The 49,845-nt window shown below is 62.9% G+C and carries 37 protein-coding genes, 2 tRNA genes and 3 pseudogenes (1 of these 42 cut by a window edge); 25 read left to right on the top strand and 17 right to left on the bottom strand.

Annotated features, from left to right (window positions below; genetic code table 11):
* Positions 1-663 (bottom strand): hypothetical protein (locus C8J30_RS14270; RefSeq protein WP_146227921.1); only part of this gene is annotated, 663 nt, incomplete at its 3' end.
* Positions 660-1,925 (bottom strand): toll/interleukin-1 receptor domain-containing protein, encoded by a 1,266-nt coding sequence (locus C8J30_RS14265; protein ID WP_181420894.1) that lies wholly within the window; start codon positions 1,923-1,925, stop codon positions 660-662. The genes C8J30_RS14265 and C8J30_RS14270, both read right to left, overlap by 4 nt.
* A 59-nt stretch (positions 1,926-1,984) precedes the next feature.
* Here C8J30_RS14265 and C8J30_RS14260 point away from each other — a divergent pair.
* The 4 genes and pseudogenes from C8J30_RS14260 to C8J30_RS14240 all read left to right on the top strand — a co-directional run.
* Positions 1,985-2,419, top strand: a pseudogene (locus tag C8J30_RS14260) (tyrosine-type recombinase/integrase); the annotation flags it as partial.
* Positions 2,420-2,602: 183 nt separating this feature from the next.
* Positions 2,603-2,920: a DUF1153 domain-containing protein gene (locus tag C8J30_RS14250; RefSeq protein WP_110806511.1), complete on the top strand. Its 318-nt coding sequence runs from the start codon at positions 2,603-2,605 to the stop codon at positions 2,918-2,920.
* Positions 2,917-3,738: an IS3 family transposase gene (locus C8J30_RS14245; protein ID WP_110806510.1), complete on the top strand. Its 822-nt coding sequence runs from the start codon at positions 2,917-2,919 to the stop codon at positions 3,736-3,738. The genes C8J30_RS14250 and C8J30_RS14245 overlap by 4 nt, the downstream gene beginning before the upstream one ends.
* Before the next feature lie 45 nt (positions 3,739-3,783).
* Positions 3,784-4,173: pseudogene (locus tag C8J30_RS14240) on the top strand (transposase); the annotation flags it as partial.
* Between the two features lie 103 nt (positions 4,174-4,276).
* Here the strand turns inward: C8J30_RS14240 and C8J30_RS14235 are convergent.
* The 4 genes from C8J30_RS14235 to C8J30_RS14220 all read right to left on the bottom strand — a co-directional run bounded on the left by C8J30_RS14235 (position 4,277) and on the right by C8J30_RS14220 (position 7,516).
* Positions 4,277-4,963 (bottom strand): Nmad2 family putative nucleotide modification protein, encoded by a 687-nt coding sequence (locus C8J30_RS14235; protein ID WP_110806509.1) that lies wholly within the window; start codon positions 4,961-4,963, stop codon positions 4,277-4,279.
* Positions 4,963-5,451 (bottom strand): TIR domain-containing protein, encoded by a 489-nt coding sequence (locus C8J30_RS14230; RefSeq protein ID WP_110806517.1) that lies wholly within the window; start codon positions 5,449-5,451, stop codon positions 4,963-4,965. Before C8J30_RS14230 ends, C8J30_RS14235 begins: the two co-directional genes overlap by 1 nt.
* A gap of 299 nt (positions 5,452-5,750) precedes the next feature.
* On the bottom strand, positions 5,751-6,356 hold the full coding sequence (locus C8J30_RS18350; RefSeq protein ID WP_146227919.1) for an SLOG domain-containing protein: 606 nt from the start codon (positions 6,354-6,356) through the stop codon (positions 5,751-5,753).
* Positions 6,353-7,516: a toll/interleukin-1 receptor domain-containing protein gene (locus C8J30_RS14220; protein ID WP_110806507.1), complete on the bottom strand. Its 1,164-nt coding sequence runs from the start codon at positions 7,514-7,516 to the stop codon at positions 6,353-6,355. The genes C8J30_RS18350 and C8J30_RS14220 overlap by 4 nt, the downstream gene beginning before the upstream one ends.
* 893 nt (positions 7,517-8,409) lie before the next feature.
* Here C8J30_RS14220 and C8J30_RS14210 point away from each other — a divergent pair.
* The 3 genes from C8J30_RS14210 (at position 8,410) to C8J30_RS18700 (ending at position 10,171) form a co-directional block, all read left to right on the top strand.
* Positions 8,410-9,387, top strand: a complete 978-nt coding sequence (locus C8J30_RS14210; RefSeq protein ID WP_110806505.1) for a thymidylate synthase — start codon at positions 8,410-8,412, stop codon at positions 9,385-9,387.
* A 361-nt stretch (positions 9,388-9,748) separates the two neighbouring features.
* Positions 9,749-9,880, top strand: coding sequence for a hypothetical protein (locus C8J30_RS19260; protein WP_281269380.1), 132 nt, complete (start codon positions 9,749-9,751; stop codon positions 9,878-9,880).
* Positions 9,881-10,000: 120 nt separating this feature from the next.
* Entirely contained in the window at positions 10,001-10,171 is a 171-nt protein-coding gene (locus tag C8J30_RS18700) for a hypothetical protein (RefSeq protein WP_181420892.1), read from the top strand.
* Positions 10,172-10,203: 32 nt separating this feature from the next.
* On the opposite strand, the gene C8J30_RS18345 is transcribed toward C8J30_RS18700, so the two are convergent.
* Positions 10,204-11,256 (bottom strand): hypothetical protein, encoded by a 1,053-nt coding sequence (locus tag C8J30_RS18345; RefSeq protein ID WP_146227918.1) that lies wholly within the window; start codon positions 11,254-11,256, stop codon positions 10,204-10,206.
* 304 nt (positions 11,257-11,560) lie between these two features.
* On the opposite strand from C8J30_RS18345, the gene C8J30_RS14195 reads away from it, so the two are divergent.
* Entirely contained in the window at positions 11,561-12,622 is a 1,062-nt protein-coding gene (locus C8J30_RS14195) for a hypothetical protein (RefSeq protein ID WP_110806503.1), read from the top strand.
* A 262-nt stretch (positions 12,623-12,884) separates the two neighbouring features.
* Here C8J30_RS14195 and C8J30_RS14190 read toward each other — a convergent pair.
* From C8J30_RS14190 to C8J30_RS14180, 4 genes and pseudogenes are all read right to left on the bottom strand, one after another.
* Positions 12,885-13,070 (bottom strand): annotated as a pseudogene (locus C8J30_RS14190) (transposase); the annotation flags it as partial.
* Positions 13,071-13,317: 247 nt separating this feature from the next.
* Entirely contained in the window at positions 13,318-13,782 is a 465-nt protein-coding gene (locus C8J30_RS18905; protein ID WP_220033753.1) for a hypothetical protein, read from the bottom strand.
* 856 nt (positions 13,783-14,638) lie between these two features.
* Entirely contained in the window at positions 14,639-17,854 is a 3,216-nt protein-coding gene (locus tag C8J30_RS14185) for a DUF3427 domain-containing protein (protein ID WP_181420891.1), read from the bottom strand.
* Positions 17,824-18,420 (bottom strand): class I SAM-dependent methyltransferase, encoded by a 597-nt coding sequence (locus C8J30_RS14180; RefSeq protein WP_110806502.1) that lies wholly within the window; start codon positions 18,418-18,420, stop codon positions 17,824-17,826. Before C8J30_RS14180 ends, C8J30_RS14185 begins: the two co-directional genes overlap by 31 nt.
* 349 nt (positions 18,421-18,769) lie before the next feature.
* On the opposite strand from C8J30_RS14180, the gene C8J30_RS14175 reads away from it, so the two are divergent.
* Positions 18,770-23,809: a RecQ family ATP-dependent DNA helicase gene (locus C8J30_RS14175; protein ID WP_181420895.1), complete on the top strand. Its 5,040-nt coding sequence runs from the start codon at positions 18,770-18,772 to the stop codon at positions 23,807-23,809.
* A gap of 170 nt (positions 23,810-23,979) precedes the next feature.
* On the opposite strand, the gene C8J30_RS14170 is transcribed toward C8J30_RS14175, so the two are convergent.
* The 3 genes from C8J30_RS14170 to C8J30_RS14160 all read right to left on the bottom strand — a co-directional run bounded on the left by C8J30_RS14170 (position 23,980) and on the right by C8J30_RS14160 (position 27,021).
* Positions 23,980-25,884, bottom strand: coding sequence for a site-specific integrase (locus C8J30_RS14170; RefSeq protein ID WP_146227917.1), 1,905 nt, complete (start codon positions 25,882-25,884; stop codon positions 23,980-23,982).
* A gap of 123 nt (positions 25,885-26,007) precedes the next feature.
* Positions 26,008-26,082, bottom strand: a tRNA-Asn gene (locus C8J30_RS14165).
* A 66-nt stretch (positions 26,083-26,148) separates the two neighbouring features.
* Positions 26,149-27,021, bottom strand: a complete 873-nt coding sequence (locus C8J30_RS14160; RefSeq protein ID WP_110806499.1) for an MBL fold metallo-hydrolase — start codon at positions 27,019-27,021, stop codon at positions 26,149-26,151.
* A gap of 39 nt (positions 27,022-27,060) precedes the next feature.
* Here C8J30_RS14160 and C8J30_RS14155 point away from each other — a divergent pair, with 39 nt between their 5' ends.
* The 4 genes from C8J30_RS14155 (at position 27,061) to C8J30_RS14140 (ending at position 31,961) form a co-directional block, all read left to right on the top strand.
* Positions 27,061-28,401, top strand: a complete 1,341-nt coding sequence (locus C8J30_RS14155; RefSeq protein ID WP_110806498.1) for an ATP-binding protein — start codon at positions 27,061-27,063, stop codon at positions 28,399-28,401.
* Positions 28,402-28,962: 561 nt separating this feature from the next.
* Positions 28,963-31,374 carry an endopeptidase La gene (gene lon, locus C8J30_RS14150; RefSeq protein ID WP_110806497.1) on the top strand — a complete coding sequence of 804 codons (2,412 nt, stop codon included), beginning with the start codon at positions 28,963-28,965 and terminating at the stop codon, positions 31,372-31,374.
* 136 nt (positions 31,375-31,510) lie between these two features.
* Positions 31,511-31,867, top strand: coding sequence for an HU family DNA-binding protein (locus C8J30_RS14145; RefSeq protein ID WP_110806496.1), 357 nt, complete (start codon positions 31,511-31,513; stop codon positions 31,865-31,867).
* Positions 31,868-31,886: 19 nt separating this feature from the next.
* Positions 31,887-31,961 (top strand) — tRNA-Val (locus C8J30_RS14140).
* A 91-nt stretch (positions 31,962-32,052) separates the two neighbouring features.
* Here C8J30_RS14140 and C8J30_RS14135 read toward each other — a convergent pair.
* Together C8J30_RS14135 and C8J30_RS14130 are read right to left on the bottom strand one after the other, a co-directional pair.
* Positions 32,053-33,030: an SH3 domain-containing protein gene (locus C8J30_RS14135; protein ID WP_110806495.1), complete on the bottom strand. Its 978-nt coding sequence runs from the start codon at positions 33,028-33,030 to the stop codon at positions 32,053-32,055.
* Positions 33,031-33,225: 195 nt separating this feature from the next.
* A complete protein-coding gene (locus C8J30_RS14130) occupies positions 33,226-34,854 on the bottom strand; it encodes an FAD-dependent oxidoreductase (RefSeq protein WP_110806516.1) in 1,629 nt (542 codons plus the stop codon).
* Positions 34,855-35,044: 190 nt separating this feature from the next.
* Between C8J30_RS14130 and C8J30_RS14125 the strand changes: the two genes are divergently transcribed.
* Positions 35,045-35,665, top strand: a complete 621-nt coding sequence (locus C8J30_RS14125) for a hypothetical protein (protein WP_146227916.1) — start codon at positions 35,045-35,047, stop codon at positions 35,663-35,665.
* A gap of 58 nt (positions 35,666-35,723) precedes the next feature.
* Here the strand turns inward: C8J30_RS14125 and C8J30_RS14120 are convergent, their stop codons facing one another.
* Positions 35,724-37,517: a PhoX family protein gene (locus C8J30_RS14120; protein ID WP_110806515.1), complete on the bottom strand. Its 1,794-nt coding sequence runs from the start codon at positions 37,515-37,517 to the stop codon at positions 35,724-35,726.
* 151 nt (positions 37,518-37,668) lie between these two features.
* On the opposite strand from C8J30_RS14120, the gene C8J30_RS14115 reads away from it, so the two are divergent.
* From C8J30_RS14115 to iolD, 11 genes are all read left to right on the top strand, one after another.
* Positions 37,669-38,697, top strand: a complete 1,029-nt coding sequence (locus tag C8J30_RS14115; RefSeq protein ID WP_110806493.1) for a LacI family DNA-binding transcriptional regulator — start codon at positions 37,669-37,671, stop codon at positions 38,695-38,697.
* A gap of 247 nt (positions 38,698-38,944) precedes the next feature.
* Positions 38,945-39,886, top strand: a complete 942-nt coding sequence (locus C8J30_RS14110; RefSeq protein ID WP_110806492.1) for a sugar ABC transporter substrate-binding protein — start codon at positions 38,945-38,947, stop codon at positions 39,884-39,886.
* 83 nt (positions 39,887-39,969) lie between these two features.
* Entirely contained in the window at positions 39,970-41,511 is a 1,542-nt protein-coding gene (locus C8J30_RS14105) for a sugar ABC transporter ATP-binding protein (RefSeq protein ID WP_110806491.1), read from the top strand.
* A gap of 9 nt (positions 41,512-41,520) precedes the next feature.
* Positions 41,521-42,546: an ABC transporter permease gene (locus tag C8J30_RS14100; protein ID WP_181420890.1), complete on the top strand. Its 1,026-nt coding sequence runs from the start codon at positions 41,521-41,523 to the stop codon at positions 42,544-42,546.
* A 56-nt stretch (positions 42,547-42,602) separates the two neighbouring features.
* Positions 42,603-43,523, top strand: coding sequence for a sugar ABC transporter substrate-binding protein (locus C8J30_RS14095; RefSeq protein ID WP_110806490.1), 921 nt, complete (start codon positions 42,603-42,605; stop codon positions 43,521-43,523).
* Positions 43,524-43,577: 54 nt separating this feature from the next.
* Positions 43,578-44,690, top strand: coding sequence for a Gfo/Idh/MocA family protein (locus C8J30_RS14090; protein WP_110806489.1), 1,113 nt, complete (start codon positions 43,578-43,580; stop codon positions 44,688-44,690).
* Positions 44,691-44,700: 10 nt separating this feature from the next.
* Positions 44,701-45,600 (top strand): sugar phosphate isomerase/epimerase family protein, encoded by a 900-nt coding sequence (locus C8J30_RS14085; protein WP_110806488.1) that lies wholly within the window; start codon positions 44,701-44,703, stop codon positions 45,598-45,600.
* Between the two features lie 10 nt (positions 45,601-45,610).
* Entirely contained in the window at positions 45,611-46,621 is a 1,011-nt protein-coding gene (locus tag C8J30_RS14080) for a Gfo/Idh/MocA family protein (RefSeq protein ID WP_110806487.1), read from the top strand.
* Between the two features lie 10 nt (positions 46,622-46,631).
* Positions 46,632-47,417, top strand: a complete 786-nt coding sequence (locus C8J30_RS14075; protein ID WP_110806486.1) for a TIM barrel protein — start codon at positions 46,632-46,634, stop codon at positions 47,415-47,417.
* A gap of 115 nt (positions 47,418-47,532) precedes the next feature.
* On the top strand, positions 47,533-49,449 hold the full coding sequence (locus C8J30_RS14070; RefSeq protein WP_110806485.1) for a bifunctional 5-dehydro-2-deoxygluconokinase/5-dehydro-2-deoxyphosphogluconate aldolase: 1,917 nt from the start codon (positions 47,533-47,535) through the stop codon (positions 49,447-49,449).
* 99 nt (positions 49,450-49,548) lie between these two features.
* Positions 49,549-49,845: the start of a 3D-(3,5/4)-trihydroxycyclohexane-1,2-dione acylhydrolase (decyclizing) gene (gene iolD, locus C8J30_RS14065; protein ID WP_110806484.1), read on the top strand. The gene runs 1,545 nt beyond the window's last position; only the first 297 of its 1,842 coding nucleotides appear in the window; its start codon is at positions 49,549-49,551; its stop codon lies off the right edge, out of view.

Raw genomic sequence — 49,845 nt, 5'->3', positions numbered from 1 at the left:
TTGAACTCCTTCGTGAACTTCCGTCTCACCATGTCCGATCTCCGTTTCCTTGGTCACGATCTTATCTTCGTGTCCACGAAACCGGCAGCAGGCCACGACGGCAAGTCGTGCGGCTGCGCCGCCGGTCGTCTCAAGCACGAATATCGGGCGGTATGACTCCTTGCTCGCGAACCAATGGGCCTGTTCGATCACGTCGGCACCCCCACCGATGCAGACCAGCGCAATGGGTGCGTCGCGCGGGGATGGCGTGGAGATTTCGTTTTCCGCGAACGGATCATCGTCCGCTCCGTCCACGAAGTCGACCAAGCTGTAGCGCTCGAGCAGGGCCTCGTCTTCATCTTCGCGGTCCGAGCGCGTACGGGTCCGGTGGACGCGAACGGAAGGTGTAAGGTCGGCATCGGCGTGGCCACTTCCTTCAGCGAAGCGCTGGGTCTGATACTCCGCGGCGATCATCGCGAGCAGCAGAGTTAAGGGGGTGTCGCTCTCGGCGACGAGGCGGCCGCCTTCGGCGAAGACCGCGCGAGCAAGCGCCACGATCGCTTGGTCGATGTCCCAACCGCTGATCCGCGCCACCGCATCGCCCTCCGGCTCGCCTTCCGGCATGCCGGCCGCCAGCATAATCGTTTGGCGCTCGAGGCGTTTGCCGCGTTGCATCCAGCTCATAGAGTGCCCCTCACCATGTCTCCAACCGCGCGCGCCATCATACCCTCATCGATGAGGGTCATGTTGCAAAGTCCAGCCAGCCATTCGTGCTGACGCTGACGCGAGACCTCCATTAAATTCGACAGGCCAATGATCACGGCCTCGGTCCCCGGCAACGTCGCGCCGTATGCACGATGGTAGTCCGGAAGCTCCGGTGGGCGCGGCGTCAACCAGGCATGGTAGGACTTGGTCGGTGCAACGATGCGGAATGAGCCGTTGGCAAAGCGCTGCGGCAGGCGTCCGCCAGCCTGCACGACCGCCTGCTCGAAAGACTGCTCGAGTAAGATACGCCGTCTCAGCAATGCCCTATCATGCTGACTGCGTACAAATGCCCGGACTCGGCCGAGCGCCGCATTTTCAATTTCACCGCCAGCCGCGATATCGGCTGCATTCAGGAAAAGGCGCAGTGACGGGTCGATGCCAGCCATCAACGGCGCGCCAGAGAAGTTGAGAGCGGCAAGCCCCAACCCGCTGGCCCGGGCTTCAGCAATCTCGAAGGCGACCCATCGCGAACTCGCCAGATTCGGCGATTCTAGGACGAGGACCATTGCCTTGTCGCCGAGTTCCTGGCGCAGGCGCTGTTGGAAATTGACACCTGGCGGCACCCGGAAGTGATCGAGGAAAACGTCAAAGCCATCGTGCGACAATACATCGAATAGCTGGATCGCAGCCGCGGCCACGTCCGTTTGACGGTAGCTGATGAAAATGCGCGGCTGCGCCGCAGTGATCCCCGCGACCTGGAACACAGCGGGGAGGGCCTCCTCAATTCCTTGGCTCCAGAAGGCGACGTTTATCGCGCTCAGGGGGCCGGAAAGCAGCATGGGCGCGCGTGGCCGCGCAGTGTCAGGGAGAACCGGTAGTACTTGGAAATTGCCCGAGGTCTGAAACCAGTCCTTAGCGAGAGTGCTGGGCACGGCGGCGGTGAAATCGTCTCCGACGAGCACTAGGAGTTTTTGGCAGTCCGCCTCTCTCAACGCGTGGCAAATTGTCGCTAAACCTCCGCAGGGCGCTGGCAGACGGTTGGCACAGATGCTGCCCTGCAATTCGGCGAGGAGCGCAGCGGCCAGCTGGTCCATGTCTCTGCTCGCGGAGGCGGAGCCGACATGCTCGAACTGGATTAGCACGGGGTGCGGCAGCGCCAGACCATCAAAGGTATAACAGTGATAACCTACCCCGGTCTGCGCGACGGTGACGATCAGTTGGATCCCCTGTTGCAGCGGCATAGCTCCCCCAGCGTACTGCATATTCAAATACGGGAACACGATGACATTATTGCACGGTCGTGGCGAGTTCGAATTTTGAAGACAACCTTCGGCCGCATAGGCGCGAAGGCTTGGGCGAGAAAGCACAGAAATCGCACATCCGTGCCATCAAGGATTTCGCCCGCTTCCTGAACCGCTCCCCCGACACCGCCACGCCAGAGGAGTTGCGCGCGTACCAGTTGCACATGACCGATGCCGGGGTCACGCCGTCGACCTTCAACACGCGCATCGTGGCGCTGCGGTTCTTCTTCGGCATGACCTGCGGGCGCGAGGACATGAAGCGGTTCATGCAGTTCCGGCCCGAGCCGCGTCGATTACCGGTGGTGTTCAGCGTGGAGGAGGTCTCCGACATCCTGATGGCGGCCCCCGGGCCGGGGCTGAAGTATCGGGCAGCGCTCGGCATTGCCTATGGTGCCGGGTTGCGCGCCGCCGAGGTCTGCAACCTCAGCTTCGTCGCGCAGTTTGCCGACGCGCTTCTGCACGACGGCCGGCAGCGTGTCGTCCGCCATGGCACCGGCCCCGAGCGCGAAATCCAGACCGGGATCGGAGCTGTCCCGGTGCAGCGCCAGAAGGTGCGCGACAGGGCGAATGTATCGACCCAGTGAAATCCTGCTCATGCTACAAAGGAGAACGTGGCAATGAGTATGACGATGGACGACAGCATCAAACGTTGGACGGCGAAGCGAAAGACAGCCTTGGTGATCGAGATCATTCAGGGCAAGACGACGGTGGCCGAGGCGAGCCGGTCGTTTGACCTGACACCTTCCGAGATCGAGGGCTGGGTCGAGGACGCGAAGCGGGGCATGGAGAATTCCCTACGTGCCAACCCGCTCGATATTCGCGAGCAATACGAAAAGCAGCTCAAGGATCTGCAGGAAGCTTATGGCGAGGCGATGCTGGAACTGCGTGCCCGAAAAAAGCTGGCGGCCCTCATGGAGCGGGAGGACGGCAATTGATCCGGACGCTCCATGAGGGCCTTCTGGCCGATGGCCTCCGCGTGCCGCTGACCAAGCTTTGCACCTGGTTCGGCGTGCCGCGGCGCACGGTCTATTACAAGCCGACCAAAGCAGCGCCCAAAGTCGATGACCGGTTTGCGGTCCCGATCAAGGCGATGATCGAGGAAAATCCTTCGTTCGGCTATCGCACCGTTGCTTGGTTGCTCGGGTTCAACAAGAATACGGTGCAGCGGGTCTTTCAGCTCAAGGGCTGGCAGGTCCGCAAGCGCGCCATTGGCATGCGGCCGCGGATCGAGGCGGTGCCCTCGGTCGCCACCGCGCCGAACGAGCGCTGGTCGACGGATCTGGCGCGGGTCTGGACCGGCAAGGACGGCTGGGCGTCCCTGGCTCTGGTGATCGATTGCCACACGCGCGAACTCCTAGGCTGGCACCTGTCACGTTCGGGCAAGGCCACAACCGCCAGCGCCGCGCTCGAGCACGCCCTGATCAGCCGGTTCGGAACGCTTGGCCGGGTCGATCGGGAATTCCTCCTGAGGTCTGACAATGGGCTGATCTTCACAAGCCGCCACTTCACGGCGCTGGTCCGCAGCTATGGCCTGAAACAGGAGTTCATCACCCCACATTGCCCGCAACAAAACGGCATGGTCGAGCGCGTTATTCGGACGCTCAAAGAGCAATGCATTCACCGGCACCGCTTCGAGAGCATCCAGCACGCCAACCGCGTCATCGGCGACTGGATCAGCTTCTACAACCACCGCCGCCCTCATCAGGCCCTTGCCATGCGAACGCCTGTCGAGGCATTCAGATTAGCGGCTTAACCTGAGCAGATTCTGCTGGGTCATTACACGAAGGGCGTGCCGGACGAGAAGAAGATCCGCTTCACCTCGGCCATCCTGCCACGATGGGCGCGCCGGTCGCGCAGCCTCGATGCACTGCTGCCGGTGCTTTATCTGCGCGGCGTTTCCACCGGGGATTTCCAGGATGCCCTGAGCGCGCTCCTCGGGGCCGACGCACCGAACCTGTCTCCGGGCGTCGTCACACGGCTGACCGCGGGCTGGCAGGAAGACTACGACCGCTGGCAGCGCCGCGATCTCTCGGCCCGCCGCTACGTGTATATCTGGGCGGACGGTGTCTACCTGCAGGCCCGGATGGCCGCCTCCGCCTTCAGCGCCGCAGCCAGCATTTGGCGCGCGCCTTCACGGCCGATCTCCGTCAGCGGATCGAGGATGCTTCCGGGCTGGCGCAGCGGGGTGATCGTGGTATCGTCAGACATAGGCGTATCGTTCCTTTTGGAAGTTCTGGCAGGCTTGGACACCCGCCACGATACGCCGCCGTCTCACGCTCCATCACCCATTTTCAGTCATAGCTCTCGACCACCTCATCAATGATCTTGTTGGACCCGCTCGAGAATCTCGCAGAACTCATCCGGAATTGAAACGGGTCATCGACTACTGGGCTGCCCGTACGGCGAGCTTCTGCTTGGAACCAGGACAACAGGGGTTCTGCGGCCTGCGTCGCAAATCTGCGATGGTTCCGTCCATTGCTATACCCGATTGAAGCCAAAATGTTGCCAGGAATTAGTGGCGCCGAAGCACCAAAGTACGTGAATTGTTCAGAAATCAGAATTCGATTTGCCTGCGTGTCGGTCGCGATATTGGACGCATCGGGAGATCCATCTGGATGACTATGGTGTGAATCCTCTTGCTGCCATGCTGCGTCGTCATTCTGTCGATGATAAATATTGTCGCCCAACATCATCACGCGACTGCCGTTCCGAAGTGGCTTCTTCACCTCGAACCGAGGATCCAACCAATATTCATCAAAAGTCAGTGTTTCCGTTACGCGCATGCCAAAAATGCAGTGACCGGGTTCCGTTAGTGCACTGCCCGCTACACCAAATACCCAGTCGCCAGTCTGTGCGACTGCTCGGATTCTTGGCTTGCAGCATGCGAGGGTGCAGAAGCCGTGAAAAGGGTTCGGAGCGAACCCAAAGTCACGCGCAACGACGTAAACAAACACACTCTCAGCATTCTTCTTTACCATCAACAGCGCGACGTCGACATTGCGTGAACTGATTGACGCAGGTCCCCCGAGGGACTCTCAAAACGGGTGTTCTTCCCCTCGATCGCATCTACAATGCCCTTGGTTTTCCATTTAACGATGGCCTGACCGTAATAATCTAGTGCTTTCGGCACGTTTGCTTCCGTCCCACCGTGAAGATATACACCCACGATGCGTTTTCCGAGCTTGTGGGCCTGCTCGATCTCCCAATTCACCCAAGGTCGTGTGTGTGTCTTTGGGCCAATCAAAACAACCACCGTCGATGCCCAACGCATCTTCATACGTAGGAGCCGCTTGATAGTGTTCTCACTAACGCGGCCCTCCTTCACGCGCCGCTCGTTGGCCGGTTTCATGCGTACCGAGGAGTTGCGCACATAATAGTCACCACGACCGAGCATGCGTTGAAAGCTGTCCACATGTCTATCATCGTCGTGATGATGACTAATGAAAACATTTTTCTGTGCCGACACCTTAGCCTCCGACAATTGGACCGCTGAAAGAAGTTTGGTAATGCCAGTCGGTCATTTCAAGTCAAAATGTTCTATTTTTGGCACCTCGATTGACCTGCCCCCCGGTCGTCCCTCGTTCATAACGAGAGTCCTTGGGGTTGATAGTGGCCGGTTTCGGGTTGGGCAAGCGCGCCGGGCGCGGAGCCCTCGGCTTGAGATCCGCGCCCCGGATCACGCCGGGCAAGGGGGCAGGCGGCGCAGTTGGGCCACCCGCGAGTAAAGGTCAGAGCTAGATCTGAGCAATGATCGACATCGCCAATTCAGAGGTCCGCCATTACTCGTGGCTCAGACGGGGCGATCTCGAGGAGCCGATAGAGCCAGTACGTGAAGTCTGTTCGCGTGCGCATCTCACTTGGCAAGCTACCCACACGCTCAAAGAGTTCGCGCGATACGCCCCCTGGGGCAGGCAGCGGGATTAGCCGAGCCCCCGGGGCATCTTTCCGCAGAGCGTCGAATTCGTCGATCACTCCCTCCATGCCGCCAATGAAGACCGCTGCTTCGAAGGGGCGGTCGCTGAACATCCGTGCTCGCATTCGCGCAAGGCTCGCGTGCATGTCGCCTTCCACTGCAGGTACTTCTTCCCAGTTATCAAACCGTAGATTCGCCTCCGGATAACGGTCTCTGAAAAATGCGCTTTGATACAGAAGGACACTGCGCTCATATGGAACATCGAGCCGCCGCGCAGCTTCCCAAATAATCGGCGTGATCGCCGGCTGTCCACCCCAGACAAGAAGTCGTCGACCGAGCACAACTTCCACAAAAGCGTGAATGGCCGAGCATGCGAGTACTGGATCGAAGCTCTCAAACCCGCGCCGGTCTGGTTGCGGTACGCTCGCCGACAAAAATATTGCACCGCGGTCGCTCATCGTTGGAGCTCCTTGAGCATCGGGTCCGGATTGTCGGCGCGTATCCAACGGAACCGCTCGATGCCCCCGGCAAACCATTCAAGATGATCGATCCAGCTTTGAAGAAGGCTCTGGCCATCATAGAGGAGTGCGCACTCGGCATCCGCGTGCTTGGCGATTCGCTCAACAGCGTCCGAGGTGGGAACACCGACCGCGGGATAGACGGTCAGTTCAGCGTTTTCGCCGAGCGTTAGACGCGGAAGGCTTATCGAGACTCGTTTGAGAGGCCCCGGGTTACTGATCGTTCCGCCGCGCTTTTCGACGGCGAGTCGAAGTGTTCCGAGCATGTTGTCGAGCCGCGCTGCTACACTTCGGGCGCGGAACCGTTCCAATGCATCTCCGATGCGATCGATTGCAGTGCCACACAGTCGTCCGTCCGAGTCGAGATCGACGTCGGAGAGGGCAACCGTCGTTGTGAGCGTCGCTGCGGGTGCCGGGGCCACGCCGGGGAAGCCTACACGAAGGATACCAAGGCGCATATTCCCAGCACGCCCGAATTCTTCTTCTGTCCAGCGACTTGTGAAGTAGCCCGTTGTATCGAGCATCAGCAGTACGTCGCAGTCACTGAGCTGGTGCCATAGTGCGTCCTGAAAGCGGCCTCCATAGCGAATCTCGTGTGTGTCAAGGAAGACGCTAAACTGGCGAGCAAGTAGTGCGTCATGGACCTGCAACGCCGCATCACGCGCTTCAGTGCGACGATAGCTCAGAAAGATGCGCCGCTTGGCGGGCATCAGGCCCAAGGTCTCGAGGACGGCTGAGGCGAGCGCCTCCGCCTGCGTATCCGAATTGCCTCCATATTGAAGCGCGTTGAAGGCGGCCACCTCCGGCGGCAGCTCTGAACTGCATGCGGATAGATCGGAGACGATCGGTATTAACAAGTCAGTTGCGGATACCATCGGCTTGGCGGTCGCTCGGACTGCGTGGCTGCCGAAGAAGAGAACGACTTTTGCATCACCGGGCATAGCGGCTGCAAGTGATTGCGATGCAAAATCCAAAGCGACTTCGTCGTCAAGCTTCAAGCCGAAGGGCTCTAACGCGTCCGAAAGGGCCCGACGCAAGGCGGCGTCGAAGCGCGACGTCTCGCCTTCAATTACAAGCCTATATGCGGGTACGCCGGTCATCCAGAATGCCTTTCATATTCAAGCGTAACTCCTTCGGGGTTGCGCACCAAGCGCCAGTCTCCATCGGACTTTAGGGCGCGCGTAGGTTCGAACCTGAACCGCCCCGGGTTTGCCGGAGGCTGATTTGGGTTAGTTACGCGGCCATGGCTTCAGTTTCCAGAGCTGCGTAGAAATTGACTTCTGCCTCGGCGGGCGGGATGTTGCACCCAAATCATGTCAGCACTTGGAAGCGGCAGGCAATTGACGGGATGGTGGACGTTTTTCTGGCGGAAAGCAAAGCGGCCCGACGGAGGCAGAGGTCAAAGAGCTGCACGCCAAGATTGGGAGGTTGGCGGTCGAGAACGATTTTTTGTCGGAAGGGCTCAAAAGGTGAGCCCGGCAAAGAAGCGGGCAATGATCCAGCGTGACCACCCCGAATTGAGTATCAGCCAACAGTGCAAGCTGGTGCAGATGTAGCGTTCGGCCTTCTATTACACGCGCGTCGGGGTCGACGCAGCCACGCTGGCGATGATAAAAGAGATTGATCGGGTGTTCACCAAGTATCCGTTCTTCTGCAGCCGCCAGATCGCAGCCTAGGTCGCATTGAACACCCAGCGGGCAGCGGCCCGTACACCACGCCGCGGGGCATGATCCAGGTTCGCAAGATCGTCAAAGACTGTATGGCGTTCTACAACACCAACCGGCCCCATTGCGCGCTTGATCGACGAACGCCCGACTAGGCATACTGGACCGGCTTGGAAGAGCAAAAAACAGCATGAAACCTAAACCCGATACACCGTAGAGAAGCTGCAAAACTGTCCGAAAAGGTGGGACCACTTCACATTGCAACCACCGGCAGTCCTTCAACTGTGATCTCAAGACCACCGCCACACGTCTCTCATCGGAGCCGATTGATGCAGTCAATTGATGTCGATTCATATCCTGAGTTCCTGACTACGGCTCTCACACTTTTGTTCAAACACCGCGATGGCGCCTCTCCACGCGGCAGAGATACTTTGGAACTCATGGACGTGAGTTTCCGAATTCGATATCCGTCAAGAAGACATCCAAATAGCTCTGGACGGAACGCCAATGTCTTCGCACTTGTCGCCGAGACTCTCTGGGTTCTCGGTGGCAGAAACGATTTGTCGTTCATTGAGGCATACCTGCCACGGATGCGGGAGTTCTCCGATGACGGGGTGACTGTCGGTGGTGGATATGGCCCGCGAATCCGTAGCTGGAAATCAGTAGATCAACTGAGTTCGATTTTGACGACACTCTCAAACGATTACTTTTCTCGGCGGGCGATTGTCTCACTCTTTGACCCGGAAGTTGACCACGACCAGACGCGACGAGATATTCCATGCAATAGCATTCTTCAGTTTACTGTTCGCGACAATACTCTAAACCTTGCAGTAACGTCTCGCAGCATGGACATAATCTGGGGATCTGCCATCAACGTATTTGAATGGACGACGCTCCAGGAAATGGTCGCATTTTGGCTACAACTTCCAATCGGCACGTACGTTCACCATGTAGGTTCACTACATATCTACGACGATTTCTACGGTCGGGGTGAACGAATCATCAAATCCGAACCACCCAAAAACAAAGGGGCAATAGATTTCGACATCCCATTTGACAAATTCGATCAATCGCTCAAAGTCTTTTTTGATGTCGAGAGTAGATTCCGATCAGGAGATCTTTTTCACAAGGTTGCCATTTCGCACTCGCTTTGGCTGTACGAAGTGGTTGAACTTACAAGAGCGTACTGGCTTGCCAAGTTCAGAAGATACCCCGAGGCCCGTCAGGTTCTTGCAGACATGCGTTCTACAGAAAATGTCGCGATGGCGTTTTCGCAAGTGGCTTCAATGGAGAAACACTATGGTTAACGTCATAGTGGTCGGCCACCTGACACTGGACACAGCATGCGACTACGTAGAAAGGACAACGCATTTTGACTTGCCTCAACCCGGATCAACTGCGCGAGCCCTGAGGCCGACAGCCCCTCGATCCCGCGCAGGCGCCGACCGTTCATCAGCACGATCTCGACCGGCGAGGGTGAAATGGCGGGCGTGACCGTCTTCTCGGCCGTCATCTCGACGGGCAGGAACGCGGTCTCCTCCGTCAGGCTTTCGCCCCGCCGCCGGAACTCCGCCCGCCATAGATAGATGTGCTGCCGGGGTAATCCTCCCCGTGGTTAATGGGATGCGAAGGAGAAATTTTCTCGGCAAGATTGACGAGGAGATTCCGATGAAGAAGAGCCGTTTCACCGAAGCCCAGATCATGGGCGTGTTGCGTCAAGCCGAGGGCGGGTTGGCCGAGGGCTACCGCGCGATGGACGAGCGCCGCGCGATCAAGACGCTGTTGCAACTCGACGGCTGAGGGGCCCCCTAGCTCAGCGGGGAGGGATTTCTCGGTTCTGTCAGATGCCAGGCCACCGAAACGCGGTCATGTTGGCCCTGTCTCGCGTTTGTGCAGACGGCCAAACAAGGATCAAGAACCATGGCAAAACACGACAATGACAACCGCTCGAACCAGATGAACCCCAACAACGATGCCTATTGGGAAAGCCGCGGTCATGACACGCGTCCCGACGACTGGTATGATCGGTGCTACGGGGATGACGACGAAGATTATGACGCGATCCCGCAGATCTATTCCATGCCGAAGTGAGGCGTGACCGACGCAACGTCGAGGGTCGGCGCTCAGCCGGCCTTCGGCGCAAAGATGTCGTAAACAGCCTGGCACGGGCGATCGGGATTCCCCCCGGGTTTCTTGATCAGACGGGCGGAATTGGCCACCAGCAGGACGAACAAAAGACCGAGTTCGCGTCCTTCGATTTCACCATTCCATTTTTCGCGTTCTTCCAGCGAAAAATCGGGGTCAAGGGATTGCAGGCATTTCGTCGCCTCGAAATAGGGTGGCACCAATTCGCCGGACCGATACCGCCGCGGATTTCGCAGCAGATCCTCGCGCGCCCTGTCCTCCGGCAGACCTTCCTTGAAATTGGGAAGAACGAAACCATCCCACAGGAGGTCATCTTTCTTGTAGCCTGTCCTTGCTTCAAGCCTGTCCAGCCACCGCGAAAATGCCATCTTTGGGGAGACGGCATTCCCATCGACGACAAAAAGATCGCGCAATGCGGCGTGCAGGTCAGCTTCGGAGTCAAAAAGGAATGTCGTCGCCAGCAAAATCGCGCAGAAGCTTTGCAATTCCACAACGGCGATGTCGTTCTTTCCCGCCTCGAAAAGCGACGCCATCTCCAGCAGGAAATTCCCCTGCGCTGGCCCCGCCTGCGGTTGCCGTGCAAGATCGCGCAGCGCAGGGGCGACGCCTTGGCCGTTTTTATCCCGATCGACCTGATGAAGTTCCAGCGATTTTTTCATCAACCCTTCGAGTAATTTCTTGGCACTCACGTGTTGATCTGAAAGGTGATCTTTCAGATAGCGCCAAAACAACCAAGAAAGCGGATCCGGAATATCGGAAGGTAGGCTGCATCCCGAATCTCCCCACCCTACAGAAATCATTATTGCGGCATTCGCGTTTTCATTGCAATTCGGCCGATATTTATTGAATATCGCAAGTGCCAATCTTTCAAATCTTGCCGTGGAAACAATTTTCCTCGAACGCACTTCAGCGAGTATTTTATACTCGGCAGACTTTGCCTCCCAATCACTTGGTGCCTTGGCGATCAGCAGCGCCCCCACCGAACCATGTCCTGTGGCTTTGGCAATGAAATCGATGTTGGGAAGCAGCATGACACATGATCCAATTGATTTTCGGGCATTGGACCAATGTTTTGTCGACACCGCAATAGGCCGATGGGCAGCCAAAGACGCGCATGCCGCGCTCCGTCACGCGACGATCCTCGCCGGACGTTTGATTACGTAGCGAGCAGACGCGACCGAAACGAGGCGCGCTCTGTGGCCCAAAGCGGGTCGCATGGCCATGTCAAAACTGTGGACCGTGCAAGATGCTGCTCTGGCCATGCGCTCTGATGTGGTATCCTATGCGAGAGGCAACTCTCTGGAAATAAGGAATTATCTCGCTGGAGAGAGAGTCATGAACATCACGACGAAACGACCCCGCGCCCTGCTGGCGGGGGCCTACTTCGAAATCAACCGCGCGGTTCATGCGCAACTGATCGCGCGCAATGCGACGGCGGGGGAACTCGCGACCTTGCTTGTGTTGGGGGCTGCCTCTGATGCGTCAAATGAGACGAGCCGGGCCGGGATCCAGGCCATCCGCAAAACTTTGGGCGTTGGCCCCGCCACCGCGCAGAGTTTTTTGGGCGGTCTGATCGCGAATGGCGAAATCTCGGCCTTGGCGCTCGCCAATCCACGCGACATGACGGCCGCCAGGTTCCAGCTTGCTCAGCCAACGCAGGAAACCGACGCGGAGGCGGCCGATGATCCGGATGCGACCTTCGTCATCTCGAACGATCTCGTGCGCGGCGCCATCGGCCAGCGGTTCTTGCGCAAGGTCGTTGTGCAGAATGATCGTCCTTTGCTCGATCTGCTTTTGGACCTGCATGCAGATCCGTTGGGTTTGGGTTCAGCGCCACGCGTCATGCGCTGTCTCCCGGCGAATGAGGTCGGTCGACTTGGAAGTCTGATTCTGGCGACGTCAGCTCTCGCGGAGATCGACACGGCTGGCCCCCTCTTCGAGGATGTCGGTTTGCGCGGCGATGCGCGCCGCATCGTGGAACTGGTCGATTACGGCTTGGTGGAATGGGGGGTGCATTTGGCATCTCAAGCGGGGCCGACGTATTCGCTCTGCGACCCGATCGCGACGTTGCGGCGGGGCATCATTCGCCGCGACACGGCCGATTCCGCAATTGCGGCGCTGGCGGGGCTGCTGATCGCGACGGTGACGAAAACGTCGGTTTCTCTGAGTGAGGACTTGCCGATCGTTCGCTCGGCGAACGAGAACGGCCTGCACTTGGTTGCCATTCCAAAGCTCACCGTCGTCCCGCGCACGGTGCAGATCCGCGAAGCGGACGCAGATCGCCGCTTGGCCTGTCGCGCCCGCATCGATGATCTTCAAGGCATCTTGCGGGCGGCATTTCCGGAGTTGGAAGCGCGTATCGCCGAAATCGAGATGGCCGCCGGACAGGGGGCCTGACATATCAATACGATCAACAGACTTCAAAAGTGAGACAAGAAAGGAAAAGAGGTCAAGGGCGCCGGAAACGGCGGCCCGATCCAAAACGGGCAGATCTTGCATTGCGAGGCGATATCCCTCCGCACCCAGCGCAACCTTTTTGGTGTGGAATTTTTGTCGATGTCCAAGGTGAGCCAGACCCCGGAGCAGATCGCACACGACGATATTGACGGTCACGTCCTTCAGCGAGGTGTAATTTCCCGTTTGGCCTGAGGTCACATGATCAGGCGGCTTTCGTGATGATGCTGAGAACGGGGTCGATCTCCTCTTTGTCGATCGGTGCGAAAGCTTCGACCATCATGTAGCGGCTCGGTGTCTGCCACTCATCATTGGCCACGAACAACGCGGCGCCGATCAATCGCAGGATGGAGGCCTCGTTGGGAAAGATACCGACGACATCGGCGCGGCGGATCCATGTTTGAAATGCCAGCCAAAGGCGACCGCCTGCAGCGGAATGTACGGGGGTTGTCAGCTGTCAACCGGACGATTTGAAGTTATCCCTCTCGCAGATTGCGGCATCCGAAAAAGAGATCAGGAAAGCCCGTGCCGAGTTGGAAGGCATGGGGGGAGGGTCGAGGAGGTAAAGGGACGCAGCGCCAGAACTGGTGCTGTGTCCTGTGTCCGGCAAATGCCAGGAAGGAATGTCGGTCTGGCGTTCATTGCCGCATGTCGGTCTGGCGCACGCCGCGAAACCCGCAGGGCCAGGCTGCCGATCTGCTGCGCAAACCCGGAGCTGTGTGATCGGGAGATGACGATGGCTGAGCTGACCGAATTCGACCTGGTAATTGCGCTTCCGACGGAGGCGTCCGAAGAGGGCGAGCTGCGATGATGCGGTTGTCAGTGTCGCGGGCCTTCCGGGGCTCGCCTTCAATCGCACCGGCGAAAATGCGGAAACGGTCATCGCGGGCGCCGTCGAGTAAGCGCTCTTGGCTCTGCCTGCCAAGTCCGAGATGTGCGAGGTGATGCCAGATCTCGTAAGCCTCGCCGATGTCGCCGTCCGGCTTCAGGTGAGCCGTCAGGCTCGCCAAAAGCGCGAAATGCCACCGCCGTCTCTTGGCGGCCTGTATCGGGCGGCCGAGATAGGCCGTTGTCTCGATGTGCAGCCCGGCATGGTTCGCCAAGGTAGACGAACGAAGCCGAGGCGATCTTCCAAGCCGTAACCCGGCCATTGGCCTATGACCGGCCGACCGACAATGCGGCCCCCTCAGATCTCCTGGAATTAACAAATCGGGGGACGCAAAGGAAAATCATCTGACGGCAGATACAATGCCGAAAAGTCCACCCGCTTCGCATATGGCGCAAGAAAAATCCCAGTAGGGCGTCGCCTTCGCATACGGCGTCGTGCGAAACTTACCGTACCAAGGAGCATCATAACCTGAAGCAGAAACCCTTTTGACATAAAGGCATTCAAGATTGCATCGCCTATTATCTGGCGGACAGCCATCATATACGGGCGTCAAGCTTAGCCTAAGCCAAATCCGAGGGCCTGTGTCGTGTTTTTCAAAACGACGGGCTTTCGGCGCGCGATAAGGTCAGCTGAGATATCTGCCACGAAAAATAATCCGATCCGATCTGGGTAATATTTCGGTGTCGATGATCTGGGCAGGGAAAACCAAAATGCCTCGAATTCGAGGCGGAAAGCTTTAATTAATTTTTGTTAGTCTTGCGGATATATGCGAGCCCTTTTCCTTCTCTTCGATTTCCTATTTTCTCCTTAGGCTTATTTTGTGCCTCTTTTTGTTTTCCCCTTTCCTTTTCGTGTTCAGTGCCACTTTCCCTTCATCCAACATTTTCACGTTGCCCTTTCTCTTCCCTTTTCTCCTTTCTGTCCTTTCGACTCAGTGCGCCCGAAAGGTTGTTTCGCATATAGGCTGGAGTGAAAATCCCCGCCGCTTTTTGATCGCGTTGATTTTCCTCTTCGTTGCACCTTGACCTTGGCGCCGGCCAATTGCGCTCGCATGATCTCCCGACGTTTTCCTATGTCTGGTCGGCCAATCCGTAAAGCGGGCGCAACGAAACCGGAACCGGCTCGGAAAGATCCCACTGAACCGTGATCGGGGTCTCCCCGTCCCAGCCCGCAAAACGCACCGGGCCCGCATAGCGGAAGGGCGCGCCGCGGCCATCGCGCAGTTTGGATTTGCGCAAGAAGAGATGTACCGACCAACCCGGTTCCTCGCCCGAAAGGATGCGCCCGCGCAGGCTGTCGCGCAGGGTGCTGGTCTGGCTTTGCCAGACGAACCGGGTCGGGCTGACGAAATGATCCGTGTAATGGCCGCCGACCGACAGGCTGCCCTTGTCAAGCGTCACCAGAAGAACCATCGCCCGCGCCTCTTTCAGCGTGACGATGCCGGCATTCCAGGCCCCGGTGTTGAACACCGCCCCGAAAAGCGGCGCGATCGCCTCGCGGGGATAATCTTGCCAAAGGCTCGGTGTGCGGGCGGGGGACCATGGCGCCGCAGAGCCCTCTTCGGCGGCCTCGGCAAGCGAGGCGGTTTCGGGCAGGTCATAGGTCATGTCGCGGGATTGAAAATACCGGTGCAGCCGCCAGTCCACCAGTTCCGAGGCGAGGTCGCCGAACGCCGTTTCCGAGGCCGTCTCGAAGGTGGTTTCGAAGACGCCCGGACCAAGCCGGAACCAGGGCGTCTCGCCAAGAATTTTCAACGGCTGCGCCAGAAGCAGACCGCGCAGCGCGGCTTCATCTTCGGGCGCGACGCTCAGATCGGCGCGGATCTGCGGGTTGCGCAGCGCCATCCGGGAGACCCGTGCAGTGAGGTCGGCGAGGGAAATCCGGCCCGGCAAGGCCCCGGCCTCGAGCAGCGCGCGCAAGACCAGCATCTTGTAGCTGCGGGTCATGCGGGTCGTCTCGATCTCGTCGAAAAGGGCTTGATGCGCGCGCCAGACGGCCTGCTCCGCGGCGCTCAGATCGCCCATCTCGGCGACAAGGCCCAGCCATCCTTGCGCCCCGGTGCGCGCAGGGTTGAAGCCGGCATGGGCTACCTCCGAGGCGGTGGGGCGGGCGCCATGACGGTCGCGGAAGTCGCGATAAAAGGCGATCAGTTCTTCGCCATCGCGCGGGGCGCGGATCAGGGCGCGCAGGATGTCGAGGGCTTCGAGGTCATAGATCACCTCGCAACCGGCGGGGAAAGCGGTCAGTTGGTCGGTGAACCGTTCGAGCGACAGGCGCAGCGCGCCGTCGCCCGGCCCGGCCCGCAAGAGCGTGCGCAGTTTGGTCAGGAAGATGCGGTGATTGCCGATGTAGTCGATCACCGCCAGATGGGTCTTGCCCGTCGCGCGGCGCAGGCCCCGGCCGAGTTGTTGCAGCCAGATCACCGGGCTTTCGGTCGGGCGCAGCATCAGCACGGTGTCGATGGCGGGAACGTCCACCCCTTCGTTGAACATGTCGACCGCGAAGACGATGTCGAGCGCGCCCGCCGCCAGCGCCTCAAGCGCGCTGGCGCGCGGTGCGGAGCTATCGCCCGAATGCACGGCGACGGCGCGCAGGCCGCGTTCGGTGGCGAAGGCCGCCATGAAATCGGCGTGACGCCGCGAGACGCAAAAGCCGATGGTCCTGCTGCCGCCGCGTCGGGCAAGCTGGTCGAGCGCGTTTTCCGCCCGGGCGCGGGTGGCAAGCGCCTCGGTGAGCGCCGCCTCGTCAAAGCGGCCGCTGCGCCAGGGGATTTGCGCATATTCGACCGGATCGGGCACCCCGAAATAATGAAACGGAGCCAACAGCTTGCGATCGATACCGGACCAGAGATCGCACTCATAGACGAGGTTTTCCTCGCACAGCCCCAAAAGATCTCCGCCATCGCTGCGGTCGGGCGTGGCGGTCAGGCCGAGCAGGAAACGCGGGGTGAAATGCGCCAGCAGGCGGCGATAGGTGGCGGCGGCGGCGTGGTGAAACTCGTCGATGACGATGTAATCGAAGGCCTGGGGATCGAACCGGGACAGATGCGCGCTGCGGGCCAGCGTCTGCACCGAGGCGAACAGGATCTCGGCTTCGGGGTCTCGCTCGTCGCCGCTGTAGCGCCCCATCCGCGCCTGAGGCCGCACGGCCCGAAACGCCGCCATCGCCTGTGTCAGGATTTCTTCGCGATGGGCCACGAACAGCACCCGTCGGGCATCGAGGCTGTCGAAGGCGGCAAGGTAAGTCTTGCCAAGCCCGGTGGCCAAAACCACCAGCCCGGCACCGTAGCCCTTGTCCCGTGTGGCGCGCAGCGCGGCGAGGGCCTCGCGCTGCACCTCATGCGGATTTGGCGGCGGCTCGGCCGGTTCCTCGGCCGCGCCGCTTTGGTCCGGTCGAGGGGCGATCCGGCGCGCCTCATAGGCGTCGATCCAATCGGGCGTCAGATCCGTCACTTCGGGGCGGGCCAGAAGCGCCTCGAAACCGGCGCGGGCGGCGGCGAGGGGCGCGGTGTCGTGGCTGTCAAACTGGCGCAGGTTCCACTCGACGCCGTCGGTCAGGGCGGATTTCGACAGGTTCGACGAGCCAACGATCAGTGCTCCGGACCCGTCCTTGAAGGTGAAAAGCCAGGCTTTCGGATGAAACGGCACCCGGGAGGCCCGAAACACGAACAGATGCCGGGCGCCGGTGAGATCGGTCAGCAGCCGCAGCGCCGCCGGTTCGGTCACATCCAGATAATCCCCGGTCAGCACCCGCAACCGTCCGCCGCGGGCAAGCAGGTCTTGCAGATGCGGCAGCACCAGACGCACGCCCGAGGTCATCAGGAAAGAGACCGACAGATCCACCGCCGTCGATTGATCGATCAGGGGCCGAAGATGGGCGTGCAAGGTGTCATCGCTGCCCGAAATCAGGGCGCGGTCGTGCGGAAGGCCGGGCAAAGGGTCTGGCCGTGCGCGAGACGGCGGATCGAGCCGAAAATGCACATGCGTTTCCCCCTCGATCAGCGTCACCGGGACGACGGCATCGCCGGGGGCAAGCAGGTCTTGCGTTGCACCAATCTGCGCGGCAAGTGCGGCCTGATCGCCGGGCGAGAGATCGCGCCAGCGCGCGACATGGCCACGCGGCGCGAGCAGCAGGCCGGCACCATTTCGGATCACCATGCATTGCGCATCGCAGGTGACGACAAGGCGCATCGGGGCGTCGCAGATGGGGCACGCCTTGGCCCCGGGGTCGTTCGCCTCGGTGGTGCGGCCCGCGCTCATCGCCGCGACACCAAGGCGTTCACCCAAGTCTCCGCCCCCCTGTCCGGTCGGCAATCGCGCGTTTCCCAGATCTCGGGCGGCCCGAGATCGCCACAGTCGTTCAGCATCTGCGCAAGATCGTCGGTCGTCATGTCGGTGAAGCGCCGCCCGTCCTTGATCCGCATCTGCGTGCCGCTTTTGAAGGAAATATAAAGCATCCCCTCGGGCACGAGATGCCGGGCCAAACGGGCGATCACCGGCAGGAGGTCGTCCCGCGCCACATGCAGAAGCGATGCGCAGGCCCAAATCCCCTCGAAAGGATGCTCCCAGACGAAATCCTCGAACCGCAGCTGCCGGGCCGGAATGCCCGCATGCGCCCGAGTCGCGGCAACCATCGCGGCAGAGGCGTCAAAAGCCGAAACGGCGAAACCGGCTTCGCGGAAGGCGCGGGCATCGCGCCCGGAGCCAGACCCCGCGTCGAGAATTCGAACCGGCCCGGTTCGGGACGGCGGAAGGGCCGAAAGGAACCGGTGGCGCAGCGCCGACATGTCCGCGCCGATCGTCGCTGCGACAAAGGCCTCGGCATGGGTCTCGTAATAATCGGCATCGGACATCCGACACTCCGCAATCGCTGGCCTCGCGCCGGGGTGTTCCGTCTGCCCATCGGAAAGCTTGGGCACCCGGATCTGCGCGTGATGAAAATTCCTTCCAAGTTCTTCCAGGTTTGATGCCCTGCGTCCAGAGCCCGGACTCGCCCTGCGGCACCGGGCTGCGGCAGCGTGGGTGGGTTGGTCTTGCGGGGCCGGTTTCGGCGCTCTAGTCTCGCGCAACCGTTTATGTTGCACGGGCTTGATGGCATTCCTGAATTTCATACGGCGGCGGGGGGAGGACAAGACGCCTCTTCTGGAGCGATGTCTCTCGGTGGATCTTGAGGTCGATCCGAAAACGGGCAAGATTTTCGACATGGCGGCGGTGCGGTTCGCCGATGCGCGCCCCGTTGTTGCGCCGAAGGGGGGGCTTGGCCGGGGGCTGGATGCGCTTGAGGCGGCGCTCGGAACTTCGCAGCACATCCTTGGCCACAATATCCTGCGCCACGATCTGGAACATCTGCTGGCGGCCCGGCCGCGGCTCTTCGATAAAATGGCAGCGCCCATTGACACGCTCTGGCTCAACCCGCTGGCGTTTCCGCGCAACCCTTATCATCATCTGGTGAAACACTATCACGACGGGCGCTTGCAGGCGGGGCATGTGAACGACCCGGAACAGGACGCGCGGCTGGTGTTCGAGGTGCTGACAAACCAGATCACCGCGCTGACAGACCTCAACGCGGCCTCGCCCGAAACCCTGCTCGCCTATCATCATCTGACCACGCGGACCGACCGCTCCGAAGGGTTCAATGCCGTTTTCACCGAAGTTCGCAAGGCCCCCGCGCCCGACCGGGCCACGGTGCTGGCGGCGATCCGGTCGCTGCTTGAGGCCAAGGCCTGCGGCGCGCGGATCGGGCCGATGCTCGAGACACTGTCCGACCCGCAAACGGGCTGGCCGATGGCCTATGCGCTGGCGTGGATTTCGGTCGCGGGCGGGGACTCGGTGATGCCGCCCTGGGTCCGCGCGGCCTTTCCACAAGCGGCGCTGATCGTGCGCGATCTGCGCGACACGGCCTGCGGCGATCCCACCTGCGCTTGGTGCGCCGAGCGCAACAACCCGGTGGGGGCGCTGAAGAAATGGTTCGGTTTTCCGGGCTTTCGGCCCGAGCCCGCCGACAGCGCGGGGCGGCCGTTGCAAGAGGCCATCGTGACCGAAACCATGGGCCACGCGCATGTGCTGGGCATCCTGCCCACCGGCACCGGCAAATCGGTCTGCTATCAGGTGCCCGCGCTCAGCCTATATGACAAGACCGGGGCGCTGACCGTGGTGATCTCGCCCCTTGTCGCGCTGATGGCCGATCAGGTGCAGGGGATGGAGCGGGCGGGGATCTCCGCGGCGGTCACCGTCAACGGCATGCTCTCGATGCCTGAGCGGCAGGATGCGCTGGACCGGGTCCGGCTGGGCCAAGCGGCGATCTTGCTGATTTCGCCCGAACAATTGCGCTCGGTCTCGGTTCGTTCGGTGCTAGATCAGCGCGAGGTCGGGCTATGGGTGCTCGACGAGGCGCATTGCGTCTCGAAATGGGGGCATGATTTCCGCCCCGATTATCGCTACATCGGCCGCTTCATCCGCGAGTTCACCGGCGACGCCCCGCCCGCGCCGGTGCTGTGCCTGACCGCGACGGCGAAGCCCGAGGTGGTGCGCGACATCACTGCGCATTTCCGCGACCGTCTGGGCGTCGATCTGGCGCTTTTCGACGGCGGGGCGACGCGCACCAACCTGACTTTCGCCGTGCGCGCGACAAGCAAGGGCGCGAAGCTGGGCGACATCCTGAGCGTGATTGCCGAGCACCTGCCCGAGGGTGAAAAATCCGGCGCCGTGGTCTATTGCGCAACCCGCGCCGAGACCGAGCGGGTGGCGGCCTTTCTGAAACTTCAAGGGCTGGCCGCCGAGCATTTCCACGCCGGCCTCACCCCCGACGACAAGCAGACGGTGCAGGAACGCTTCCGGGTCGGCGATCTGCGGGTGATCGCCGCCACCAACGCTTTTGGCATGGGGATCGACAAGCCCGACATCCGGCTGGTGGTCCATGCCGACATTCCCGGCTCGCTTGAAAACTACCTGCAAGAGGCGGGCCGGGCGGGCCGCGACCGGGCGCCTGCCAATTGCGTGCTGCTGTATCATTCCGACGATGTCGAGCGGCAGTTCACCCTCACCGCCCGCTCGCGCCTTGCGCAGCACGAGATCGGCGCGATCCTGAAAGCCCTGCGCCGGATCGACGAGCATTCGCGCAACAGCGGCACGGTGGTGGCGACGGCGGGCGAGATCGTGCGCGAGGAAAAGGACCACGACTTCACCCGCGACAGCGCCACCGAGGATACTCGGGTGAAAACCGCCGTCTCGTGGCTCGAAGAGGCGGCGCTTCTCGCGCGCGAGGAAAACCGGGTGCAGGTGTTTCCCTCCTCGCTGCTGGTGCGCACGCTGACCGAGGCGGAGGCACGTCTGAAGAGCGCCGAGATCACCGAGGCACGGCGCCGCCAGCTTTTGGCGATCGTGCGCCATGTGATGAACACGCCCCCCGATCAGGGCATCACCACCGACGAGTTGACCGGCATCAGCGGGCTGACGCACCGGGCGCTGGCCAAGGCGATGGCCGATCTTGAGACCCTTGGCATCGCGCGCAATGACATTGCGATCACTGTTTCGGTGCATGTGGCGGTCAAGAACCACTCGCGGCAGCGTCTGACCAACGCGATCCGGCTGGAAAAGGCGCTGATCGCGCGGATGCGCGAGATGGCGCCCGAGGCCGATGTCGGCGATGGCGCCCCGCTCGATCTGGCGGCGGCAAGCCAGCTTTTGCGCGGCGATGGCCACGACGATGCCAGCCCGCATGGGATCGACCGGCTCTTGCGCAGCATCGCGCGCGACGGGCGCGACAGCGACGGCGGCACGGGCAACATTCGGCTGCGCAAGCTATCAGCCAAGACGCTGGAGGTGGTGCTGCAACGCTCGTGGCGGGTGGTGGAGCAGACCGCCGAGCTGCGCTGGATGGCGGCCGAGAAACTCCTCGATTTCCTGATCGCCAAGGTGCCCGCGGGCACCAGCGGCAAGGATCTTCAGGTCGACACGACGATCGGCGATCTGCTTTCGGCGCTGACGGGCGATGCGCTGATTGCTGCCGCGGGCATCAAGGACATGACCAAGCTGATGGAACGGGCGCTGTTGTGGCTGCACGAGCAGCAGGTGCTGACGCTGGGCAAAGGGCTGACGGTGTTTCGCTCGGCGATGACGATCCATCTCAACCCCGGGCGGGCGGGGTTCACGAAAAAGGACTTCCTGCCGCTTGAGGAGCATTACCGCGAACAGACGCTGCAAACCCATGTGATGGCGGCCTATGCCGAAAAGGGGCTGGCGCAGATCGGCGAGGCGGTGCGGCTTTCCGAGGACTATTTCGCCCTCGATCAGGATCGGTTCGTGCAACGCTGGATGCCCGGCCGCAGTGTCGAATTGCGGCGCCAGACCACCGGCCGCGCGTGGAAGCAGATCGTCGATGACCTCTCCAATCCGGTGCAGCAGGAGATCGTCGCCGACGACCGCGAGGAAACCAACGTGCTGGTGCTGGCCGGTCCCGGCTCGGGCAAGACGCGGGTGCTGGTGCATCGCATCGCCTATCTGTTGCGGGTCAAGCGCGAGGATCCGCGCGGCATTCTGGTCTTGACCTACAACCGCCATGCCGCCGCCGAAATCCGCGCCCGCCTGCGCCATCTGGTCGGCGAAGATGCCGCCCGCGTCACCGTTTCGACCTGTCACGCGCTGGCGATGCGGCTGGTGGGCGCGAGTTTCGCGGGCACGGCCGCCGAGACCCGCGATTTCGACGCGGTGCTGATGGAAGCCGTGCGCCAGATCACCGGCGAGGGGCTGAGCCGATCCGAGGCCGAGGCGCAGCGCGAGGCGCTCATTCAGGGCTATCGCTGGATTTTGGTCGATGAATATCAGGACATCGGCCCCGGCGAATATGCGCTGATTGCCGCCGTGGCCGGGCGTTCGCTTGACGATCCGGACCAGCGGCTGAGCCTTTTTGCGGTGGGCGATGACGACCAGAACATCTACGCCTTCACCGGCGCCTCGATTTCCTTCATCCGGCAGTTCGAGGAGGATTACCGCGCCAAGCCGAAATTCCTAACCGAGAATTACCGCTCGACCCGGCATATCGTGGACGCGGCCAATCAGGTCATCGCCCCCGCGCGCGGTCGGATGAAGGCGGGCCATCCGATCACCGTCGACAAGATGCGCAGCCTTGATCCGGGCGGGGGCGTGATGGCGGGGTACGATCCGGTCGGTCAGGGGCGGGTGCAGTTTCTCGATGTGGCGGGCAACGACACGGCGCAGGCGGTGGCGGCGGTGGACGAGCTGGTTCGGATCGCGCGGCTCGATCCCAGGTTCGCTTGGGCGCGCTGCGCGATCATCTCGCGCGATTGGCGCAGGCTTGGCCCGGTGCGCGCCTATGCCGAAAAGCTGGGTCTGCCGGTCGAGATGGCGAATGAAAAGCTCCCCAACATCTGGCGGCTGCGCGAGATGCAGCGCCTTGTGGCGGGGTTGCGCCGACGCCCGGCCATGATGCTGGGCATTCAGGACATGCTCGACGTGTTGAACGCGCAGCCCTCGACCCGATGGGTCGATCTGATCGCCGAGGGCATCGCCGATCTGGCGCGGGAGTTGGGCAACAAAACGATCCCGGTGCCCGACGCCATCGAATGGTTGGCCGAATGGGCGCAAGACATTCGCAGCGCGCAACGTGGGCTTCTCCTTTTGACCGCGCATCGCGCCAAGGGCCTTGAATTCGACCATGTGGTGATCCTGAACGGCGGATGGCAGGTGCTCTCCAAGGGTGAAGACGGCGAGGCCCCGCGTCGCCTTTTCTACGTCGCCATGACCCGTGCGCGCCGCAGCCTTGCGGTGGTGACACAGGGCGCACATGCCTTTGTCGCGGCCGACAGCGACTGCGAAATGCTGCGCAAGATCGAGCTGCCAGCGCGCCGCGATCTGCCCGAGCCCGATCAGTATCAGCTTCCCGAGATGGGGGCGGTCGATCTCTCCTATGCCGGGCGGCTGCCCGAGACGAACCCGACGTTAGCCGCCATTGCTGCGGCCGCGGTGGACGATCCGGTGACGCTGGCCATGCGCGAGGGGAAATGGCTGATCCTCGACGTGAAGGGCCGTGTGCTCGGTCGCATGGCCGGGAACTGGTCCCCGCCCGAGGGCACGTCAATGGTGTCGGGTAAGGTCGGCGCGGTGGTACGCTGGCGCAAGTCGGACAACGAAGAGCAATATCGGACCTATATCAAGCGCGAAGACTGGGAGACGATCCTACCGGAATTCGTGTTTCGAAAGACCGGGGCAGACCGGAAGCTCTGAAAGTCTCAAGGAGTCCTGGCCTCTTGGGGGGTGACGGCCCAAAAATTGAGGATTGCGACCATCATCAAATCACCGGGCTGCGCGACTGGGAGTTACATGCACCGAACGACAGGCCGGTGGCCCGCCCGGATGTCCATTGGTGACAATAACGGCCGCGTTCACCCCCGCCTTCAGAATACCCGCGGCAGCCGCATCACGATTTGCAGCATCTCCCACATCCGCGTCGGAGTATCGTAGTTTTCGTCATGCGCATCCGTACCGACGTGCCCGACAAGATCTCGGCGCTCTTTCTCTGACACGGTCTTGTCGCCCTTCAGAAAACCGATCACGTAATGTCGGAGGCTGTGGAAGCAGAGGCCCTTGGGATTGCCGTCGAGCTGAATATCCAGCGCGCGATCCCAATTGTAGAAGATCTTGTCGCCGAAGGTTTCGGTGTCATTCGTCGGTTTCAGTTCCGGGAAAATGGCCGTCTCCCGCGCCTTGCGCCGCTCGGCGACATGGTCGAGCAGGCCCAGTTCGATCAGATGCGGATGAATCGGTACAAGCCGTTCCGAAGAAAGCGTTTTTACGGTTCGATGCGCGTTGTCGCGGATGTGATAGCACGGGATGCCGTCGATCTCGCAGAAATCCTCGGGGGCAAGACCCAGAATCTCCTCGCGGCGGGCGCCGCCATAGGCGGCCATCAGCGGCCCCCAATAAAGGCCATCTTGCAGAACAAGCGATCCCGGCAGGTGGCGGCGGTCTGCGCGATGACATCCCGTCCAGACCGTATGCCGGAACACCTTCCTGATGTCGTCGACAGTGAAGGGCTCGCGTTTGTCACGGTCGCGTTTGGTTTCGGGCACGCGCAACAATCCAAGCTCGATACTGTCTGAAACCTTCAGGTTTTCGCTTTTGGCCGTGCGCAACAGCAAGTCGAAGCGATCCAGATGACCGTTGATCGTGCGCGGAGCCAGACCGACCTCATCTTCCGGCAGATCGTCCGCGCGGGCGAGGATCTCGTCGATCGACCGGGCGGCATCCTTGGGGCTCTTGCCGTAATGTCGCGGCAGGCGCTGCAGGACGCCTTTGAAGTATTTCAGATGCTGTTGCTCGACATCGGTAATCCTGGTGATGCCGGTGGCCCGCATGAACAGCTTGACCCCGGCAATCAGCTGCTTGCGGCTATCTTCCTTGATATGGGCCCGGTCGGGTTCGGAATTGATCCGCCCCACAAGCGCAAGGAGGTCGGGATCAAAGGTGAACTTGTCCGGGGGCGGCCCCGCGATCGGGAAGACGGGGGAAGCAACCGGGGTCGAAACGACCTCGGACGAGGGCGGAGATGTGTGAGCCGCTGCCTCTGCACGTGCCGTCACGAAGCATTCGGGCAGCTGTTGGCTGGCAACGAGCGAACGGGCGAAGTCATTTGCCCAATTCTGTGTCGGATCGGTCATCTGATCGGCGGCATCCCAGGCGGCCGCGCGACCGGCAATGAGGAATTTGCGCAATTGCAAGATGGTCATGTAGGACGGCGCGTCCAGGAGCGGCGCCTTGTCGGGTTGAGTTGGCGCCAGGGCTGCGCGGGCTGCGGCAATCATCGTTGCTACCCCGGCGGGGGCGAGGATCTCGGAAACGATGCGCGCGTGCAACCTTTCAAGGGTGGCCATGGCCTCGGCGGAAGCGCCCGCGCCGCGCAGGGTCTCGGCATCCGCGGGTGCCACGGACGCCCCCAGCCCACGTTCGGCGATCAGCCGCCAGGCCTGAGCCTGTGCCCAATCCGCGTGGCGATCGGTTTCGGCGCTGGCTGCGGGGTCGAGACGCGCAATCGTGCGGGTTTGCGTGATCGCCGCAAGCTCGGCCCTGACCACCGATTCCAGCCATGATTTGCAGTCCGCAGGAGAAAGATCCCCGCTTGCCAGTGCGTCATACATTCGGTCGCTCTCGTATGTCAGGCGGCTTGCCACGACGCGAGCAATGACCAACGAAGTTGTCCGAAGTGATATTTGAGTATGGCTGCTTCCCGGCAAGCCACACCAAATTCTTCGACGCCAGGTCCAAACGGACCCGCGACGGAAAAGGTGACGTTGTGACGACATCGATCGGTCTCCGATTCAGAGACGACCTGCCGGAGACGCATCCTCATGTGCTACAGTGCTGTGATACAGCCTCTGAGTCGAGAGGATGGTTTCTCTTTTATTTCAACATCTTGCGGGGGATGTTGGCTCCGGCGGTAGGGATCGAACCTACGACCAATTGATTAACAGTCAACTGCTCTACCGCTGAGCTACGCCGGAACACGAGGGGGTGTATAGCGGCGGTGTCTGGGGGGCGCAAGAGGGTCAAACGGTTTTTTTCGCACCTCATGCAATCTCGAAAATCGCTGTCGTCGAAAGCTGCGGATGGGCCTCGACCCGGCCCTGAAACACCAGCGAAACAAGGTGCGCAAAGAGATTTCGCGCCGCCGCAGGGTGCAGGGCGGGAGGCGTTTCGACGTAAACTTGTGCCGTCAGCGCCGACAATGTCGCAGGTCCGATGGCGAGAACCGAGAGAATCTGTTCGGTCCGGGCGCCGCGATGCGCCGCGAGTTCCGCCAATCGTGCGGCGGGATCGGAAACCGGATCGCCATGCCCGGGATAGAAGATCCGCGCCCCCTGCCCCGCCAGCCGGTCGAGCGTTGCGAAATAGGCGTCCAGATCGCCATCGGGCGGCGAGATCAGCGTCGTCGACCAGCCCATCACCACGTCGCCCGTAAAAACCCGATCCCCCATCGCGAAACTCAGGTGATTGCAGAAATGCCCCGGCGTGTGCAGCGCCGTCACCGACCAGTCGCCCGTCGCGACGGTCTCGCCGTCGAGCAAAACCACATCCGGGCGGAACCCGGCATCCACCCCCTCGCCCCCGCCCGCGAGCCCCTCGGCCGCGAGCATCTGCATCCGCGCGGAGCGGCCCGCCTCGGGGCCGCCAAAGGCGAAGATCGGCGCTCCGGTGAGATCGGCGAAGGCCCGCGCCCCCCCGGAATGGTCGAGATGCGCGTGGCTGACCAGAATCGCCCCCACCCGCTCGCCCGGCGCGAGATGGTCGAGCAGCGCGCGCAGATGGCCGGGATCGGCCGGGCCGGGGTCGAGCACCGCCACCTCGCCCGTGCCCAGAACATAGGTGCAGGTGCCCCGATGGGTCAGCGCCGAGGAATTGGGCGCCACCCGCCGCCGCACGCCCGGTTCCAGGATGTCCATGGCTCTTCCCCTCTGCCGCTTCCGCCGCTAGGTTGTGGCATGGATTTCGGCTGGCTCAAACAATTCCTGCCGCGCGGGCTTTACGGTCGGGCCGCGCTGATCCTGATTTTGCCGGTCGTCACGATCCAGCTGGTCGTCTCGGTGGTCTTCATCCAGCGCCATTTCGAACGCGTCACCGAGCAGATGACGACCTCGATGCTGCGCGAGATCGCCTTGGTGACCGAGCGCGCCGACGGCGCGGCGACACTGGCCCAGGCCGAGGCGCAGCTGACGGACCTGTCGCTGGCGCTGGATCTGGAGCTGGAACTGCCCGCGCAGATCCCCGCCCCGGCCAGGGACGCCCGCGACATCACCGATTTCACCGGGCTCACCGTGCAATCGACGCTGCATGCGGGGCTTGCCGGACTGATCGCGCTTGATCTGACCGATGGCGGCCGGGTGCAGCTTTGGGTCGAGAACCGCTACGGCCCGCTTTACATCGCCTTTCCGCGCGGCTGGGTCTCGGCGTCGAACCCGCACCAGCTTCTGGTGCTGATGGTCTTCGTGTCGGTGCTGATGACGCTGATCGCCTATCTCTTCCTGCGCAATCAGCTGCGGCCGATCCAGCGCCTTGCCCGCGCGGCCGAGGCCTTCGGCAAGGGTCAGGTGGTGGCCTATCGGCCGACGGGCGCGGTCGAGGTGCGGGCGGCGGGCAAGGCCTTTCTTGAAATGCGCGACCGGATCGAGCGGCAGACCGAAAGCCGACGCCTGATGCTGTCGGGCATCAGCCACGATCTGCGCACGCCGCTGACGCGGCTGCGGCTGGGGCTGTCGATGCTGCCCGAAGAGCCCGACACCGAAGCCGAGATCGCGGCGATGGCGCGCGACGTGACCGAGATGGGCAAGATGATCGACGCTTTCCTGAATGTCGCGCGCGAAGAGGCGGTGGCGGGCGAGGCCGAGCGCGTCGACATCTGTCCTTTCGTGGCACAGGTGGTCGAAGATGCGATCCGCGCCGGGCAGCCGGTGCGGCTGGCGGCCTGTCCCGAAACCCCGGTCACCGCCGTGGTGCGCCCGGATGCCTTGCGGCGCGCGCTGGAAAATCTGATCGGCAATGCCGTCCGTTACGGCACGAATGCCGAGGTCACGGTCGCCGTGCGCGCGCGCACCCTGCGCATCATCGTCGAGGATGATGGCCCCGGCATCCCGGCGGATCGGCGCGAAGAGGCGATGCGCCCCTTCACCCGGCTGGATCCCGCGCGCAATCAGGACAGAGGTCAGGGCGTCGGCCTTGGTCTGGCCATCGCCGCCGATATTGCGCGCGGTCATGGCGGCAGTCTGAAATTGCTCGAAAGCGCACGGCTGCGCGGTCTTGCGGCGGAGTTGCACCTGCCCTTGTAAGGCGCAACATCCCGCCGCAAAGACGAATTCGATCTTACAGGATCAGGATGAACAAGCCGACCCACATTCCCGCGCCGGTCAAACAGGCCGGGATGAGCCACCAGCCCCCCGGTACGGCGCAGTCTACCCCTGTGCGAGACGCCGAAATCGGCGCCTCAATACGCATATCCGCAGTTGTCGCTGTCACGACCCCACTCCTTCACACCTAAGCCCACTTTCCCGCTGCAAAGCTAGGGTTCGAATTCTTAACGAAGTCTTGCACAGAAGCCGGGTTTGTCGGGCGGCGGGCGGTTTTCCTACTCATTGGTTAACCCGGAACACCGGAAATCCGCAGCGCACGAAAGGTCAGTTGGCACGGGCAAAAGGATGTCGTGCAATTGAAACAAGCTTTACTTGCAGCGCGGGGCGATCTGCCGCAGTGTGAAGGCTTGATGACGGCGGGGCGGGCTGTCGGTCCGGCGCAGTTGAACTGTGCCCCACCCCCCCCTAGATATGGGGCATGGGAAGGGACGGGTTGCCAATCGCGGGACCGGTGCCTTTCGCCGCAAACAAGGACAGAGAATGACCGCACTCCCCTCCACCCATCCGGTCCTGCCGCTGCGCGACATCGTGGTGTTCCCCCACATGATCGTGCCGCTTTTCGTCGGCCGCGAGAAATCCGTGCGCGCCCTCGAAGAGGTGATGGCTGACGACCGGCAGATCCTTCTGGCGAGCCAGATCGATCCTTCGATCGACGAACCCACGGCCGAGGGCATCTTCCGCGTCGGCGTGCTGGCCAATGTGCTGCAACTGCTGAAACTGCCCGATGGCACCGTCAAGGTGCTGGTCGAGGGCAAGACGCGGGTGCGGATCACCGAATTCGTCTCGAATGACAGCTTCTTCGAAGCGCAGTCGGAAACCCTGACCGAGGTCGAGGGCGACCTCGACACGATCAAGGCGCTGTCCCGTTCGGTTGCCGAGGAATTCGAGCGTTACGCGAAGATCAAGAAGAACATCCCCGAAGAGGCGATGGCGGCCGTGGCCGAAACGCGTGAGGCCGACAAGCTGGCCGATCTCGTCTCGGGGCATCTGGGGCTCGAGGTCAAGCTCAAGCAGGAACTGCTCGAAACGCTCGACATCTCGGAGCGGCTCGAAAAGGTCTATGGCCTGATGCAGGGCGAGGTTTCGGTCCTGCAGGTCGAGAAGAAGATCAAGTCGCGCGTCAAATCCCAGATGGAGAAGACGCAGCGCGAATATTACCTGAACGAACAGATGAAGGCCATTCAGCGCGAGCTGGGCGATGGCGAGGACGGTCAGAACGAGCTCAACGAGCTTGAGGAAAAGATCGCCAAGACCAAGCTGTCGAAGGAAGCCAAGGACAAGGCCGAGGGCGAGCTGAAGAAGCTGCGCTCGATGAGCCCGATGTCGGCCGAAGCGACGGTTGTGCGCAACTATCTGGACTGGCTGCTCAATCTGCCGTGGGGCGTGAAGAGCCGGGTGAAGAAGGATCTGCTTGGCGCCGAAAAGGTGCTCGATGCCGATCACTACGGGCTTGAGAAGGTCAAGGAACGCATCGTCGAATATCTCGCCGTGCAGGCGCGCTCGGACAAGCTGAAGGGGCCGATCCTGTGCCTTGTCGGCCCTCCGGGCGTCGGCAAGACCTCGCTTGGCCGTTCGGTCGCCCGCGCCACGGGGCGCGAGTTCATCCGCATCAGCCTTGGCGGCGTGCGCGATGAATCGGAGATCCGCGGCCACCGGCGCACCTATATCGGCTCGATGCCGGGCAAGATCATTCAGGCGCTGAAAAAGGCGAAGACGACCAACCCGCTGATCCTGCTCGATGAAATCGACAAGATGGGGCATGATTTCCGCGGCGATCCGGCCTCGGCGCTTCTCGAGGTGCTGGACCCGGAACAGAACTCGACTTTCGTCGATCACTATCTGGAGGTCGAATATGACCTTTCGAACGTGATGTTCCTGACCACGGCGAACAGCTACAACATGCCCGGGCCCCTGCTGGACCGGATGGAGATCATCAGCCTTGCGGGCTACACCGAGGACGAAAAATCCGAGATCGCCCGTCAGCACCTGATCCCCAAACAGGTCAAGGCGCATGGGCTGAAGAAGGGCGAATTCACCCTGACAGACGGGGCGCTTTCGGACATCGTGCGTTACTACACGCGCGAAGCCGGGGTGCGGAACCTGGAACGCGAGATCGCCAAGACCGCCCGCAAGGCGGTGACCGAGATCATCAAGGCCAAGGGCGCGGTGAAATCGGTCACGGTCGACGAGGCGAAACTCGGCGATTATCTCGGCGTGAAGCGGCACCGCTATGGTCTGGCCGAGGCCGAGGATCAGGTGGGCGTGGTCACCGGGCTTGCCTGGACCTCGGTCGGCGGCGATCTGCTGCACATCGAAGCGCTGAAGCTGCCCGGCAAGGGGCGGATGAAGACGACCGGGAAACTGGGCGACGTGATGAAGGAATCGATCGAGGCGGCATCGAGCTATGTCCGCTCGATCGCGCCGGAAATCGGGGTGAAGCCGCCGAAGTTCGAAACCCTCGACATTCACGTGCACGTGCCCGATGGCGCGACGCCGAAGGACGGCCCCTCGGCCGGTCTGGCGATGGTGACCTCGATCGTTTCGGTGCTGACCGGCATTCCGGTGCGCAAGGATATCGCGATGACCGGGGAAGTGTCGCTGCGCGGCAATGCGATGCCGATCGGCGGGCTGAAGGAAAAACTTCTGGCGGCGCTGCGCGGCGGCATCAAGACCGTGCTGATCCCGGAAGAGAACGAAAAGGATCTGGCCGACATCCCGGCGAACGTGAAGGAAGGGATGGAGATCATTCCGGTCACCCATGTGCGCGAGGTTCTGGCCCGCGCGCTGGTGCGGATGCCCGAGCCCGTGGAATGGGACGAAGCGGCCGAGGAAGCCGCCGCTGCGGCCGCCGCTGCGGCGCGGGCCGAAGCCGCCAGTGCCACCGCGCATTGATCCTAACGACACGCAACGACAGACGCGCCCCTTTCGGGGCGCGTCTTTTTTTCAGGGTCGTGCGCTCCGCAAACTGATGGATTGTTGCGGCGTTGCGACCTAACCTGACGGCATTTCAAGAACCAATGGGGCAGCCATGAGCAAATCCACGAAGACATCCGACGCGGACGCGGCCGAAGCGGGCGATGGCGGCGCCGCGCTCAGCGTTCAGGTCAAGAAGCGCGATTTCGTCGAGCGCGTGGTGCTGCGCAGCGGCGCCAAGAAGCCGGTCGCCCGCGATCTGACCGAGGCGGTTCTGGCAACGCTGGGCGAAGCGCTGGCCAAGGGCGAGACGCTGGTTCTGCCGCCGCTTGGCAAGATTTCGGTGACGCGCAGCATCAGCAAGGCCGGTGGCGACATGCTTCATATCAAGCTGCGCCGGATGGGCACGGCAGAGGATGCGAAAAAGGATGAAGATTCCGCAGAAGACCCCCTTGCGGTCGCCGAGGAGTGACGCTAAACACCCCGCTACCGGGCGATTAGCTCAGCGGTAGAGCGCTTCGTTCACATCGAAGATGTCAGCGGTTCAAATCCGTTATCGCCCACCATCATTCCCAAAGGCCGTGACCTCGCGTCGCGGCCTTTGCTTTTGCGGCGGCCGGGGCGGCGAACCGAAGACCGCCCCCGCCTCGGAGCGGCTCAGCCGCCGGTGACCACCGCGGCAGGCATCTCGAAGCGCTCGCGGCCCGCCTCGATCTTCATCAGATCTTCGATCTGCTTCAGCACCGGCTTCGAGGCCGCATCGCTGTCGACAAGCTTGCCGCCCTCGAACAGGAAATAGCGCTCGGCGCCATTGCCCAGCGCCACCCAGACCCCGGCATTGCCCGCACCGGCGCGGATCACGCCAAAGGGGCAGGCATGGGTCGGCGCGGCGGGATCGGTCGCACAGGGGAACGTGCCCGTCGCATCGAAGGACTCGCCATTGCCCTTCGGACCGCCCTCGGGCATCTCGGGCGCGATCGGGGCCGCGGTCTCGCTCAGTTCCGCGCCGGGCAACCAGCCGCGCAGCCCCGATCCGACCAGCCGCAGGTCGCACCAGCGCGTGCCCATGTTCATGTGGCAGCCCTTGTTGCGCCCGACCGCACCGCCTTCGGCCACGCCCACCGGGGTGAAGCGCTCGGACGGCCCCGCCCGCATCGTCAGCACCTGCCCCTCGTTGACCTGCCACCAGTCCGGCCCACCGGCCAGACCGTCGGCGAAATCGGGCGGGTTCAGCCCCACCGCCAGATCGTAGTCGAAAGCCTTGCCCTGCCGGGCAAAGGCACGGTTGAGAAAGACCTCGATCTCGTAATCGCCCGGTTGCGGCAGCGCGAGATCGGCCACCGGCGCCGCGGCTTGCGAGGACAGGAACAGCACCTCGGATTTGGTCGCCTCGCGGATCAGGAAATCGGGCAGCATCCCCGGCCCGTTCAGATCGACCGAGAGCACCTGCCCCTGCGCGCCCGACAGGCTGTAACGCACGGTGTCATCGCCGCCGAGACTGCCCGACACCAGAATGCCCGGCACCAGACTTTCGGAGGGCAGCGGGATCGCAGGCCCCTCTTCCGCGAGGGCAGCCGGAGGAGCCAGAAGGGCGGTCGCCAGAGCAACCGACGGGAGAAGCTTGGAACGGGGCATGGCGGCTCCTTGCAAGGTCAGGCGGACAGCCGTCCGCGGGTCTCGATGAGGGTTCGGCGGCGGTGCCGACAGAAATTCAGGCGGACAGACTCCGGGGTCCCGATCTGTCGACCGGCCCCCCGAAGTCCTTGTCCGATGGACTGAATCTTAACCGGAACGGGCCGCGGCACCATCCGGAATGCGAAACCTGCGGCCTCAGGCCTCGGGTTTGCGCGGATCATTGGGCAGGCTGACGCCGTGTTTTTCCATATAGGGGCGGAAATAATCGCGGAAGGCCTCGAAGCTTTCGGCCAGCATCAGGAATTCCTCGCGGTTCATCACCAGCACCTTGGTATCCTCGATCGCATGGACCGAGGTCTTGCGCCGCGTCGCGCCAAGGATCAGCCGCTCGCCGAAATGGCCGCCGGGGCCGATCACCCGCGTCGTCAGCTTGCCGGTGTCGGGATCGGTGCGCACCATCTGCACCGCGCCCGAGACGACCGAGAAGAACCCGTCCGAGCGGTCGCCCTCGTTGTAGATCCGGTCGCCCGCCCGGTAATAAACGTAGCGCATCGGCGGCTTCCGGAAGGTACGGAGTTGCACAAGGCTGCGCGCCCCCACCAGATCCAGCGACCAGTTGATCATCACCCGGATGCGGGTGCCGATACCGGGCAAGAGCGCGAGATAATAAGACCGCCAGATGAACCAGGCCGGGAAGCCGGTGATGTTGCGCCCGAAAATATCGGCCACACCCCGCTTCGCCCCAAGCGAGGCCAGCGCGCCGCGCGAGCTGTAGGCAAAGGGCGCGGGCTGACGGCCCTTCAGCACGGCGGTGATGTTCGACGCCACGCGCTTGGCCTCGCGCACGGCGAATTGCGCGGTGGGCGGGGCGAAATCATTGCGGTCGGTGGCATAATCCTTGAGCGGGATCAGCGCGCAATCGCCCAGCGCCCAGACATCGGACATGCCCTTGACGCGCAGGCTGCGATCGACGGCGACGCGGCCCTTTTCGAGCGGCAGCCCCATGCGCAGGATCACTGGCAGGGGCGCATTGCCGATCGTGGCGACGATGGTGCGGGTATCGATCACCTCGCCGTCGCTCGTCACCAGCTGCCGATGCGTGGCCGAGCGCACGCCCGTGCCCAGTTTCATCTCGATCCCGTGGCGTTCCAGATGCGCGGTCGCGTATTCCGCCAGCTCCTTCGGCATTTCATTCAGGATGCGCGGCGCAAATTCGACCAGCAGCACCCGCACCTCGGAAGGGTCGATGTTCGAATAGAACGGCAGCGAGCGGTCGAGCAATTCCTTCATCTCGCCCACGGTCTCGACACCCGAGAACCCGCCGCCAACGACGGTGAAGGTCAGCGCGCCGCGTTTCGTATCGGGCAGCGCCGTGACCTGCGCATGTTCGAGCTGCTCGATCACATGCTCGCGCAGGCGGCGGGCATCTTCGAGCGTCTTCATCTTCAGCGCATGTTCCTCGAGCCCCGGCATGCGGGAGAAATCGGTCCCCTGCCCCAGCGCGATGACCAGCTGATCATAGGGCACCTCGATCGGGCGGCGCATGATGCCCTGAAAGACGGTGACCACCTTGCGCTCGAAATCGACGTTGTCGACGACGGCCTTGCGCACCTGCACGCCCTTCAGAAGGAAGCGCAGCGGCGAGACGGCATGGGCGGGCATGATCGAGCCTGCGCCCACCTCGGGCAGAAGCGGCTGAAAGACGAAGTAGTTCTCGGCATTGATCAGCTCGATCTCTGCCTTGCGGCCCAGCCTGCGCTTGAGCGCGCGGGCCGTATACATACCGCCGAAACCCCCGCCCAGAACGACGATCCGCGTGGCCATCTTACCCTCCATCTGACTGCGCCGCAGCATATCCGAATGATGCCGAACCGCCAGAGCCTATTGCCCAAGGGTTCACTCAGCGTGAAGCAATGTGACAAAACGGAGCGGGCCGAACGCGGGCAAACGGCGTTTTCGTCACCGGACCGACATGAAGCGGGCGTAGCGATCGCCGCAAGCGATGGAGGGGATGATGCGCGCGATCGGGATCGGGGTTTTGCTGCTGCTTTCGGCGCGTCCGACCTCGGCAGAGGAAACCGGGCTGCGCTGGCTTACGGTCTCGGCCCCGGTGCTGGACGCCCCCGCGGGGCAAGAGCTGGGCGCGGCGCTGATCGCAACCCCGGTGCGGGCGATCGGGCACGATGCGGCGGGGTTTGCACAGATCGCGCTGCCGGGCTTCACCGATGCGGCGGGACGCGGGCTTTACGCCACCCCCGCCCGCGCGGTCGAACTCGCCCGGGTGACGCCCGAGCGCCTGTCGCCCCGCCCGCTCGGCCCCGGAGAAACGACGGCCCCCGGCTGGCGGCCGGTCGAACTGCGCGGCTGGATTGCGACGAGCACGTTGACCGCCGACCCCGCCCCGATGTGGCAGAAGGCCTTCACGCTTTACCGCAGCCGCTGCACCGCCTGCCATCCGCGCCGCGTGCCCGGGAAATACAGCCTTCTGGAATGGCAGGACTATTTCCGCCAGATGGGGCCGCGCACGCGGTTGCCGCAAGATGACCAGCGGCTGATCCGGGCGTGGCTGCAGCACCGCGCGGGCGATGCCGCCGCGTTCGAGGCCGCGGTGGCGCGGATCGCCGCCGGAGGCTGAGCCCCGCCCGGATCTCGCCGCAGAAAAAGCGGCGGGGCCCGCAGGCCCCGCGCCGATCTTATTTCGCCAGCGCCGGGAACGGGCCGATGTAGCCCACATAGGCGCGGGCATCGGCCGGATCGGTCAGCTTGTCCTCGTCGGATTCGCCGTAAGGGTGCTGCACCACGGCCATCAGATAGCCATGCCCGCCGAGGTTCGGATACCAGTAGGCCGAGGTGGTTTCGGACCCATAGGGGCTCGAGAAGATCCGCGTCAGCGACTTGTCCCCCAGGTTCATCGCCCAGATCGCATCGTTCTGATGGCCCTCGCCGGTGTCCTCGCCGATGATCAGCGTGTTGTAGCCGGGGATGTAGGTGATGTTGTCGGGGTTGGCGATGCCATTGACATCACAGGTATTCACCTTGGCCGCATCGCCGCACATGTTATGCGACGGATCGCAGTTCGGATCGGCCGCCGCCGCTTCCTGGTCCTTGCTCATCGGCGTGCCCGCGACAAGCGCGCTCATCGCCGTGGCGGTGTAGCTGGCATCCAGATCGAGCTGATAGACCGCGCCGCAGCTGTTCTTTTCGAGACGGATCGCATCGCGCCCGCCCTTGTCCTGCTTGGCACCGCCTTCCATCGCTTTCGACACTTCCGACATCGCCACATAGACTTTCATGTGGTCAGGGTCGAAGGCGATGCCCTCCATCTTGCGAAACTCGGTCGTGGCACCGAGCATCGAGGCGTAGCGACGGGTCTCCAGCCGCGAGGCCACGGCCTCCATCCCCGGTTTCACCTTCAGGCATTCGGCGCGATCCTCGGCATTCGAGGCGAGGAAGCCTTCGGGGCAGCTGCCATCCGCGCCGAACTCGGCGGTTTCGAAGAGGTCCGAGAACTGCACCCCCTTCTCGATCGCGGCCTGGATCGTCGCATCGTCGGCATGGCCCAGATCAACCCAGTCCAGCGTCGCCGCCCCCGCGCCCGCATCCGAGGTCTGCACCCATTTCGCGGCATAAAGCTTGCCCGCCGACAGATCGCCTTCGGCATCGGCGACGAAGCGGAACAGACCCGTGTTGGTGCCGTCATCCGAGATATAGGCGGTCTTCTTGTCGGGCATCACCTTCGCAAGCTCGACCGCGACGCGGCCCATCGCGAAGTGCTTTTGCGCCTTGGCGGTGCCGTCTTCGGTCACGGTGACCTCGGTCGGAAAGCCGTAGCGATAGGGTTTGAAGGCGGCGCGGAATGCGTCGAGCGTCATCTTCGCCGGATCGACGCCCTCGTAGCGCGCCATCGGGAAATCGTAATCGTCGATCTGATCGAGCGCCGTCGCCGCTTCGATCTCGCGCGCATCGGCCGGATATTCCTCGGAGCCCAGATGCGTCTCCCAGGGCGTCACCGAGCCCGCGCAGGGCACCCAGAGCCCGCCAAAGGCCGAGAAATCAACGGGTTTGGTCGAGATCGGCGTCAGCTTGCCCTCGGCAGCCTGCGTCAGCTCGCTCACATACATCGCCCCCGGGCGCGACTCGAAATGCGTCACCGAGAAGATCTTGCCACCGACATGCAGCAGCGAGGTGAAATCGGCATCGACCGAGATATGTTCCGAGCCGTCCTCGGATTTCACCACCTGCCCCTTGCGGTCGGTCAGCGCGGCAAAGACCCCCGCGCCGATCTTGTCGCCCGAGCGGGCAAGCGTGGTGTAGCCGATGGCGTAATCCTTGCCGTCGATCGTCACCTTGTCGGAGGCAAGCACCGCGCGCTTGGCGGCATCGTCGGCGGCGAAGGGCACCGGGGCAAAGACGAGATCACCGGCATGTGCGAAGATCGGCGCGGCAATCAGGGCGCTGGCGGCAAGAAGCTGGCTGCGCAGGGTCATCGTGGTCTCCTGGGTCGGGTTGCGTCGGCCCCGTCCTTGAACCCGTTTTGCATCACCCATGTGACAGCTTGCGGGCCGCTGCGCGCCGATCGGGCTTGACGTGATAGCCCCATGATGGAAATGATGTTTTTACATCACGCAAGAGGTTAAGATGAAGCGACCGACGATTGCCGATCTGGCGCAAGCGGCGGGTGTCGGCGTCGCGACCGTCGATCGCGTGCTGAACGGCCGGGTGAAGGTGCGCGAGGAAACCGCGCGCAAGGTGCACGAGGCAGCGCAGAAGATCGGCTATCACGGCGCGAATGCGATCCGGCAGCGGGTCTTTGCCGACCTGCCCGAATTGCATTTCGGGGTGATCTTGCAAAAGGAGCGGCACAGCTTTTACCAGAACTTCGCCCGCGAAATCGAAGAGCGCTGCGCCGCCCAGACCAGCCATCGGCTGCGGCTGACGCTGAAATTCACCCAGTCCACCCTGCCCGAAGAACTGGCCGAAATGCTGCGCGCGATGGTCGGCAAGGTCGATGCCGTGGCGGCTTCGGGGCTCGATCATCACCTTGTCACCGATGCCGTGACCGCCTTGCGCGCGCGTGGCATTCCGACCTTTTCGTTGCTGTCCGATTTCGCGCAAGGGGTGCGCGAAAGCTATCTCGGCACCAACAATCTCAAGGTCGGGCGCACCGCGGGCTGGCTGATTTCGAAGATTGCCGGGCGGCCGGGCAAGGTGGCGATCTTCATCGGCGGGCATCGCTTTCACGGCCACGAACTGCGCGAGACCGGCTTTCGCAGCTTTTTCCGCGAATATGCGCCCGATTTCGAATTGCTCAGCCCGCAGCCGAATCTTGAAACCCGGCAGCTGACCTATGAGGCGACGCATGAGATGATCGCCCGGCATCCCGATCTGGTGGGCGTCTATTGCGCGGGCGGGGGCATGGAAGGCGCGATTGCCGCCGTGCGTGAACTGCCGGGGCCGCGTCGCCCGGTGCTGATCGTGAACGAGCTCACCCCAGAATCGCGCGAGGGGCTTCTCGATCGCACCGTCTCGGTGGTGATGCAGACGCCGCTTCGGGCGCTGTGCGAGGATCTGGTCGCGCTGATGTGCGCCACCGCGACCAACGGCATGGCCGAAACCCCGGGCCAGCGCTTCCACAATTCCATCATCCTGACGCCGGAAAGCCTGTGATTGATGGAATTCCATCATCAAGGCACACAGATTCCATCACCCCTGATGAAATCTTAGGCACGTTTTCTTTGACCTGAGGTCAGCTTTCGGGAATCCTCCGAGACACGACGTCGCAAGAGGAGGCGGCGTCCTGCGATCAGCGCATGGCAAACCTGCCGACCCCGATTTCGGGGAAGGATGTCTGCATGCCGACGATCCGCCTCGGGTTCAATCGGTGCGTCCCCGGGCACCACAGAGGAGGAAAACAATGAAGAAGGTTCTGATCTCGACCGCTCTGGTCGGGCTGATGGCGACTGCGGCGCAGGCCCAGAACGTCGGGGTCTCGATGGCGCTCTTTGATGACAACTTCCTGACCGTGCTGCGCAACGGCATGCAAGATCACGCCAAGACGCTCGACGGCGTGAACCTGCAGATCGAAGATGCGCAAAACGACGTCGGCAAGCAGCTCAACCAGATCCAGAACTTCGTCGCCTCGGGCGTCGATGCGATCGTCGTGAACCCGGTGGATACCGACGCCACCGTGGCGATGTCGGAAGCCGCCGCCGCCGCGGGCATTCCGCTGGTTTACGTCAACCGCGAGCCGGTCAACGTCGATACCCTGCCGGAAAAACAGGCCTTCGTCGCCTCGAACGAAAAGGACTCTGGCACGCTGGAAATGCAGGAAGTCTGCCGTCTCTTGAAAGAGCAGGGCAAGACCGAGGCGAAGATCGTCGTGATGATGGGCGAGCTGTCGAACCAGGCGGCGCGGATGCGCACGCAGGACGTGCATGACGTGATCGCCACGCCGGAGTGCAGCTTCATCAAGATCGTCGAAGAGCAGACCGCGAACTGGTCGCGCACGCAAGGTGCCGACCTTGTCACCAACTGGCTCTCGGCCGGGCTCGAATTCGATGCGGTCGTGGCCAACAATGACGAAATGGCGATCGGCGCGATTCAGGCGCTGAAGGCCGCCGGCAAGGACATGAGCACGATGATCGTCGGCGGCGTTGACGCGACGCAGGACGCGCTCGCCGCGATGGCGGCCGGGGATCTGGACGTGACCGTGTTCCAGAACGCCGCCGGTCAAGGTCAGGGCGCGCTGGATGCGGCGCTGAGCCTGGCCAAGGGCGAGAAGGTCGACACCAAGGTCTATATCCCCTTCGAACTGGTCACCCCCGCGACCCTCGCGAATTACCAGGCGAAGAACTGATCCCGCTTTGAGCGCTGCCGGGGGCGGTCGACGCCCCTGGTTTGCCCGGACCGCAACAGCGGCGCCGGTTCAAGGAGACGACCATGCTGGATGCGACCCTTTCGACGACAGGGGCCCAAGGCCGCAGACATTATGACGGCGAGTTCATCCTCGAGGTGGATGGAGTTCGCAAGGAATTCCCGGGCGTCGTGGCGCTCGACAATGTGCAATTGAAGATCCGTCCGGGCTCGGTCCATGCGCTGATGGGCGAGAATGGCGCGGGCAAGTCGACGCTGATGAAGATCATCGCCGGGGTCTACAACCCCGACCGGGGCGAAGTGCGCTTTGCCGGGGAAAAGCTGGTGATCCGCACGCCGATCGACGCGCTGAACTGCGGCATCGCGATGATCCATCAGGAATTGAACCTGATGAACACGATGACGGTGGCGGAAAACGTCTGGATCCGCCGCGAGCCGAAGGGGGCCTTCGGCCTGATCGACCATGCCCGGATGGGGACGATGACGGCCGAGCTTTTTGCCAGCCTGAACATCCATCTCGATCCGCTGGCGATCGTCGGCGATCTGACCGTCGCGCAAAAGCAGATGATCGAGATCGCCAAGGCGGTCAGCTACAATTCCGATGTGCTGATCATGGACGAACCCACCTCGGCGATCACCGAAACCGAGGTCGAGCATCTTTTCGCCATCATCCGCGACTTGCGGGCGCGCGGCGTGGGCATCGTCTACATCACCCATAAGATGAACGAAATCTTTGAAATCGCAGATGAATTGACCGTCTTCCGCGACGGCAAATACATCTCGACCGTCCCGGCCTCCGAGGTGACGCGCGACGACATCATCCGCATGATGGTCGGGCGCGAAATCACCGAGATGTTCCCGAAGGTCGATTGCCCGATCGGCGATGTGATTTTGGACGTGCAGAACCTGAGCCTGCCGGGGGTCTTTGACAACATCAGCTTCAAGCTGCGCAAGGGCGAGATCCTGGGCGTCGCCGGGCTTGTCGGCTCGGGCCGGTCGAACGTGGCCGAGGCGCTTTTCGGCGTGCATCCGGCGGAAACGGGCGACATCTGGATCGACGGCGAGCATGTGGTGATGACCTCGCCGCAAGTGGCGATGGATCACGGGCTCGCTTTCCTGACCGAGGACCGCAAGGAAACCGGCTGTTTTCTGGTGCTGGATTGCCTCGAGAACATGCAGATGGCGCTCATTACCCGCGACAAGGTGAATGGCGCCGGTTTCGTGCAGCAAGCCGAGGTGACGCGACTGGTGCAGGAGTATTCTGCCAAGCTGCGGGTGAAGACGCCGAACCTTGCCGAGCGGGTCGAGAACCTCTCGGGCGGCAACCAGCAGAAATTGCTGATCGCGCGCTGGCTTTTGACCAACCCGCGCATCCTCATTCTCGATGAACCGACGCGGGGCATCGACGTGGGGGCCAAATCCGAAATTCACCGCCTGATCACCGCCCTCGCCGGGCAGGGCGTGGCGGTGCTGATGATCTCGTCCGAACTTCCCGAAGTTCTGGGCATGTCCGACCGCATCATGGTGATGCACGAGGGGCGCGTGAGCGGTTTCCTTGACCGCGCCGAGGCGACCCAGGTGCGCGTGATGGAACTGGCGGCGAAATAGGGGGAGCCGATGGCCATGCAAGACACATACACGACCGGGGCCGAGATCAAGGCCGCACCGCGGCGTCTGCCGCCCGAGGTCAACATCCTGTTCGTTCTGGTGGGCATCGCGCTCGTCTTTGAAATCCTCGGCTGGATCTTTCAGGGGCAGTCGTTCCTGATGTCGATCGACCGGCTGAAGATCATGATTCTGCAGGTCTCGGTGATCGGGATCATCTCGGTCGGCGTGACGCAGGTGATCATCGCGGGGGGGATCGATCTGTCCTCGGGGTCCGTCGTCGGCGCCGTGGCGATGTTCGCGATGAGCTTCGCGCAGGTTTCCACCTATGCCCGCGCGGTCTATCCGGACCTGACCGACCTGCCGGCGATCGTGCCGATCGCGCTTGGCCTGATGGCGGGTGCGCTGGTCGGGCTGATCAACGGGGCGCTGATCGCCTATGCGAAAATCCCGCCCTTCATTGCGACGCTCGGCACGATGGTGACGGCACGCGGTTTTGCGAAATGGTACACCAAGGGCCAGCCGATTTCATTCCCGACCGATGATTTTGCCTTCATCGGCAAGGGGATGATGCCCGTCGCGATCTTCCTTGCCGTCGCCGCGATCTTCCATGTGGCGATGAAATACACCCGCTACGGCAAGTTCACCTATGCGATCGGCGCGAACCAGCAGGCCGCCCGCGTCTCGGGGATCAATGTCGAGCATCACCTGATCAAGGTCTATGTCGTCGCCGCGACGCTGGCCGCCTTGGCCGGGATGGTCGTTGCCGCCCGCGGTCAGACGGCGCAGGCAGGCATGGGTCTCGCCTATGAGCTTGACGCCATCGCCATGGCGGTGATCGGCGGCGTGTCGCTGACCGGGGGCCGCGGATCGATCCTCGGCACGATGATCGGGATGGTGATCTTCGGCGTGATCATCTCCGGGTTCACCTTCCTGCGCCTCGACGCTTACTACCAGGAAATGATCAAGGGCGTGATCATCGTCGCCGCTGTCGTCGCCGACGTCTACCGGCAGAAAAAACGCACCAAGAAATCCTGACATACCGATTTCCCCTGTCCGCCCGACGGGCAGGGAATGACCCCGGAGGAAATCCCATGAAACGCATGTTCCTGACCACTGCGCTTGTTTTGTGCGCCCTGCCCGCTGCGGCCGAGACGAAGATCGGCGTCAGCATGACGAGCTTCGACAACCCGTTCCTGACGATCCTGCTGAATGGGATCAAGGCCGAGGCCGCCAAGGACAGCACCGTGACGCTCAGCCTGGAAGACGCGCAGCTCGACGTCGCCAAGCAGCTCAATCAGGTGCAGAATTTCGTCGCGAACGGCGTCGATGCGATCATCGTGAACCCGGTCGATGGCGCCTCGACCCCCGCCATGACGGCGCTGGCGACGGAAGCGGGCATTCCGCTTGTCTACGTCAACCACCCGCCCGCCGAACATGCCGCGATGCCCGCGGGCACCAGCTTCATCGGCTCGAATGAAGTCGACAGCGGCACGATGGAGACGAAAGCCGTCTGTGAAATGCTGGGCGGCAAGGGCGACGTGCTGGTGCTGATGGGGCCGCTGGAAAACGAAGCCTCGCTTGTCCGCACCAAGGACATCGAGGACGTGATCGCCACGCCCGACTGTTCGGGGATGAAGATCCTCGACAAGCAGGTCGGCAACTGGAACCGCACTCAGGGTCAGGACATCACGACGAACTGGCTGACCACGGGGATGCATTTCGACGCGATCATCTCGAACAATGACGAGATGGCGATCGGTGCCATTCAAGCGCTGAAAGGCGCGGGCGTCGACATGGGCTCGGTCGTCGTCGCGGGCATCGACGCCACCCCCGATGGTCTGGCCGCGATGGCGGCGGGCGATCTGGATGTGACGGTGTTCCAGAACGCCACGAAACAGGGCGAGGTCGCGCTGTCCTCGGCCGTGGCGATGACGAAGGGCGAAAAGGTGGATGGCAACATCTGGATCCCGTTCGAACCCGTCACCAAAGAAAACATGTCGCAATATCAATAACCTGATCGGCGGGGTTTCCCTCTCTCCCCCCGCCTCCCCCCGAAGGATGTCCCGATGACCCGTCCCATGCCTGAGAAATCCCTTGGCGTTGCCCTGATCGGCACCGGCTTCATGGGCAAATGCCATGCCATGGCCTGGCGGACCGTCGCGGCCACCTTCGGGGGCGCCCATCCGCGGCTTGAGGTGCTCTGCGAACTGCCCGAAGAAAAGGCGCAAGCCTTTGCCGCGCAATTCGGCTTTGCCCGCGGCACGTCCGACTGGCAGGCCGCCTGCACCGATCCCGCCGTCGATGTGGTGTCGATCACCGCGCCGAACGGTTTGCACCGGCCGATGGCCGAGGCGGCGCTGAAGGCGGGCAAGCATGTCTGGCTGGAAAAGCCGATGGCGCTGACGCTGGCCGATGCGCAGGCGATGGCCGATCTGGCTGCCGCCCACCCGGGTCAGGTGACGATCCTTGGCTACAACTATCTGCGCAGCCCGGCGTTTCAGCGGGCGGTGCAATTCGTCAAGGCGGGCGAGATCGGCCAACCGATGGCCTTCCGCGGTGTTTATGACGAAGACTATTCCGCCGATCCCTCCCTCCCATGGTCCTGGCGGATGACGCGCGAGGCTGGTGGTCTGGGCGCCCTGGGCGATCTGGGCTGCCACCTCGTCTCACAAATGACGGCGCTGATGGGGCCGGTGGCCGAGATCACCGCGCTGACCCATATTTCGGTGCCGATGCGGCCCTCGCCGCAAGGCCCGAAGCCGGTCGAGAACGAGGATTCGGCGCTCGCCCTGATCAAGTTCGAAAGCGGCGCGCAGGGCTCGTTCGCCACCTCGCGCGTGGCGCGGGGGCGCAAATGCCGGTTGCAATGGGAAGTGCACGGCACCGACGGCACGCTGATCTTCGATCAGGAAAACATGAACGAGCTTTGGCTGCACCGCAAAGGCGAGGCTGGCTTCACCCGTCACCTCACCGGCCCTGATCAACCCGATTTCGCCGCCTTCTGCCCGGCGCCGGGGCACAACTTCGGCTTCAACGAGCAGAAGGTGATCGAGGCGCGCGATCTTCTGTCGGCGATTGCGGGCGGTCCGGCCTGCGGCCCGGATTTCGTGCAGGGCCTCGTCATCGAAAAAATCATCCATGCCATGGCGGCCTCGCAGGGCCGTCCCGTGAAACCCTGAGGAGTCAGATATGAGGATCGCCCTCGACCCCTTCATGCACCGCCATCTGAGCCTTGAGGCCCTGCCCTCGAAGGTCGCCGAACTTGGCTACGACTGGATCGAACTCAGCCCCCGCGGCGATTTCCTGGAATGGTTCAAGGCCCCTCGCGTGTTCCCCGACCGGGTGAAGTCGTTCAAAAAGGCGCTTTCCGACGCCAATGTGCAGATCGCCTCGATCCTGCCGATGTATCGCTGGGCCAGCAATGACGAGGGCGAACGGCAGGCTGCCGTCAAGCACTGGAAACGCGCGCTCGAAATCTGTGTCGAGATGGGCGTCGACACGATGAATTCGGAATTCGGCCGGGGGCCGCACCCGGACAAGGGCTCGTGCTACTGCTGCCATACGGGCAGCATGATCGAGACTTGCGAGGATGCCTGGTGGCGCTCGATGGAGGAGTTGGTGCCGCTCTTCGAGCGCGAAGGCGTCAACCTGCATATCGAGCCCCACCCCGAGGATTGGTGCGAGACGCTGCAACCGGCGCTCGACATCATCCGCACGGTGAACAGCCCGCGCGTGAAGTTCCTCTATTGCGCGCCGCATACGTTCTATTTCGGCGACGACACAAAGGCGATGATCCGGGAAGCCGCCGATGTGCTGGCCCATGTCCATGTCGGCGACACGTTCAACCACAAGGCCAGCTCGGGTCTGCGCTACATCCTGAACCCGCCGGGCACCCAAGCCCGGGTGCACCAGCATCTGAACATCGGTCAGGGCGAAGTGCCCTGGGACGACTTCTTCGGCACGCTCCACGAGATTGGCTTCGACGGCATCATGACCGCCTGCGTCTTCGCCTGGGAAGACAAGGCGGACGCGTCGTCCACCTTCATGCGCGCCGAGATGCAACGCTACATCGACAAATTCTGGAAATGAGGTCCACGAAATGACTGTGAAAATCGGGGTTATCGGCACCGGCGCCATCGGCCGCGACCATGCCCGCCGCATCGAGAAGGTTCTGGCAGGCGGCAAGATCACCGCGCTTTCGGACGTGAACATGGCTTCGGCCGAGGCGGTCAAGGCCGAGATCGCGCCCGACGCCGAGATTTTCGCCACCGGCGAGGAGCTGATCGCTTCGGCCAATGTCGATGCGGTTCTGGTCTGCTCCTGGGGGCAGACGCATGAGCAATATGTGCTGGCCGCCATCGCCGCGGGCAAACCGTGTTTCTGCGAAAAGCCGCTGGCCACCACGGCGGATGGCGCCAAACGCATCGTCGATGCCGAAGTGGCGGCGGGCAAGCGTCTGGTGCAAGTGGGCTTCATGCGCCGCTATGACGCCGGTTATGTCGCGCTGAAATCGGCGGTCGAGAGCCATACCGGGGCGCCGATCATGGTCCATGCCGCGCACCGCAACCCGCGTGTGGGCAACAACTACGTCACGCCGATGGCGATCCATGACACGCTGATCCACGAAATCGACGTGTTCCGCTGGCTGCTCGATGACGATTACACCGAGGCCCGCGTGACCTTTCCGCGCAAATGTGCCCGCAGCCACGAAAAGCTGCGCGACCCGCAGATCGTGACGCTGAAAACCGCCAAGGGCGTCGTCATCGACACCGAGATCTTCGTGAACTGCCACTACGGCTACGACATCCAATGCGAAGTCGTGGGCGAGGATGGCATCGCGAAACTGCCCGAGCCGATGGCGATTCAGATGCGTCTGGGCGCGAAGCTGCAAAACGAGATCCTTGTGGATTGGAAAGACCGCTTCGTCGGCGCCTATGACGTCGAACTGCAAGACTTCCTGCAAGCGGCCGCGCGGGGCACGGCCTCGGGTCCGACCTCGTGGGATGGCTACATGGCCGCCGTCACCTCGGACGCTTGCGTCAAGGCGCAGGAGTGTGAGGGCGAGGCCGTCGCCATCACCTATCCGGCGCGTCCGGCGCTTTACGCGTAAGGGGGAAGCGATGCGTTTTGCAATGAACCACATCGCGGCGCCGAAAGTGGCGTTGGTCGAGTTCTTCGAGATGGCGAAGCGGTTGGGCTCGACCGAGGTCGAGATTCGCAACGATCTGCCCGACGTGATGAGCAGCTGGAAAGCGGCCGATGTGAAGTCGGCGGCCGAGGATGCGGGCGTGACGATCCTCTCGATCAACGCGCTTTATCCGTTCAACGTCTGGTCGGGCGATCTGCCCGCGAAGGCCGAGAAGATGGCCGATTACGCGGCGGCTTGTGGGGCCAAGGCTTTGGTCATGTGCCCCTTGAACGAGGGCCGGGCGGTGGCGCATTCGCAGGTCGTGGCGGCTTTGGACGCGATCAAGCCGATGCTGAAATCGCGCGGGTTGATGGGTCTGGTGGAGCCGCTCGGCTTCCCGGTCTCGTCCTTGCGCACGAAGAAAGAGGCGATCGCGGCGATCACCGAGGCGGGCGATGACGGCACCTTCCGGCTGTTGCACGACACCTTCCACCATCACCTTGCGGGCGAGACCGAGTTCTACCCGCAGCGCACGGCGCTGGTGCATATCTCGGGCGTCAATGATCCGGGTCTGCTGGTGGGCGGCATGCTTGATGCGCATCGGGTGCTGGTCGATGCCCAGGACCGACTGGAAAACCTGCCGCAGATCAAGGCGCTTCTGGCGGGTGGCTATGCCGGTCCGTTCAGCTTCGAGCCCTTTGCCACCGAAGTGCATGATCTGGCCGACCCGGAAGCGGCGCTGGCCGAGAGCATCGCCTTCGTGAAGGCCGGTCTCTGACGGTTTCCGGGCGTACTGCGCCCGGACCCGAACGGGGGGCTGCCGCCCCCCGCACCCCCTGCCCGAAGGGGCCTTCGGGCCCCTCCGGACCACCCCGAGCCGATAGGACCGAAAGATGAAGACCCTTGATGTGATCACCATAGGCCGGGCTGGCGTGGACCTTTACGGGACGCAAGTGGGCGGGCGGCTCGAGGATATGGGGTCGTTTCAGAAATACATCGGCGGCTCGCCGACGAATATCGCCTGCGGCACCGCGCGTCTGGGGCTGCGCTCGGCCTTGATCACGCGGGTGGGCGACGAACATATGGGGCGCTTCATCCGCGAGCAGCTCGGGCGCGAGGGCGTCGATGTGCGCGGCGTGAAGACCGATCCCGAGCGGCTGACGGCGCTCGTCATCCTCGGCATCCGCGACGAGGAGCAGTTCCCGCTGATCTTCTACCGCGAGAATTGCGCCGACATGGCGCTTTGCGAGGCCGATATCGAGGAGGGGTTCATCGCCGAAGCCCGCTCGGTTCTGGCCACCGGCACGCATCTGTCGCACCCGCGCACCGAAGCCGCCGTGCTGAAGGCGCTGGCCCTGGCGCGCAAGCATGGGGCGAAGACGGCGCTCGATATCGATTACCGGCCGAACCTCTGGGGCGTGGCGGGGCATGGCGCGGGCGAAAGCCGCTTTGTCGAAAGCGCCAAGGTGACGGCGAAGCTTCTGGGCACGCTGCATCTTTTCGATCTGATCGTCGGCACGGAAGAGGAATTCCATATCGCGGGCGGCAGCACCGACACGATCGCGGCTTTGCGGGCAGTGCGGGCGGTGTCGAACGCGACGCTCGTTTGCAAGCGCGGCGCCAAGGGGGCGGTGGCCTTCGAGGGAACCATTCCCGACAGCCTCGATGACGGCCAAAGCGGCCCCGGTTTCCCGATCGAGGTCTTCAACGTGCTCGGCGCCGGGGACGGGTTCTTTTCGGGGCTTCTGAAGGGCTGGCTCGATGGTGAGGCCTGGCCGCGCGCGCTCGAATATGCCAATGCCTGCGGGGCTTTCGCGGTCAGCCGTCACGGCTGCACTCCGGCCTATCCGAGCCTCGAGGAGCTGAAGTTCTTCCTGCGGCGCGGGGTGGTGCGGCCGGATCTGCGCAATGATGCCGAGCTTGAGCAGGTGCATTGGGCGACGACCCGCAAGGGCGATTGGTCGACGATGCGGGTCTTTGCCTTCGACCACCGGATGCAGCTGGAGCAATTGCCCGGCTTCACCGCCGACAAGGGCAGCCGGTTCAAGGAGCTGTGTCTGGCCGCCGCGCGCGAGGTGCAGGGCGGACGCCCCGGCTACGGCATCCTGTGCGACAACCGCATCGGCCGGAAGGCGCTGCATGCGGCGAGCGGAACCGGGCTCTGGATCGGGCGGCCCTGCGAATGGCCGGGCTCGCGGCCCTTGGAGCTGGAGCCCGAGCTTGGCCCCGATTGCGGCGGTCTGGAAAACTGGGCGCGCGAGAATGTGGTGAAGGTGCTCGTCTTCTGCCACCCTGACGACGCGCCCGATCTGCGCCGCGCGCAGGAGGCGGAGGTGGTGCGTCTTTACACGGCGGCGCGGCGCAACCGTCTGGAATTCCTTCTGGAAATCATCCCGTCGAAGGTCGGTCCGGTGACCGAGACCACGACGGCAACGCTGATCCGGCAGTTCTACGCGGCGGGCGTTTGCCCCGACTGGTGGAAGCTGGAACCGATGGCGACGCGGGCTGCCTGGGCCGCGGCCTGCGCCGCCATCGAGGAAAACGACCCGCATACGCGCGGCATCGTCGTGCTGGGCCTTGATGCGCCCGAGGAGGATCTGGCGGAAAGCTTCGCCATCGCCGCGGGCTTCCCGCTGGTGAAGGGCTTTGCCGTGGGTCGCACGATCTTTGGCGTCGTCGCGCGGGCCTGGTTCGAGGGCGACCTCGGCGATGCGGAAGCGGTGGCGGAAATGGCGCGGCGCTATGCGCGGCTGTGCACGGTCTGGGACCGGGCGCGGGTCGGTGCGCGGGGGCACGTGGCGGCGCGGTGAAACGGGCGGGTGGGGGCGCTGCCCCCACACCCCCGAGATATTTGAAGCAAGATGAAAGGGTTGCGGGTTCTGGCCCGCTGATCCCGGGAGAGGCGAAAGATGGCGGGTGAGACGATCCGGTTGACGGCGGCGCAGGCGATGATGCGCTGGCTTTCGGTGCAGATGACCGAGGAAGGCGAGCGCTTCCTCGAAGGCGTCTGGGCGATTTTCGGCCACGGCAACGTGGCGGGGATCGGCGAGGCTTTGCACGGCATCGGCGATGCGCTGCCGACCTGGCGGGGGCAGAACGAGCAGACGATGGCCCATGCGGCGATTGCCTATGCGAAGACGATGAAGCGTAAGCGCGCGATGGCGGTGACCTCCTCGATCGGGCCGGGGGCGACGAACATGGTGACG

The sequence above is a fragment of the Rhodobacter viridis genome (genome assembly GCF_003217355.1).
Classification (GTDB): domain Bacteria; phylum Pseudomonadota; class Alphaproteobacteria; order Rhodobacterales; family Rhodobacteraceae; genus Rhodobacter; species Rhodobacter viridis.
The sequence above is the reverse complement of the archived record's forward strand: the minus strand, read 5'-3'. Positions and strand labels throughout refer to the sequence as shown.

Coding starts and splice junctions, on each gene's coding strand:
- C8J30_RS14265 (WP_181420894.1), bottom strand. CDS start 1,925: ATGCCGCTGCAACAGGGGATCCAACTGATCGTCACCGTCGCGCAGACC.
- C8J30_RS14125 (WP_146227916.1), top strand. CDS start 35,045: ATGCGCGCGATCGGGATCGGGGTTTTGCTGCTGCTTTCGGCGCGTCCG.
- lon (WP_110806497.1), top strand. CDS start 28,963: ATGACCGCACTCCCCTCCACCCATCCGGTCCTGCCGCTGCGCGACATC.
- C8J30_RS14180 (WP_110806502.1), bottom strand. CDS start 18,420: ATGTCCGATGCCGATTATTACGAGACCCATGCCGAGGCCTTTGTCGCA.
- C8J30_RS14075 (WP_110806486.1), top strand. CDS start 46,632: ATGCGTTTTGCAATGAACCACATCGCGGCGCCGAAAGTGGCGTTGGTC.
- C8J30_RS14120 (WP_110806515.1), bottom strand. CDS start 37,517: ATGACCCTGCGCAGCCAGCTTCTTGCCGCCAGCGCCCTGATTGCCGCG.
- C8J30_RS14135 (WP_110806495.1), bottom strand. CDS start 33,030: ATGCCCCGTTCCAAGCTTCTCCCGTCGGTTGCTCTGGCGACCGCCCTT.
- C8J30_RS14145 (WP_110806496.1), top strand. CDS start 31,511: ATGAGCAAATCCACGAAGACATCCGACGCGGACGCGGCCGAAGCGGGC.
- C8J30_RS14235 (WP_110806509.1), bottom strand. CDS start 4,963: ATGGTAAAGAAGAATGCTGAGAGTGTGTTTGTTTACGTCGTTGCGCGT.
- C8J30_RS14080 (WP_110806487.1), top strand. CDS start 45,611: ATGACTGTGAAAATCGGGGTTATCGGCACCGGCGCCATCGGCCGCGAC.
- C8J30_RS18345 (WP_146227918.1), bottom strand. CDS start 11,256: ATGCTGCTTCCCAACATCGATTTCATTGCCAAAGCCACAGGACATGGT.
- C8J30_RS14210 (WP_110806505.1), top strand. CDS start 8,410: ATGCAGTCAATTGATGTCGATTCATATCCTGAGTTCCTGACTACGGCT.
- C8J30_RS14195 (WP_110806503.1), top strand. CDS start 11,561: ATGAACATCACGACGAAACGACCCCGCGCCCTGCTGGCGGGGGCCTAC.
- C8J30_RS14090 (WP_110806489.1), top strand. CDS start 43,578: ATGACCCGTCCCATGCCTGAGAAATCCCTTGGCGTTGCCCTGATCGGC.
- C8J30_RS14110 (WP_110806492.1), top strand. CDS start 38,945: ATGAAGAAGGTTCTGATCTCGACCGCTCTGGTCGGGCTGATGGCGACT.
- C8J30_RS14085 (WP_110806488.1), top strand. CDS start 44,701: ATGAGGATCGCCCTCGACCCCTTCATGCACCGCCATCTGAGCCTTGAG.
- C8J30_RS14250 (WP_110806511.1), top strand. CDS start 2,603: ATGAGTATGACGATGGACGACAGCATCAAACGTTGGACGGCGAAGCGA.
- C8J30_RS14115 (WP_110806493.1), top strand. CDS start 37,669: ATGAAGCGACCGACGATTGCCGATCTGGCGCAAGCGGCGGGTGTCGGC.
- C8J30_RS14160 (WP_110806499.1), bottom strand. CDS start 27,021: ATGGACATCCTGGAACCGGGCGTGCGGCGGCGGGTGGCGCCCAATTCC.
- C8J30_RS14095 (WP_110806490.1), top strand. CDS start 42,603: ATGAAACGCATGTTCCTGACCACTGCGCTTGTTTTGTGCGCCCTGCCC.
- C8J30_RS18700 (WP_181420892.1), top strand. CDS start 10,001: ATGGCAAAACACGACAATGACAACCGCTCGAACCAGATGAACCCCAAC.
- C8J30_RS18350 (WP_146227919.1), bottom strand. CDS start 6,356: ATGAGCGACCGCGGTGCAATATTTTTGTCGGCGAGCGTACCGCAACCA.
- C8J30_RS14070 (WP_110806485.1), top strand. CDS start 47,533: ATGAAGACCCTTGATGTGATCACCATAGGCCGGGCTGGCGTGGACCTT.
- C8J30_RS14130 (WP_110806516.1), bottom strand. CDS start 34,854: ATGGCCACGCGGATCGTCGTTCTGGGCGGGGGTTTCGGCGGTATGTAT.
- C8J30_RS14175 (WP_181420895.1), top strand. CDS start 18,770: ATGGCGGCGGTGCGGTTCGCCGATGCGCGCCCCGTTGTTGCGCCGAAG.
- C8J30_RS19260 (WP_281269380.1), top strand. CDS start 9,749: ATGAAGAAGAGCCGTTTCACCGAAGCCCAGATCATGGGCGTGTTGCGT.
- C8J30_RS14170 (WP_146227917.1), bottom strand. CDS start 25,884: ATGTCGTCACAACGTCACCTTTTCCGTCGCGGGTCCGTTTGGACCTGG.
- C8J30_RS14220 (WP_110806507.1), bottom strand. CDS start 7,516: ATGACCGGCGTACCCGCATATAGGCTTGTAATTGAAGGCGAGACGTCG.
- C8J30_RS14155 (WP_110806498.1), top strand. CDS start 27,061: ATGGATTTCGGCTGGCTCAAACAATTCCTGCCGCGCGGGCTTTACGGT.
- C8J30_RS14105 (WP_110806491.1), top strand. CDS start 39,970: ATGCTGGATGCGACCCTTTCGACGACAGGGGCCCAAGGCCGCAGACAT.
- C8J30_RS14100 (WP_181420890.1), top strand. CDS start 41,521: ATGGCCATGCAAGACACATACACGACCGGGGCCGAGATCAAGGCCGCA.